Annotated in this window: 52 protein-coding genes (2 of these 52 only partly in view); 39 read left to right on the forward strand and 13 right to left on the reverse strand. The window is 36.7% G+C overall.

The features are described 5' to 3' along the window. A protein-coding gene (locus KHA95_RS08370) for a response regulator transcription factor (protein WP_213137056.1) crosses the window boundary here: on the reverse strand, positions 1–796 show its 5' portion. Its footprint begins 836 nt before the window's first position; only the first 796 of its 1,632 coding nucleotides appear in the window; it begins with the start codon at positions 794–796; its stop codon lies beyond the left edge, outside the window. Between the two features lie 271 nt (positions 797–1,067). Here KHA95_RS08370 and KHA95_RS08375 point away from each other — a divergent pair, with 271 nt between their 5' ends. The 6 genes from KHA95_RS08375 to KHA95_RS08400 all read left to right on the forward strand — a co-directional run bounded on the left by KHA95_RS08375 (position 1,068) and on the right by KHA95_RS08400 (position 7,440). Next, positions 1,068–2,636, forward strand: coding sequence for a sugar ABC transporter ATP-binding protein (locus KHA95_RS08375; RefSeq protein WP_213137057.1), 1,569 nt, complete (start codon positions 1,068–1,070; stop codon positions 2,634–2,636). Then, positions 2,557–3,540 carry an ABC transporter permease gene (locus tag KHA95_RS08380; protein ID WP_213137058.1) on the forward strand — a complete coding sequence of 328 codons (984 nt, stop codon included), beginning with the start codon at positions 2,557–2,559 and terminating at the stop codon, positions 3,538–3,540. The genes KHA95_RS08375 and KHA95_RS08380 overlap by 80 nt, the downstream gene beginning before the upstream one ends. Positions 3,541–3,627: 87 nt before the next feature. After that, on the forward strand, positions 3,628–4,608 hold the full coding sequence (locus KHA95_RS08385; protein ID WP_213137059.1) for a sugar ABC transporter substrate-binding protein: 981 nt from the start codon (positions 3,628–3,630) through the stop codon (positions 4,606–4,608). Positions 4,609–4,636: 28 nt separating this feature from the next. Further along, a complete protein-coding gene (locus KHA95_RS08390; RefSeq protein WP_349305450.1) occupies positions 4,637–5,701 on the forward strand; it encodes an alcohol dehydrogenase catalytic domain-containing protein in 1,065 nt (354 codons plus the stop codon). Between the two features lie 549 nt (positions 5,702–6,250). Continuing rightward, positions 6,251–6,781, forward strand: coding sequence for a tubby C-terminal domain-like protein (locus KHA95_RS08395; RefSeq protein ID WP_213137060.1), 531 nt, complete (start codon positions 6,251–6,253; stop codon positions 6,779–6,781). Between the two features lie 65 nt (positions 6,782–6,846). Further along, positions 6,847–7,440 (forward strand): restriction endonuclease, encoded by a 594-nt coding sequence (locus KHA95_RS08400; RefSeq protein WP_349305451.1) that lies wholly within the window; start codon positions 6,847–6,849, stop codon positions 7,438–7,440. 113 nt (positions 7,441–7,553) lie between these two features. Here KHA95_RS08400 and KHA95_RS08405 read toward each other — a convergent pair whose 3' ends face one another. From KHA95_RS08405 to KHA95_RS08415, 3 genes are all read right to left on the reverse strand, one after another. Next, positions 7,554–7,697, reverse strand: coding sequence for a hypothetical protein (locus KHA95_RS08405; RefSeq protein WP_213137061.1), 144 nt, complete (start codon positions 7,695–7,697; stop codon positions 7,554–7,556). Between the two features lie 556 nt (positions 7,698–8,253). Continuing rightward, entirely contained in the window at positions 8,254–8,421 is a 168-nt protein-coding gene (gene sspO / locus KHA95_RS08410) for a small acid-soluble spore protein O (RefSeq protein ID WP_213137062.1), read from the reverse strand. Between the two features lie 331 nt (positions 8,422–8,752). Then, entirely contained in the window at positions 8,753–9,142 is a 390-nt protein-coding gene (locus KHA95_RS08415; RefSeq protein ID WP_213137063.1) for a cupredoxin domain-containing protein, read from the reverse strand. Positions 9,143–9,712: 570 nt separating this feature from the next. Here KHA95_RS08415 and KHA95_RS08420 point away from each other — a divergent pair. The 14 genes from KHA95_RS08420 (at position 9,713) to KHA95_RS08485 (ending at position 26,349) form a co-directional block, all read left to right on the forward strand. Further along, positions 9,713–10,303, forward strand: coding sequence for a TetR/AcrR family transcriptional regulator (locus KHA95_RS08420; protein WP_213137064.1), 591 nt, complete (start codon positions 9,713–9,715; stop codon positions 10,301–10,303). 140 nt (positions 10,304–10,443) lie between these two features. Further along, complete coding sequence (locus tag KHA95_RS08425; protein WP_213137065.1) at positions 10,444–11,763, forward strand: purine-cytosine permease family protein; 1,320 nt, start codon at positions 10,444–10,446, stop codon at positions 11,761–11,763. A 30-nt stretch (positions 11,764–11,793) separates the two neighbouring features. After that, the gene (locus KHA95_RS08430; RefSeq protein ID WP_213137066.1) at positions 11,794–12,888 is read left to right on the forward strand and encodes a DUF917 domain-containing protein; all 1,095 of its coding nucleotides are present in this window, start codon (positions 11,794–11,796) and stop codon (positions 12,886–12,888) included. Further along, complete coding sequence (locus KHA95_RS08435) at positions 12,888–14,444, forward strand: hydantoinase/oxoprolinase N-terminal domain-containing protein (protein WP_213137067.1); 1,557 nt, start codon at positions 12,888–12,890, stop codon at positions 14,442–14,444. Before KHA95_RS08430 ends, KHA95_RS08435 begins: the two co-directional genes overlap by 1 nt. A gap of 393 nt (positions 14,445–14,837) precedes the next feature. Next, a complete protein-coding gene (locus KHA95_RS08440; RefSeq protein WP_213137068.1) occupies positions 14,838–16,097 on the forward strand; it encodes an AGE family epimerase/isomerase in 1,260 nt (419 codons plus the stop codon). Next, entirely contained in the window at positions 16,084–17,310 is a 1,227-nt protein-coding gene (locus tag KHA95_RS08445; protein ID WP_213137069.1) for a hypothetical protein, read from the forward strand. Before KHA95_RS08440 ends, KHA95_RS08445 begins: the two co-directional genes overlap by 14 nt. Before the next feature lie 275 nt (positions 17,311–17,585). After that, on the forward strand, positions 17,586–18,665 hold the full coding sequence (locus tag KHA95_RS08450; protein ID WP_213137070.1) for an ABC transporter substrate-binding protein: 1,080 nt from the start codon (positions 17,586–17,588) through the stop codon (positions 18,663–18,665). A 95-nt stretch (positions 18,666–18,760) separates the two neighbouring features. Further along, on the forward strand, positions 18,761–19,882 hold the full coding sequence (locus KHA95_RS08455; RefSeq protein ID WP_213137071.1) for an ABC transporter ATP-binding protein: 1,122 nt from the start codon (positions 18,761–18,763) through the stop codon (positions 19,880–19,882). Next, positions 19,842–21,527, forward strand: coding sequence for an ABC transporter permease (locus tag KHA95_RS08460; protein ID WP_349305452.1), 1,686 nt, complete (start codon positions 19,842–19,844; stop codon positions 21,525–21,527). The genes KHA95_RS08455 and KHA95_RS08460 overlap by 41 nt, the downstream gene beginning before the upstream one ends. Positions 21,528–21,560: 33 nt before the next feature. Next, the gene (locus KHA95_RS08465) at positions 21,561–22,412 is read left to right on the forward strand and encodes a protein phosphatase 2C domain-containing protein (RefSeq protein WP_213137072.1); all 852 of its coding nucleotides are present in this window, start codon (positions 21,561–21,563) and stop codon (positions 22,410–22,412) included. A gap of 94 nt (positions 22,413–22,506) precedes the next feature. Further along, the gene (locus tag KHA95_RS08470; protein WP_213137073.1) at positions 22,507–23,274 is read left to right on the forward strand and encodes a glucosamine-6-phosphate deaminase; all 768 of its coding nucleotides are present in this window, start codon (positions 22,507–22,509) and stop codon (positions 23,272–23,274) included. A 2-nt stretch (positions 23,275–23,276) separates the two neighbouring features. Beyond that, positions 23,277–24,437, forward strand: coding sequence for an N-acetylglucosamine-6-phosphate deacetylase (locus KHA95_RS08475; RefSeq protein ID WP_213137074.1), 1,161 nt, complete (start codon positions 23,277–23,279; stop codon positions 24,435–24,437). After that, positions 24,412–25,191, forward strand: coding sequence for a sugar isomerase domain-containing protein (locus KHA95_RS08480; RefSeq protein WP_249316727.1), 780 nt, complete (start codon positions 24,412–24,414; stop codon positions 25,189–25,191). The genes KHA95_RS08475 and KHA95_RS08480 overlap by 26 nt, the downstream gene beginning before the upstream one ends. A gap of 24 nt (positions 25,192–25,215) precedes the next feature. Further along, entirely contained in the window at positions 25,216–26,349 is a 1,134-nt protein-coding gene (locus tag KHA95_RS08485; protein ID WP_213137075.1) for an ROK family protein, read from the forward strand. Between the two features lie 254 nt (positions 26,350–26,603). On the opposite strand, the gene KHA95_RS08490 is transcribed toward KHA95_RS08485, so the two are convergent. Next, the gene (locus tag KHA95_RS08490; protein WP_213137076.1) at positions 26,604–26,765 is read right to left on the reverse strand and encodes an MgtC/SapB family protein; all 162 of its coding nucleotides are present in this window, start codon (positions 26,763–26,765) and stop codon (positions 26,604–26,606) included. 75 nt (positions 26,766–26,840) lie between these two features. Here KHA95_RS08490 and KHA95_RS08495 point away from each other — a divergent pair, with 75 nt between their 5' ends. The 4 genes from KHA95_RS08495 to KHA95_RS08510 all read left to right on the forward strand — a co-directional run bounded on the left by KHA95_RS08495 (position 26,841) and on the right by KHA95_RS08510 (position 30,526). Continuing rightward, entirely contained in the window at positions 26,841–27,500 is a 660-nt protein-coding gene (locus tag KHA95_RS08495) for a hypothetical protein (RefSeq protein ID WP_213137077.1), read from the forward strand. A 213-nt stretch (positions 27,501–27,713) separates the two neighbouring features. Further along, the gene (locus KHA95_RS08500) at positions 27,714–28,844 is read left to right on the forward strand and encodes a CAP domain-containing protein (protein WP_283248143.1); all 1,131 of its coding nucleotides are present in this window, start codon (positions 27,714–27,716) and stop codon (positions 28,842–28,844) included. Between the two features lie 718 nt (positions 28,845–29,562). Beyond that, a complete protein-coding gene (locus KHA95_RS08505; RefSeq protein ID WP_213137079.1) occupies positions 29,563–30,324 on the forward strand; it encodes a sugar phosphate isomerase/epimerase family protein in 762 nt (253 codons plus the stop codon). A gap of 52 nt (positions 30,325–30,376) precedes the next feature. Further along, positions 30,377–30,526: a hypothetical protein gene (locus tag KHA95_RS08510; RefSeq protein WP_213137080.1), complete on the forward strand. Its 150-nt coding sequence runs from the start codon at positions 30,377–30,379 to the stop codon at positions 30,524–30,526. Between the two features lie 198 nt (positions 30,527–30,724). On the opposite strand, the gene KHA95_RS08515 is transcribed toward KHA95_RS08510, so the two are convergent. The 6 genes from KHA95_RS08515 to KHA95_RS08540 all read right to left on the reverse strand — a co-directional run bounded on the left by KHA95_RS08515 (position 30,725) and on the right by KHA95_RS08540 (position 37,605). Continuing rightward, the gene (locus KHA95_RS08515) at positions 30,725–31,687 is read right to left on the reverse strand and encodes a transketolase family protein (RefSeq protein ID WP_213137081.1); all 963 of its coding nucleotides are present in this window, start codon (positions 31,685–31,687) and stop codon (positions 30,725–30,727) included. Then, positions 31,684–32,535, reverse strand: coding sequence for a transketolase (locus tag KHA95_RS08520; protein ID WP_213137082.1), 852 nt, complete (start codon positions 32,533–32,535; stop codon positions 31,684–31,686). Before KHA95_RS08520 ends, KHA95_RS08515 begins: the two co-directional genes overlap by 4 nt. Positions 32,536–32,545: 10 nt before the next feature. Beyond that, entirely contained in the window at positions 32,546–33,919 is a 1,374-nt protein-coding gene (locus tag KHA95_RS08525) for a PTS ascorbate transporter subunit IIC (protein ID WP_213137083.1), read from the reverse strand. An 18-nt stretch (positions 33,920–33,937) separates the two neighbouring features. Continuing rightward, positions 33,938–34,222, reverse strand: coding sequence for a PTS sugar transporter subunit IIB (locus tag KHA95_RS08530; protein WP_213137084.1), 285 nt, complete (start codon positions 34,220–34,222; stop codon positions 33,938–33,940). A 55-nt stretch (positions 34,223–34,277) separates the two neighbouring features. Next, the gene (locus tag KHA95_RS08535; RefSeq protein ID WP_213137085.1) at positions 34,278–36,326 is read right to left on the reverse strand and encodes a BglG family transcription antiterminator; all 2,049 of its coding nucleotides are present in this window, start codon (positions 36,324–36,326) and stop codon (positions 34,278–34,280) included. A 235-nt stretch (positions 36,327–36,561) separates the two neighbouring features. Then, positions 36,562–37,605 carry a LacI family DNA-binding transcriptional regulator gene (locus KHA95_RS08540; protein ID WP_213137086.1) on the reverse strand — a complete coding sequence of 348 codons (1,044 nt, stop codon included), beginning with the start codon at positions 37,603–37,605 and terminating at the stop codon, positions 36,562–36,564. A gap of 459 nt (positions 37,606–38,064) precedes the next feature. On the opposite strand from KHA95_RS08540, the gene KHA95_RS08545 reads away from it, so the two are divergent. From KHA95_RS08545 to KHA95_RS08575, 7 genes are all read left to right on the forward strand, one after another. Continuing rightward, on the forward strand, positions 38,065–39,111 hold the full coding sequence (locus KHA95_RS08545; RefSeq protein ID WP_213137087.1) for a sugar ABC transporter substrate-binding protein: 1,047 nt from the start codon (positions 38,065–38,067) through the stop codon (positions 39,109–39,111). 70 nt (positions 39,112–39,181) lie between these two features. Beyond that, positions 39,182–40,714 carry a sugar ABC transporter ATP-binding protein gene (locus tag KHA95_RS08550; RefSeq protein WP_213137088.1) on the forward strand — a complete coding sequence of 511 codons (1,533 nt, stop codon included), beginning with the start codon at positions 39,182–39,184 and terminating at the stop codon, positions 40,712–40,714. Between the two features lie 2 nt (positions 40,715–40,716). Then, complete coding sequence (locus KHA95_RS08555; protein ID WP_349305453.1) at positions 40,717–41,694, forward strand: ABC transporter permease; 978 nt, start codon at positions 40,717–40,719, stop codon at positions 41,692–41,694. Positions 41,695–41,721: 27 nt separating this feature from the next. Beyond that, complete coding sequence (locus tag KHA95_RS08560; protein ID WP_213137089.1) at positions 41,722–42,552, forward strand: transketolase; 831 nt, start codon at positions 41,722–41,724, stop codon at positions 42,550–42,552. Continuing rightward, positions 42,549–43,517 (forward strand): transketolase family protein, encoded by a 969-nt coding sequence (locus KHA95_RS08565; protein ID WP_213137090.1) that lies wholly within the window; start codon positions 42,549–42,551, stop codon positions 43,515–43,517. The genes KHA95_RS08560 and KHA95_RS08565 overlap by 4 nt, the downstream gene beginning before the upstream one ends. Positions 43,518–43,526: 9 nt before the next feature. Next, positions 43,527–45,038, forward strand: coding sequence for a glycerol kinase GlpK (gene glpK, locus KHA95_RS08570; protein WP_213137091.1), 1,512 nt, complete (start codon positions 43,527–43,529; stop codon positions 45,036–45,038). 31 nt (positions 45,039–45,069) lie between these two features. Then, positions 45,070–46,185: an alcohol dehydrogenase catalytic domain-containing protein gene (locus tag KHA95_RS08575; RefSeq protein WP_481748431.1), complete on the forward strand. Its 1,116-nt coding sequence runs from the start codon at positions 45,070–45,072 to the stop codon at positions 46,183–46,185. Positions 46,186–46,730: 545 nt separating this feature from the next. On the opposite strand, the gene KHA95_RS08580 is transcribed toward KHA95_RS08575, so the two are convergent. Then, positions 46,731–47,339, reverse strand: a complete 609-nt coding sequence (locus tag KHA95_RS08580) for a YitT family protein (protein WP_249316729.1) — start codon at positions 47,337–47,339, stop codon at positions 46,731–46,733. Positions 47,340–47,734: 395 nt separating this feature from the next. Here KHA95_RS08580 and KHA95_RS08585 point away from each other — a divergent pair, with 395 nt between their 5' ends. The 6 genes from KHA95_RS08585 to KHA95_RS08610 all read left to right on the forward strand — a co-directional run bounded on the left by KHA95_RS08585 (position 47,735) and on the right by KHA95_RS08610 (position 53,210). Next, on the forward strand, positions 47,735–48,553 hold the full coding sequence (locus KHA95_RS08585; RefSeq protein WP_213137092.1) for a sugar phosphate isomerase/epimerase family protein: 819 nt from the start codon (positions 47,735–47,737) through the stop codon (positions 48,551–48,553). A 139-nt stretch (positions 48,554–48,692) separates the two neighbouring features. After that, positions 48,693–49,349 carry a GntR family transcriptional regulator gene (locus KHA95_RS08590; protein ID WP_213137093.1) on the forward strand — a complete coding sequence of 219 codons (657 nt, stop codon included), beginning with the start codon at positions 48,693–48,695 and terminating at the stop codon, positions 49,347–49,349. A 90-nt stretch (positions 49,350–49,439) separates the two neighbouring features. Beyond that, complete coding sequence (locus tag KHA95_RS08595; protein WP_213137094.1) at positions 49,440–50,462, forward strand: TRAP transporter substrate-binding protein; 1,023 nt, start codon at positions 49,440–49,442, stop codon at positions 50,460–50,462. Between the two features lie 78 nt (positions 50,463–50,540). Continuing rightward, positions 50,541–51,020, forward strand: coding sequence for a TRAP transporter small permease (locus KHA95_RS08600; RefSeq protein WP_213137095.1), 480 nt, complete (start codon positions 50,541–50,543; stop codon positions 51,018–51,020). Then, positions 51,020–52,294, forward strand: a complete 1,275-nt coding sequence (locus tag KHA95_RS08605; RefSeq protein ID WP_213137096.1) for a TRAP transporter large permease — start codon at positions 51,020–51,022, stop codon at positions 52,292–52,294. The genes KHA95_RS08600 and KHA95_RS08605 overlap by 1 nt, the downstream gene beginning before the upstream one ends. A gap of 58 nt (positions 52,295–52,352) precedes the next feature. Continuing rightward, positions 52,353–53,210 (forward strand): phosphogluconate dehydrogenase C-terminal domain-containing protein, encoded by an 858-nt coding sequence (locus tag KHA95_RS08610; protein WP_213137097.1) that lies wholly within the window; start codon positions 52,353–52,355, stop codon positions 53,208–53,210. A gap of 345 nt (positions 53,211–53,555) precedes the next feature. Here the strand turns inward: KHA95_RS08610 and KHA95_RS08615 are convergent, their stop codons facing one another. Then, complete coding sequence (locus tag KHA95_RS08615) at positions 53,556–55,388, reverse strand: histidine kinase dimerization/phosphoacceptor domain -containing protein (protein WP_249316787.1); 1,833 nt, start codon at positions 55,386–55,388, stop codon at positions 53,556–53,558. A 479-nt stretch (positions 55,389–55,867) separates the two neighbouring features. Between KHA95_RS08615 and KHA95_RS23250 the strand changes: the two genes are divergently transcribed. Together KHA95_RS23250 and KHA95_RS08625 are read left to right on the forward strand one after the other, a co-directional pair. Beyond that, entirely contained in the window at positions 55,868–56,458 is a 591-nt protein-coding gene (locus KHA95_RS23250) for an ANTAR domain-containing response regulator (RefSeq protein WP_213137099.1), read from the forward strand. 438 nt (positions 56,459–56,896) lie between these two features. Further along, positions 56,897–57,671: the 5' portion of an NAD(P)-dependent alcohol dehydrogenase gene (locus KHA95_RS08625; protein ID WP_213137100.1), read on the forward strand. 284 nt of this gene lie beyond the right edge of the window; only the first 775 of its 1,059 coding nucleotides appear in the window; it begins with the start codon at positions 56,897–56,899; the stop codon falls past the right edge of the window.

Raw genomic sequence — 57,671 nt, forward strand, 5'->3', positions numbered from 1 at the left:
CGAACTTAGCAATAATCATAGAAGAATCCTTGAAAGCTTTCTCTATGGATTCCATTAATGCCTTATAATTATTCTTTGAATAATTCGCAAGGAAGACAATGGCATTAGTATGAAAATGACTGATAACATCAAAGCATACTAAACTTGTAGATTGATAAAAGATGGTGGATAGCTTAATCAGCATTTCTTCATTAAAATCCTTGTTAAGTTGCTTTTCTGAACTATCGAGGTTCACAATAAAATAGGTAAAAGAACCTTCTTCTAACTGGGTAAAGTAGTCCTTGTTAATGGCTGTCAGGGATGCATTATCTAAGTCAATTTCTTTTAGAAGAAACTGGTTTATTAAAAAGGAACGAACTTTACTTTTACTAACACCGAGTTGCCTGTCCATTTTTCGGAGACTGATAGCGTTTTCTTTTTCGCCATCTAGCTTTGTTTTTATTTTAAACAAGATGGTTTCTAATTCTTTCTTGTTAATAGGCTTTAACATATAATCCTCAACGTTATATTGCAAAGCACTTTTCGCATACTCAAATTTCTTATGGCCACTAATAACAATGAATTTGACCTTGTTGTTCATTTCACGGACTTTTTGCATTAAGGTAATCCCATCATAACCAGGCATCCTCACGTCAACTATAACAATATCCGGCTGTAATTCCTTTACTTTTTCCAAGGCCGAAATACCATTCTCCGCAGTTCCGACGATTTTCATATCTAACTTATTCCAATCGACTAACTTTTCTATGAGAATTGAAACATATATCTCATCATCTGCAATTAGTACCTTATACAATTTAAGTTCACCGACCCCTGACGATTTTTCATCTTATTATAGGGTGATCAAATTTTATAGTCAAATAGCAATTCTGTGAAGATATTAAAAATTTCCACATAATTATAAATTTGGTCAATTGGATTTATTAATTTTATCAAATAGAATAGTCAATATAGATGTAATCGGTTGCAATCCTAACAAAATAAAGGATTTAGCAGTATGGATTATTATTAATGATTGATGAAACGGAATGATAGTTTATTAATTTTATGGCAGAAAGGAGGATTCTATGAAAGACAATATTATTTTGAAATTAGATCACATTTGTAAACAGTACCCAGGGGTTGTGGCTTTAAGTGATCTAAATATAGATTTTAAGCAGGGGGAAGTACACGCCATCCTTGGGGAAAATGGTGCTGGTAAATCAACGATGATTAAGACTATTTCTGGGGCTATCGAACCAACCAGTGGAACCATTGAAATTAATGGCAAGAGTTTTAGTCATATGACACCGACACTATCCAGAGAAAACGGTATTGCTGTTATCTACCAAGAATTTACGTTGATCCCTGTGCTAAGTGCTTCGGAAAATATATTCTTAGGGGAATATTTAATGAATGGTCTAGTCCTTGATCGCAAGACCATGGAAGAGAAATCTAGGGAGCTGTTTAAGCGATTAAACGTAGATATTGACCCTAGTACAAAGGTGGCGGATTTAACCACAGGCTATCAGCAAATTGTTGAAATTGCTAAGGCTATTTCCAAGGATGCTAAGATTCTTATTATGGACGAACCATCGGCTCCTTTAACATCCTCCGAAGTGGAGGCAATGATTAAAATAGTAGAAACATTAAAGGCTGACGGGGTGACCATTATTTATATCTCTCACCGGATGGAAGAGATTTTTCGATTATCGGACCGAGTCTCCGTCTTAAGAGACGGTCAATATATTGCAACACGGAAGACATCTGAAACAAGTAAAGCAGAGTTAATTAAATTGATGGTAGGAAGAGAACTTAGTGAAACCTATCCAAAAAGGACACAGAAATTGGGAGAAACGATTCTATCGGTTAATAATCTCTCGGGTAATGGTGTTAAGGATGTTTCCTTTGACGTTAAAAAAGGTGAAATACTAGGCCTTGCCGGTCTCATTGGGGCTGGACGTACAGAACTTGCACAACTTATTTTTGGTTGTGAAAAGGTGACTGCTGGTGAAATAATCCTTAATGGCAAGAGTATTCGACCAAAAAACAGTATAGAGGCAATTAACGAGAGGATAGCTCTTGTTCCTGAAGATCGTAAAAGACATGGACTCATTCTTGAGATGTCTATTAAAGAAAACTCATCTTTGCCAAGTTTAAGGAATATTTCAAGGGCAAAGGTGGTTGATAAGAAAAAGGAAAAAGAATTAACTAATACTTTTATGAAAGCTCTAAGAATTAAGGCTCCCACTATTAGTCAAAAGGTCAAAAATTTAAGTGGTGGTAATCAACAAAAGGTAGTTCTTGCTAAATGGCTTGCCATGGATCCAGATGTTTTGATTTTTGACGAACCTACAAGAGGTATTGACGTAGGTGCTAAAGAGGAAATTTATAATATTATGGTGGAACTTGTTGAGAAAGGAAAAACCATCATTATGATTTCATCGGATATGGAAGAGCTATTAGGGATGTCCGATCGCATTGTGATTTTAAGTCAGGGAAGAGTTACTGGTATTTTAGAGAATAACAATATAAGTCAGGAACAAATCCTATTGTATTCTGCGGGGAGTGAAATAAATGATAAAGAAAAATTTGACCATAAAATCGCAAGAGACAGCGCTACTTCTAGTACTACTGGCGTTAATTCTCATATTTAGTATTCTTTCACCACAGTTCTTTATGGTCAATAATATGTTCAATATTACAAAACAGGTTGCTACGCTAGGAATATGTGCCGTTGGGTTCACCTTTGTTCTCATCACAGGAGGTATCGATCTATCAGTAGGGTATCAAGTATCCTTGATTAATATTATTGCAGCCTATTTGATGGCCCAGCTTGATGTGAATTGGATGTTAGCAATGGTCGTAGTCATGGCAATAGGAACATTTATTGGTTTCGTAAACGGCATGATTATTACAAAGACAGGTGTTGCACCTATTATCGTTACCTTATCAATGATGATTATATTAAATGGAATTAGTTACTTAATTTCAAAGGGGTTACCAATCTTCGGTTTCCCTAAAGAATTCACTTTCTTGGGGCAAGGCAGTATTTTTTCAGTCATTCCCGTTCCCCTATTGTTTTTAGTAGTAATTATGTTCATCGGAGCCTTTATATTAAATAAGACTTACTACGGACGCTATTTTTACGCCATAGGCAGCAACGAGGAGGCAGCAAAACTTTCGGGTGTTAATACGGGAAAAGTTAGAATATTAGTCTATAGTTTATGTGGGCTTTTTACCTCTATTGGCGCCATATTATTACTTTCACGTCTGAATTCAGCACAATCTGCTACTGGGGCAGGTTTTGAGTTTAGTGTTCTTACAGCTTGCGTACTTGGCGGCGTTAGTGCAAGTGGCGGTAAAGGAACGATCTTTGGAGCGATGATTGGTGTTTTAATTGTTGGGGTGTTGGATAATGGCTTGCTGCTTCTTAATGTTAGCGCATACGTTCAGTTGGTTATTAAAGGGATTATTTTGTTAACTGCGGTAATCTACGACACTATGTCACGACAAAAGAGTGAAAAAATTAAAAGAACAAAAGCAATCAATGCTGCTTAGGAAAAGATTTTTAAGAGACTTAAATGTGAAGTTAGAGGATAACTTAATCCTAACTTATAGAGCAAAGAAATTTTAAGGGGGATCATAATGAAAAAGAAGGTATTTAGTTTATTGTCAGTGTTAACTATAATGGTTGCACTTATGACAGGTTGTAATTCAAAGGAAAAGAATGTTGCAAATGCAGGTGATGGAAAATTTAATGTAGGTATTACTTTTTCTGATTTAAGTAATCCTGTATGGGCTGAGTTAGTACAAGAGGCTAAGTCCTATGCAAAGGGTAAAAACATGAATGTTACCTATGTTGATGCGCAAAGTGATGCCACAAAACAAGTAACACAGATTGAGAACTTTATTCAAAATGGGATGGATGCCATCATTATTTGTGCCGTTGAATCAAATGCTATTGAAGATGTAACAAAAAAGGCTCAAGAGGCTGGAATCAAAGTTGTATCTTATACACAGGTTATCAAAAATTTTGACGCTCAATATCTCGTTGACCCATATAATACAGGTTATGCAGCTGGAAAAAGAGCAGCTGAATGGATTAACGAAAACTATGGTGATGAAGAAGTGGTTGAATGGGCATTAATGGATTTACCCGAATTCCCTGAGATCATTGAAAGAGCGAATGGTATTATTGCTGGTGTTGAAGAAAATACAAAAAATACGAAATTAGTGGCTACGGCTTCTGCTCTAACTGCTGAAGATGGATTAACCAATGCTGAGAACTTCTTACAAGCACATCCTAACTTAAAAGCTATGGCTAGTATCGGTGGTGGCGGAAGTGTTGGTGGAAACGAAGGTATTAAGGCGTCAGGTATTACAGATTATGATTCTATTGGTCTATTTGGTATTGATGCAACTGAACAAGAAATTTTAAATATAATTAATGGAGAACCACAAAAATCTTCTGTGAGTCTAGGCGGCGGAAAGGCACATGGTCAACAATTAATTGACATAGCCACTGGATTATTGACTGGTGAAGATGTGGAAGAAACTGTCTATATGCCAATTGAAGTGATCGATGCATCCAATGCAGAGGAATACTACAAGCGTATTTACAAATAAGAAAAAACTTACAGCGAGGTGAAGATAAGTGGCTAAAACAATGAAGGGGTTAGTGACATACGCCCCCTATGATTATCGCTACGAAGATGTACCTATTCCTGAAATTGGTGATGGGGAGATATTAATAAAGGTAAAAGGCTGTGGTATTTGCGCTGGCGATGTGAAATCGTATCATGGTGGGATTCGCATTTGGGGTACGAGTGAAGAGAATCGTTACATTGAAGCACCTTGTGTAGGTGGTCATGAATTCTATGGTCAGATCGTCGCTATGGGTGAAGGTGTTACAGGATTTGAGATAGGTGATGACATTACTACGGAACAAATTGTACCATGTAATGAATGTAAGTTTTGTAAAGAAGGTAAGTATTGGATGTGTACCAGATCCGCTGTTTTTGGATTTAAACAATACGCTCAGGGTGGATTTGCCGAATATGTAAAATTGGACAAAAATTGTATCAATCACAAAATTCCAAAGGAGTTTACACCCGAACAAGCCGTTTTAATAGAACCGATTGCTTGTGGTATGCATGCTATCGAGAAAGCTAATATTCAACATAGTGATGTTGTTGTCATAGCAGGGCTGGGAGCCATCGGACTCTCTATGGTGAACATGGCTAAATTAAACCTACCTAAAATGATTATTGGTCTTGATGTAAAGCCTAAACGCTTAGCTATGGGAAAGGATTTTGGAGCAGATGTTGTTCTTAATCCTATGGAATGCGATGTAGTTGAAGAAATCATGAAATTAACCGACGGATTAGGATGCGACGTTTATGTCGAGGCATCGGGGAGTCCTAAAAGTGTAAAACAGGGCTTAGATTCATTGAGGAATTTAGGAAGATATGTACAAATGGGTGTTTTTGCTGACGAGGTTACCGTTGACTGGAATATCATTGGAGATGGAAAAGAGCTTAATATAATTGGTTCCCATCTATCAGCGTTAACCTTCCCATCCGTTATAAGTGGTATTCAATCTGGTGCCATTAAGACCGATGGTTTAATTTCACACACCTATCCTCTAAAGGACTGGAAGGAAGCTTTTGAGGCTACGGAAGAGAATCCAGAAGCCATTAAAATTATGTTAATACCATAATAGTAATTTAATATTGTCCCAGGTGAAACCAAAAATAGGGGTGATATTGGGACATTAATAGACGAGGTAGACCCTTATAGAAAATATAATGGTTTTACCTCTTTTTTAATTTTACTTATGGAATCAAGAATACGAAAAGATTAAAAAGGAACTTGCTTATGGAGCTAGTGCTTAGGAAAAAGCAATTGTAATAAAAAACATCTTTTATCAAAAAAGGCTTGGTCCACATTGTATTGATTTTTATTTGGGACCTTTGTTACTGCAAACGATGATATAGGTAATGATGTGTTTTTTTAGTATATTTTGAAAGCAAATTTTAGAGAAAAAGAACTCTACTCAAGTTGTTTGGCAGTGGAGCTGGAGTATAGCTTAATCGCTTAAGTGAGACTAGATCAATACGGATACACTCCATTAATTAGATAAAGCAGCAGGACTTTCATCTGCTTCATTATTTTTTACTAAAATCATGTTCACTGAAGAAAGCCCCATTCTATCAAATATGAGCTATGATAAAGATATAAAAGCTTGGGGTAGAAAGGAGGACTTTCGATGACTTCATATACATATCAATTGCCCTTTTATCGAGGAAGGCTAAAACCAATCGAGATTTTTGATGATCAGCAACAGAAGCTCGGATCGTTTCAGCGCTATTACCGTAATACTATCCAAAAAATAATCGATCGAGTGATGGGATATGACTTTGCCCTTAATGTTCGTTCACTTGACGCTGATCATCAATTAATTTGTGAGTTGATGGAGGAAATGCATTTCAAATCTTGGTTGCGCACAACATGGAAAGGGTATTCGCGCAACTTGGGGGATTTTACACTCCATGATAAGTCGAAAATTAAGACTCATCCCCGAATGGAAGTGCATACTAGTGTTGGAGATACATATTTGATTCAAAAAGATTTTGCGGATAGAAGGGTTTGGTTCAAAGATAAAGATGGGAGGACATTGGCGGAGGTTACTTATGATAAAATTATGCCACCACAAACCATTAATATTCATTTACATTCCTCGGAATTACAAGTCTATGAGGCCGCAGTTCTCTATTATATTTTAAGCATGAAATATTGAAGTACTTTTATATAAGAATAATCAATCTCCTTTTTGCCTATAACTGTTGCAAAGGAGTTGATCGAGTGGTTTATGTCGAGATTTTGGCTAGTATTGTATTGATCGCGGCATTTATTCATTTTCAAATGACGAAAAGAAAAAACAAATATAATCTAGATTTAATTAGTGAGCAACTTTGCTCAAGTGATGAATTAAAAAAGACGCTTGCAATGGGATTATATTTACGGTTTAAACAGGAAGATGAAGAGGTGGAATACTCCTCTGCTTTCATTAAGGAAGATCCGTTGTTTTTTGAAAATTTTGTAGCGGATGTTTTTGAGCGAGTTAGCGGGGGAAGGGCTTGGGTATTGCCGCCAAATGGAGATTACGGTGTAGATTTTGAATATGATACGGAAGAGGGAAAGTACTTAGCTCAGGTTAAATGCCAAAAAGATGATTTGCCATTTGATCCGATTGCGTTAATCCATTCGAATGTGGTGAAAAGAGATGCGGTTGGTGGTTATGTCATAACAACAGGAGCTTTTACGTCGGCAGCTAAAAGGTATGCCGACGGATTGAATGTTGAATTAATTGATGGTGTGAAGCTTGTGGAATTATGGATAGAAGGACTTCAAGAGAATCAAGAGGAAGTAATAAAGGCAATTCCTGAATGGACGTAAATTTGAGAGTGCTAGAGAAAAATAAAAGCTACTACACCTATCAACGCTTGGATTTAAACCCAAGCGTTGATTTATTGGTATGCTATTTCAAATGTTGAACAATAAACGTACTGTTAAAGATTATCTGTATTAATTCTTGGGGTGTCTTGTTCAAGAGCCGCAGTTGCACTAGCATTATCATTATGTCGATCGTTTTTGGATCTATCTAATTTACTGTTACTTTCTATGTGTTTGGATGTTTTCTTTTTGTCAGCCACTTTATCACCTCCTATGGATAATATGTCCAACTTTTACTTTGAAAATAAAAATGATTAAAGCATATTTCTTAATGCTTTAAACAAAGCGATGTTTGAACGACGGTAGAAGGCTTTAGCGCTTTTTTTTGGAATATTTCAGGATTAAAAACTGACTTTTCAATTTGTAGCTCAAGCGATTGTTTAACTAAATGATAATGTAAATTCAAGCTGGATCTGACATATCGGTTCAGCTTTTTATTAAAAAAATTCCTTCGATCAGGCTTTCATGGATTAGCCAAGATATGAGTTGCTCTTTTGGTAATGTAGTCTAACTTTTGGGGGCATTAGAAGCAATGCTATTTTTCTTATTCAAGTAAATGACAGTTTTATTAAAGGGCAATTAAAAAACGCCAGCGGCTAAAAGGTATATCGGCAGATAAAATGTTGAATTAATTGATGGTGTGAAGCTTGTGGAATGATGGATAGAAGGACTTCAAGAGGATCAGAAGGAAAATAATAGAGACCATTGAATGGACGTAAATAAGGAGCGAACTAATATCATTCGCTCCTTATAATATTATTGCTTCTTTTTCCGTTTCTTGTTGTTTTGTTTTTGAGCAGCGGTCAACGGTTCGTTCGCATATTCTTCGTTCATGCCCGCACCAAAGTCAGGTCCTTTTTCGGGATTCATACCTTCAATATTACTAGCTGTTCTTTTTGTCTTTGGCAACGCACTCACCTCCATCGATTATTCTGTGGCGCATATGTGAAAAGTATTCCTTTGTTTTTGCGTTACTTGCCATATTTGTATCAACTATTAAAGTAGTAGCGCTTATCTCGATCATGGAGGACTGAAAAATACTTTCGGTTCGCTCCAATGAGAATTATTATTGCTTCCTTTTCTGTTTCTTGTTGTTTTGGCTTGGAATAGTAGTCAACGGATCGGTTGCAAGTTCCTCCCTCAAACGTGCCCTAAAGTCATTTCCCTTTTCAGGTTGCATTTCATTCAAATGATTGTCTGTTCGTTTCCCATTAGGCATTTCTTTCACCTCAACATTTAGCTTGCGCCCTACTTGTTATTTGACGATTACCTTTCCGACCATTCCTTTGTTTACATGATATCGGCATATGAATTCATATGTACCGGACTTTATTGGTTTCAAGGTAATGTTTTTTTCTTCTCCCGGCTGAACTTCAACGTCAATTCCTAGCTTTTCCACTGTGAAGGTGTGCTCATTATTACCTATGTTTTTCAATATCAAAGTTGTCGTTCTTCCATTAGGAATAGTAATGACATTCGGATTAAAGTAATCATCGTTCATCTCTACCTCAATTGCTTTCGCCGTCTGCATAGGCTGTGTTACGGCGCCAGATTTGGCAAATACGGAAAATGAGCCTGAAGTTGTCACAACCATAGTCATCGCAAGTAAAACGATCAAACCTGTTAACCATTTTTTCATAGACATTTGCAATCCCTCCTTTCCTGAAAAGTAAATTGGCTAGGGGCAGTTATATTGACGTGTTAAGCTAGAGTCGCAATGCCGTGCACTTTACCACATTACCCATTCTTTTTTCGTTATTAGATTATATTCTTCGTTCATGTTTGCTCCAAAATCGGTTCCTTTTTCGAGGCTCAGTCCAATTAATATTACTAGCAATTCTTTTTCTTTTTCGGCATTTCCTTCACCATTGATTAGTATGTGTGCGTTAGTAAAATATATTCCAGAACTTAGGAGGGGCATCGTTTGCGATTGCATTTTCATTAGTTCAATGTGCAGAACAATGGAGAGAGGGGGAGCAGTGAGCAACATCCTATTTTTTTCTAGGAAAATACCGAAAATTATTATTGTACTAAAATAAAATTTATAAAAATTTTTGCAAAAAGTGAAAGCGTGACCATATGTGTTAGCTCAGGAATGGATCTTCCTACCTATTGTGTATCGAATATTTGTTTTAACTCAAATTATCTAAAAACTTATTGACTACTAAAAAATTTGCACATATAATTAGCCTAACGTTTGTTAGGTGGTGAATATATGCGTGAAAAATTAATAAATGCGGCAATAAAACAATATGCTTTGCATGGGTATCATGGAGCAACGGTGAAGAAAATTGCTGATGAGGTTGGGATAAAGCCACCTTCCATCTATTTTTTCTTTAAAAATAAGGAAGATTTATTTATGGCTGCGTTTAAACAGTTATTAGATAACCACTTTAAGAAGATGGAGAGCATTTCAAAAGAAAATTGGGACAAGCCTGTTGAAGAAATTTTTATGGCGATGATCCAGGGAATTGTTTCTCACCATAAAGGGGATATGGAAGGGACGAATGCATATATCTCACTTGTTACTTCTCCAATAGAGGAAATTTCCAAGTATCTGTATCATCACATGCTTCGTTATAACGAGTGGCTTGTCGATTTACTAGAAACGCTCCTGAAAAGCAAATATCCCAATATATCATCTCCAGAAATGGATCGTATTGTAAAAAAGTTCGTACTGATTGGTAATGGTGTTTTTTGGGGAATCAAGTTATACGATGAAGAAAATTTAGAGGAACAGCTCGTACTCGCAAATCAAATCATTCATGCATTATTCGAAGAAGTGAATGAGAAATACATTCAGTAACATAGGTCGTAACAAGGTGAACTTTAAAAAGTGGAAGTCGGAAATTTCCGAATATTAGGTAAGGCTTTGCGAACACTAAGAGTTTATTTGCTTTTTAAAAAGAACAATATGAACAATCCAAATTTAGGGGGCAAAAGAAAATGGCAACAAAAGCGAAGGCAACAATTGGAGATGATTATTCGTTAACAAGGGTGCCAATGTCAGCGCGACAATCATTATGGAGTATTACGATTGTACGAGTTGGGGCATTAGCAACAATTAGCCAGTTTATGCTAGGCGCGACGTTAGGGTATGGAATGACATTTTGGCAAGCATTCTGGGCGACAGTGCTAGGCAGTATCATTTTACAAGTCATCAGTTTTCTTCTAGGTTATGCTGGTGCACGTGAAGGACTTTCAACTAGTTTGTTGTCAAGGTATACAGGTTTTGGGCGATATGGATCAAGTATTATCGGAGCGGTCATTGCGATTGCTTGTATTGGTTGGTTTGGCGTTCAGAACTCTGTGTTTGCCGAAGGGATTGTGCAGGCAACTCAAGGGAAATTATCGCTTCCTATCGCTGCGATCATTACTGGATTAGGGGTTACAGTACTCGTAATTTTTGGTTTTAAGCTATTAAGTATCACTGCAACGATTACTGTGCCTGCTTTCCTATTAGCAGTTGGATTTGGGATTTATCACGTATTGAGTGATTATTCGTTTACTGATTTATTAGCTGCTTCTCCAGCTGGTGATGCATTGTCAATGGGCGCTGCTGCTACGATGGTTGCAGGAGGATTTATTATTGGTGCTGTTATTACACCAGACTTTAGTCGATTTGCTAAAAGTAGTAAAGATGTTTTTTGGATGGCAACGATCGGTGTTCTTGTTGGTGAACTAGGGATAAATATGATTGCCGTATTACTTGCACTTGCTGCTAGAACAAACGACATTGTCAATATTATGGTAACAACAGCCGGCTGGTTCGGTGCATTCGTTGTTGTATTATCTACAGTAAAAATTAATAATTTGAATTTGTATTCTTCCTCACTAGGATTCACAAATATATTCGACTCTTTATTTAACATTAAACTGAATCGAGGAAAAGTAACACTGATTATCGGAGTAATTGGTACATTACTATCGATTATTGGAATTTTAGACTATTTTGTTGGTTTTCTTGTCTTCCTTGGTGTGCTTGTTCCGCCTATTGCCGGAATTATCGTAGTTGAGTATTTTATTTTAAAAACACACCGAAAAGAATTAGATGAAACACGGAAGGAAGGAACATTACCGGAAGTTGGGAAAATGCACCCAATTACAATTATTGCCTGGATTGCTGGATTTGCTGCTGGTTATACAATCACAATTGGTATTCCATCGATCAATTCACTTTTAATTAGTGGGCTCGTTTATTATATTGGCGCACTGATTATAAGAAATTCTACAAAGAACGGAAAAATTGAAGGCAAAGCAATATAAGGTAATTACAATTAATGGAGGTTTAAAGACATGAGGAAAATTGGAAAACAGGAGATTGAAGATATTGCAGTTGGTGCAGCTCTGCTTGGAACGGGTGGGGGCGGCGACCCTTATATTGGCAAGCTTATGGCACTGCAAGCAATTGAGGAGTTTGGACCAGTAACGGTCTTAGAGCCGCACGAAGTTCCTGATGATGCTTTAGTCGTACCATCTTCAATGATGGGAGCACCAACGGTCATGCTCGAGAAAATTCCTAGTGGTGAAGAAGCGACAGAGGCCTTTCTAAAACTTGAAGAACATTTAGGTGAAAAGGTGTATGCAACGTTTCCAATTGAAGCGGGCGGGCTAAACTCGATGCTACCTTTCGCAACTGCTGCAAAATTAGGATTACCTGTTGTAGACGCAGATGGAATGGGAAGAGCTTTTCCAGAATTGCAGATGGTTACATTTTATTTAGATGGTATATCGGCGACACCAGCTGTCATTGCTGATGAAAAAGGAAATACAGCATTGCTATCAACGATCGATAATGTTTGGACAGAAAGAATTGCTCGTGCAGCTACAATTCAAATGGGTGGATCTGTCATGAATGCCATGTATTCCATGAGAGGGAAAAACTTAAAAGAAAGTGGTATACCTAACATCTTAAGACTGGAAGAAGAGATTGGAAAAGCCATTCGCCTTGCGAAAGAGAATAATGTAAATGCGATTCAAGAAGTATTAAAAGTCGTCGGCGGATTTGAATTATTTCAAGGAAAAGTAACAGATATTGATCGTAAAACAGAAACAGGATTTGCCAGGGGTGTAGCAACATTTGAAGGCATGAATGAATATAAGGATGAAACGCTGCAACTTCGTTTTCAAAATGAACATTTACTTGCACAAACAGACAGCCGACTGCTGTGCGTAACACCGGATTTAATTGCGGTACTCGATGCAGAGACGGGGAATCCAATCACAACAGAAGGAATTCGTTATGGTTCAAGATGTGTCGTGATCGGAATTCCATGCCATCCGAAATGGCGGACGGAAAAAGGGATTGCAACGGTTGGTCCAAAATATTTTGGCTATGATGTTGATTATATTCCAGTTGAAGAACTTGTAAATAAAGGTGGGGCGAAATAATGGGTACGTACCGGATCGGAATTGATGTTGGCGGAACACATACAGACGCCGTCATATTAGATGAAAAGAATCAAGTGATTTCAGAAACAAAATCATCGACAACGCTTGATGTGACAACAGGTATTTATAATGCGATGCATAAGGTAATTACAAATGCAGATGTTCCAAGAGAAAAGATTCACTATGCGATGCTTGGAACGACACATTGCACGAATGCCATTGTTGAAAGAAAAGGATTGAATAATATTGCTGTCATCCGTATAGGCGCTCCGGCTACTTTAGCGGTAAAACCAATGACTGGCGTAGAAAGCGAGCTCCGTGATGCACTCGGAAAATATGTATATCTTGTACGCGGCGGGCACGAATTTGATGGGCGTGAAATTGTTTCTTTAGACGAAGAACATTTATATCAAATTGCAAAAGAAATAAAAGGAAAAGTAGACTCCGTTGCGATCACATCTGTTTTTTCACCTGTATCTAGAGACCATGAAGAACGGGCGCGAGCAATATTTATGGAGATACTTGGCGAAGAAATTTCGATTTCTTTGTCTTCTGAGATCGGTTCTGTCGGATTATTAGAAAGAGAGAATGCGACCATTTTGAATGCATCTGTTGTCAATGTGGCAAAAACAGCTGCAAATGGATTTATTCAAGCATTAAAGAATGAAGGAATTGATGCGAAGGTATTTTTCGGTCAAAATGACGGTACGTTAATGTCCGTGGAATACGCTATGAAATATCCAATTTTTACGATTGCTTGTGGACCAACGAATTCTTTGCGTGGTGCATCATATTTAAGTGATTCAACAGACGCCATTGTTGTCGATGTTGGAGGTACAACTTCAGATGTCGGAATTTTAGTTAACTCATTTCCACGAGAATCTTCTTTAGCTGTTGAGATTGGCGGAGCACGTACAAACTTCCGTATGCCTGATTTAGTTTCAATCGGTCTAGGTGGCGGAACAATTATCCGGATAAAAGAAGATGGAGAATTTACAATCGGCCCAGATAGTGTAGGCTATCGCTTACCTGAAGAGGCGATGATTTTTGGCGGAGATACATTAACGACAACAGATGTAGCCGTCGCATTAGGGAAAGTAGAACTTGGTGACCCATCTAAAGTAGCGCATTTGGATAAGGAATTGCTTCAACAAGTATATGTAAAAATGGTCGAGCTGGTTGAAGAAGCCATTGATAAGATGAAGGTAAGTGCCGATCCGATGCCGGTTATCTTAGTTGGTGGGGGAAGTGTCCTATTTCCAAAGGAATTAAAAGGAGCTTCCGAGGTATTGCGTCCTGAGAATTCAGGTGTTGCCAATGCGATTGGCTCAGCAATATCCCAAGTAAGTGGTCAGATTGAAAAAATCTACTTAATCGATGAAATTGGCAGGGAAAATGCTTTACAAGCAGCCAAGGAAGAAGCGATGGCAGAAGCGATCAATGCAGGTGCTAATAAAGAAAGTCTTGTCATCGTCGATATCGAAGACGTACCACTTGCATATCTTCCAGGGAACGCTACAAGGGTACGTGTTAAAGCAGCTGGCGAACTAGTTTAATAGGGTCCCTCATACCCTTAATATTATAAATGTGATCTATATAAAGGCGTTGACAATTTAAAAGTCAACGCCTTTTGTGTGTTTGGGAGCGTAGTCCCTGATACACTTTTCCCTCAAGAACATTTTAACTGCATTCAAAATTTCAATATGAATGCAGTTTTAATATGTTTAAATCCTTTTGTTTAAAACTACTTTCAATAATATTCACACACTTCGGAAAAATAAGTCTTTACACTTCCGTTCAATTGTGATACTTTATTAACAATTAATCATAGTCTAGGACTAAATGATCTTTTGTCAAAATGTTAGAGGCAGTACATATTTTTAATTTCTATTTATAGGGCTCAAAGCTCAGAGTGGGTTAAGGGAAATAAAAATAAAAAGGGTGAAAATATGTACAATCAACCTTCAAGGGAAAAATATTTAATGGAGTTACAGGAGAATATGTTGCCATTTTGGGAAAAGGCTATTGATCGGAAATTTGGCGGTGTTTTTACTTGCTATACAAATGAGGGGGATCGTTTAATAAGTGACAGAAAATATGTATGGTCACAAGGTCGCTTTTTATGGTTAGCGTGTAAATTACAGATGCTAAAGGAGCAAGGCATGGTTCAGCTTTCTCAACATTGGAAAGAGACGATCGATGCAACATTTCAGTTTTTAAACAAAAATGCAGTAATGTCCAATAATCATATCGTTTTTGCACTCGAGAGAGATGGCCGGAAGATAGATGACGAAATGGATAAAAGTATTTTTGCAGATTGTTTTTATGTATTAGGCTGCAATGCTTATTCTCATTATATGAAGGATATGGAAGCATTTGAGCATAGCTTAATCGTATATAAGACGGTCAAATTAAGAATTGAAAATAATGACTTTGATTCAGAGCCATATCCAATCCCAGCAGGATATAAAGCCCACTCTATTCCTATGATTCTATTAAATGTTGTAGAGGAACTTTATGAGACGGCTAATGCCTTTCATCATCCTAGTAGATCTTTTTTATTGCAGGACACAAAAGCTTATCTTGATGAGATCATGAAAGAGTTAGCAGAGGATGGCAGAATTGTTGAAATGAAGCCAGCAGCTTGGAATAATACTGATACGCTTTTATCAAGGCATGTGAATCCAGGGCACACACTTGAGTCATCATGGTTTATGATCCATAGCTTAAGAAATTTGCAATTAGCGAATGAAAAAGATTATATATCAGATATATCTAAACTAGCGATGAATGCGTTAACAATCGGATGGGATGAACGTCAAGGTGGGTTGTTTCGTTTTGTCGATAAAGAGGGTGGCATGCCACAGGGAGAATTGATCGGTACTCCTATAGAATCACTTATACGCGAAACATGGGATACAAAATTATGGTGGCCTCATTCGGAAGCACTATACACTACTTTATTATTTTATGAAAAAACGGGAGAAAAAGATTGGTTGAAATGGCATAAAAAATTAGATGAATATGTGTTTCATACTTTTCCTAATAAAAATAAGGAAATAGGAGAATGGATACAGATTAGAGATCGGAATGGTGCACCTTTACAAAAGGTCGTTGCTTTGCCTGTAAAAGATCCATTTCATATTATTCGAAATTATATTTTGATCATTCAATTACTAGAAGGGAAAAATTATTATGATATTGGGTGAAAGTAAACAAGATATTACGCCGCTTATCCCAATTGAATTAGCAGGGTTCGCTCATAGAGACGGTAAAACCCGTGAGGTAATGTATCCATTATTTTTAAAAACGTATTATTTGCAAATGGAAAATAAAATCTTTTTATTTATAGTCGCTGACTTGATCTGGTGGGATACGGATCATGTGAAAAAGATGAAAGCAGAAATTGAGGATAAATTTAAAATTCCAAAAGAACACATTTGTTTTCATGCTACTCATAATCATTCGGGACCGCAAACGAGCGCAAGATTTAGTAGGGAAATAGGTAGACTTGAAAAAGGATATGTAACTTTTTTAAACGACTTGATTTTTATAAGTATTGAAGAATGTTTACTAAATAAAGAAAAAGTTAGGGTTGAAATTAGAAAAGGAAAAGCAAGCATTGGTGTCCATAGAAGAAAAAAAGTAAATGATGTGGTCGTTATGGAGCCAAATGTTGAACAATTAGTCGATGATACTGTAACTGTGATCACCTTTATTACAAATAACAGTAAAAATAAGGCTATTTGGATTCATTATTCATGTCATCCGACTTGTACGGATGCAAATATTCTTTCAAGTGAATTTCCCGGAGTTTGTTGTCGATATGTAGAAGCAGCTTATGATAGTAATGTTGCTTATCTCCAAGGGTTTTGTGGTGATATCCGCCCTGCACTTATTAAAAATGATAAATTTCATCGAGGAACAGTCCATGATATGGAGCTCATTGGAAAAAAGCTAGCGGCCGAGGTTCTTAATGTTTTAAAAAAAGATGGGAATATATGTAATACAGAACCGTTTTTATTCCGTCGACAGGTTGTATCTTTATCTTTTAGTGATGAGGTAGTTGATGATAAAATACCCAAAGCTTTGTTAGGGGAATGGCCGACTCTTGTAAGAAATATTAGGAAAAATTATGAATTATTGATTCAATATATTAAATTATGTGAAGGCCTGACTTTCATTAGTTGTAATGCTGAATTAGTTGAAGCATATGGAAAATTTATTAAGGAGCGTAGGCCTGATATTTTGCCTTTAGGGTATTCAAATGGGATGGTTGGATACATTTGTACACAAGAGCAAATGGAAGAAGGAGGATATGAGGCTGAGGAATCGTTGTTTTATTTTGGATATCCATCAAAACTAAGTCCGTCAACAGAAAGGGATATACAAGAAAAATTAAAACAATTAATGGAGTATTGAAATGTATGCGCATACAAACCGATAGTAATCTAACTTTAATTAGTCATAGACTATTACTAAAAGGTTTTATGAACCGTTACTACCTATTTAATTATTCGTATAACTGTAATTTCTATATATATCGGCATAACTAACTCAATCTTACAAAGGGGTGATTTTCCTATGTTATTAGTTTCGTAATGGAAAGGAGTGATTCATTAAACAACCTTGGAGCATGTTGTAAATGTTGATAAGTTGAAGTCGTTGATAATTAGATTAATAAGGGGGATAAAAAGATGCGTACTAAATTTCTCATTATATTGACTGTACTAGTTATGTCTTGCCTGTTAATAGCCTGTGGAAATAATGCTTCAGAAACTAATTCAAATAATGAATCTAATAGCAACTCTAATACAGACTCTAATACTTCAACTAAGGAAGAAAAGAAAGGGACAATTACCCTTTACTCTCCCAACATCGCGGCGATGGATAACGTTATATTAGGCGAATTTGAAAAGCAAACTGGAATAAAAGTAGAGAGGGTAGCTGGTGGTGCGGGAGAACTATTAAAAAGAGTAGAAGCCGAGGCGGGAAATCCGCTAGGAGATGTGTTTTGGGCTGGGGGCGCTGATTCATTAGAAGCTTATGCAGAATATTTTGAGCCATATGAGCGAAAGGAAAAGGATAAAATCCAGCCGGAATTAATGATGAGCAGTGACAATAGCTGGGCACCATTTCATGCGATCCCAACTGTTGCCATCTACAACAAAAAGATGGTGAACGAAGATGAGGTGCCACAAGGTTGGGAGGATCTTCTTGATGAGAAGTGGAAAGGTAAGATAGCATTTGCTGATCCTACGAAATCGAGTTCTGCATACACTCAACTGTACACGATGCTATTAGCATTTGCTGATGATGGAAACGATGGCTGGGGCTACGTTGAAAACTTCGTTAAAAATCTAGATGGGAAAATATTATCTGATTCGGGATTAGTTCCAAAATCTGTCTCAGATGGTGAGTTTGCGATTGGTCTTACTCTAGAAGGAGAAGCAATTCGATTTATGGAAAGTGGCAGTGATATGGGGATTATTTACCCGAAGGAAGGAACGGCTGTTAGACCGAGTGGAGCTGCGCTAATAAAAGGAGCAAAAAATCCGGAAGAGGCAAAGCAATTTCTAGATTTCCTAGTTAGTACAGAGGTTCAAGAGTTAATTCAAAAGGATTTTTATAGTAGATCAGTACGAACAGACGTAGCGCCTGCTGAGGGGATTAAACCCATTAGTGAAATTAAAATGGTAGATTACGATATCCAGTATTCTGCTGAGCATAGAGATGAATTTATGAAGAAATTTAGTGATATTGTGAAAAGGAATTAATTGTATTCATTAACATTCAAGGATGCACCTTAAAAGAGGTGCTCCTTGAATAGTAGATAAATCTTTCTAAATTAAACCGACTAGGGGAGAGAAGAATGCTAAAAGTTACTTTAGAAAACTTATCCAAGGATTTTGGATCCCATAGGGCAGTGAATAATGTGGATTTTAAAATAAACGAAGGAGAATTTTTTACTTTATTAGGTCCAAGTGGTTGTGGAAAAACAACATTATTAAGAACCATTGCGGGGTTTTATAAACAAGATGAAGGAAACATATATTTTGGGGAAAAGTTAATTAACGATATTCCTACACATCAAAGAAATATTGGTATGGTATTTCAAAACTATGCTATTTTTCCACATATGTCGGTTTTCGATAATGTTGCCTACGGTTTAGTCGCACGTAAAATCGATAAAAAGGAAATCGAAAGACGTGTAATGGAAGCATTAGACATCGTGGAATTAGCTCATTTAAGGAATCGAATTCCATCGGATTTAAGTGGAGGGCAACAACAGAGGATTGCCTTAGCTCGTGCGATTGTCATTCGGCCGGGATTATTATTAATGGATGAGCCACTGTCGAATTTAGATGCAAAGTTAAGGGTGAAAATGCGCAATGATATTAAAAGATTACAAAGGGATTTGAACATCACAACGATTTATGTGACACATGATCAAGAGGAGGCACTTGCTGTTTCGGATAGGATTGCCGTGCTTAAAGATGGGGTCGTTCAACAAATTGATACACCCCAAAATATATATTTAATGCCTCATAATCAGTTTGTAGCAAACTTTATGGGCACCTCTAACTTCATTAAAGGGCATTGTGAACTTGAACAAAATGGAGAAACTATTATTTATTTACTTGATAAATCCATACGTATACCTAGCAACATAAAATATGAAGGAGAAATTATGGTTTCAATTAGACCCGAAGATATTAATCTGTCGTTAGATCAAGCTGATAACAATCTTTTTAGAGGGGAGATCGAATTATCAGTGTTCTTAGGGGAAAAAGTGAGCTATCTTGTCAGACTAACAAATGGTGATTTGATTGAAGTCTATGACCATCCAAAAGGTCAAAAAAAGATGTTGGAGGAAAAACAAATTGTTTATCTAGATCTTGGAATCGAACGAACTGTCATTTTGAATGCAACGGGAGATGAGGTGATTTACCGTGGAAATAAAGACCGCGAATCCATTCTCAATCAAGCATAGATTGTTGCTGCTTCGATGGGATTTTTGGACATTTGTTATCTTCTGCACTTATATTATTATGTTTGCCTTTGTTATTTATCCTTTGGCTACTTTAATGATTAGTAGTTTTATAGGTGAAGAAGGCGGATTAACATTGCAGCATTATATTGATTTTATTCAGCTTGATTATTATCGAAGTGCATTAAGAAATAGTTTAATCGTATCAACGTTAGCTACGATCTTTGCGATTATGATTGGTTTGCCCCTGGCATATATTTCAACTAGATATGATATAAAATTTAAAGGGCTATTACAAATGATTATTGTCTTATCACTTTTATCACCGCCCTTTATAGGTGCTTATTCATGGATTATTTTAATGGGGAATAATGGAATGATCACGAATTTCATACGAAATCTTGGTTTTGAGATTCCTTCGATCTATGGTATGCACGGGATCATCTTTGTCTTTACAATGCAGTTATATCCACATATATTCTTATATATTTCTGGTGCGTTAAAGTCGATCAATACGTCATTGGAAGAAGCATCAGAAAGTTTAGGGATGAAAAAATGGCAAAGATTTAGGACGATTACTATTCCTTTAATTTTTCCCACCCTATCAACAGGTGCACTTATGGTATTTATGGCTTCCTTTGCTGACTTTGGTACACCTATGTTATTAGGGCAAGGCTTTAAGGTATTGCCGATTTTAGCGTATAATGAGTTTATCAATGAGATGGGTGGAAATCCCGCGATGGCCAGTACATTAAGCGTAATTATTATTATTTTTACAACGACTGTATTATTTGCTCAACGTTATATTATTTCTAAGAAAAACTATGCATCTAACGGTATGAGTCCTCCAAAAGTAAAGAAGCTATCGAAAGGAAAGAAAACATTACTGTCAATCTTAGTATTTATCCCTGCTTTTGTCTCAATTTTGCCTCAATTGACAGTAGTTACAACTTCATTTATTAAAACAAATGGTCCTATCTTTCAAAAAGGCTTTAGTTTGGATAGTTATCGAGAAGTCATTTTTAGAGTTCCGCACGTCATTACAAATACATTTTCATTCTCACTCGTATCCATTATTTTAATGATCATAATTGGAATGTTAGTGTCCTATGTATTAGTTAGAAGAAATAACAAATTTACAGCTATGTTGGATGCGGTCATTATGGTTCCATATGTAATGCCGGGGATTGTGTTAGGGATCAGCTTAGTCATAGCTTATAACAAGCCTCCAATTATTTTAACGGGTACATGGGTAATCCTTGTTATTGCCTATTTTGTCAGAAAGATCCCATATACGATTCGTTCAAGTACAGCATATCTCCATCAATTAGATAAAAATGTAGAAGAAGCTTCGATTAGTTTAGGTGTACCTCCAATGAAGACATTTTTTAAAACTACGGGACGATTAATGATTCCTGGGGTTATGTCTGGTGCTTTATTAAGCTGGATCACAACAATCAATGAATTAAGCTCAACTTTAGTATTGTATTATGGGGCAACAGCTACGATTTCGGTTACTATTTATAGTGAAGTATTAACGTCTAACTATGGGACAGGTGCTGCCCTTGCATCGATTTTAACATTATCGACATTTATATCATTATTAATTGCTAATAAATTATCAGGCGGTAGAGGGCTATCTTTGTAAAATGTGAAAAATATTTATGGAAGGATAGTGGGTATGAATATCGAGTCAATTACTCTGCAAGGATCAAACGAATGGAATGAAGATGCACTAATTCTGAATGAAAAACTGGGGATTTATGGAGTAGCTGACGGGGCCACATCTCTAGTCCCGTTTCGCTCTGAAAAGGGGGAGACAGGTGGGCGGTTGGCCTCACAGATTGTGAAGTGCTTTTTTGAAAAACTTGATGAACCAACTAGCCAATCATTAGAGGAACTTTTAGTTGAAGCGAATGATTTAATTGGAAACAAAATGAAGGAAGCAGGAATTGACACAAGCTTAAAGGACAATGTATGGACGACAGGCGCGGCCATTATAAAGGTTGAGGAAAATCAGATTGAATATGTGCAGGCTGGCGATTGTATGATTATCGCCATGTATAAAGATGGCTCCTATCGTCTTTTAACGAGAGACCAAATCTCCTTTTTTGATAATCAAACAAGGCTAAAATGGGTAGAGGCAATTGATGAAGGACTAAATGATCGCCAAGAAATCCGTAAAAAGATTGAGCCCGTTATTAGAAAACATAAAAGTAAAATCAATACAAATAACGGATATTCTGTATTAGATGGAAGCAGAGAGGCCGGGCTTTATTTAGAATGCGGAAAAATTAATCGCTTGCAATTAGCTGGGATCATCATTTGTACAGACGGATTATTTATCCATGACGAAAAGGGGACGGAGAATAAAGTAGACCCGATTAAAAATCTTGTCCAACAAACATCAATTGTTGGTTTGGAGGGCTATGCAAATTATTTAATCGCTCTTGAAAATAAAGATCCAGATTGTTTGCGTTTTCCAAGGTTTAAAAAATCAGATGATAAAACTGCTGTATGTATTGAATTTTAAATAAGGGGGCATCTTAAAAGGTTTCTAAGTGCTCTTTTCACTTATTTAGTCATAGTCTATGATTAATGATATGGTTATTGGAGGGAACTTTATAATGAAAGATATTGTTGAAAAAGGTCGGAAGGATAAGCTCCATTACTATGTTTGTGCAACGAGAGAAGATATGGGAAGGGTAGCGGGGCAAATGGCAGCAGCAAGCATTAAACAATTATTAAAGGAAAAGGAGATCGTGCGAGTCATATTTGCATCTGCCCCATCACAGAATGAAACTCTATCCTATTTAATACACGATAAGGATATTGATTGGACACGTGTTGTAGGCTTTCATATGGATGAGTATATTGGACTTTCGCATGATTCAGATCAATGGTTTAAAACTTATTTGCAAAAAAATATAACGGACAAGATTAAAATGAAGGATTTCCACTTTTTAGATGGTACGGCAAACCCGGAGGAAGAGATGAAACGTTATTCTTCTTTATTGAACGAATCACCAATTGATTTGGTTTGCCTTGGGATTGGGGAAAATGGTCATATTGCATTTAATGACCCACCTGTCGCAAATTTTCAAGACACAGAAACAGTAAAAATGGTGGAACTTGATGAATATAGTAGGCAGCAGCAAGTAAATGATGGGTGTTTTTCAGCTTTAGTGGATGTTCCTACACATGCGCTTACATTAACGATACCTATATTAATTTCAGCATCGACTTTAATATGCACCGTGCCGGGTAAAACGAAAAAAAATGCTGTTTATAAAGTATTAAATGAAAAAGTTAGCACCTCCTGTCCAGCAACAATATTAAAAACGCATGAGAATGCGCATCTGATTATGGATGAAGAGGCCTATGGGGGGCAATAAATATGTTGGCAATCGAAGGCATACATTATGAAACGGGGGAATTTATAAAAGTTGTCGTAAAAGATGACAATATACATTCTATCCATAAATTAACCGGTGATTGTAAAAATGCAAAATATATTATCGCACCGGGCTTAGTAGATATACAGATCAATGGCTTTATGGGAATTGATTTTAATAAGGATCCATTAAATCGTGAAGAATGGCAAAAGGTTATATACCATCTATCTAAGATAGGAGTGACTACTTTTTATCCGACGATCATTACAAATTCGTATAAACATTTAGCGTATATATTCGAAGAGAATATGAAAATACTTGCAAATGATTTTGTCGATTCTAATATGATTGGCGGATTTCATCTAGAAGGACCTTATATTTCAAAGGAAGATGGGCCAAGGGGGGCACATGATAAAGAATTTGTTCGAGCACCTAATTGGAATGAATTTTGTGAATTACAAGAAAAGGCGCAAGGGATGATTAAAATAATTACGCTATCTCCCGAGTGGGATGGAGCGATTGATTTTATAAAAAAGGCGACAAACAGCGGGATTAAGGTTGCCCTAGGTCATACAGCTGCCGAATCAAAACAAATAAGGGAAGCGGTAAAAGCGGGAGCGATATTATCGACTCATTTAGGAAATGGAGCACATTCGTTTTTACCTAGGCATCCAAACTATATATGGGATCAATTAGCGGAGGAACAATTATGGACTTCAGTCATTGCGGACGGCCTCCATTTGCCTGAAAATGTTTTAAAAGTTATTGAAGGATTAAAAAATGAAAAAATGGTTCTTATTAGCGATAGTGTGGCTTTAGCTGGAATGGAATCAGGGGATTATACTACATCAGTAGGTGGAGAGGTTACATTAACAAAAGATGGAAGATTATTATTAAAGGATAATCCTCGTTTACTGGCTGGATCGGTAAAAAGTGTGTTTCAAGGTGTTCAACATCTTGTAAGTAAAAATATATGCGGGTTAGCTGAATCCATTCATAAGGCATCTATTTATCCGGCGAAATTAATGGGGCTTCCGCAAAGAAAAGGGATAAATATAGGAGCTAAAGCAGATTTCATTTTATTTGGAATGGATACTGCTAACTGGCAAATCATCGAAACGTATAAAAATGGAAAACTTGTTTATCAGAAAGGAAGTGTTTAAAATCGAATTAATGATCCAATATTACGAGGAAATCAACCACTACTTAAAAGAGATCATCGATACAGAAAAAGAAAAAATTAAAGAGGCTGCAAAATTAGTTGCAGACCAAATTAAAAAAGATCGAATTTTTTATGTCTACGGACCTGGAGGACATTCTAATCTCGCTTCACAGGAAGTATTTTTTAGGGCAGGCGGGCTAATGCATGCAAGTGCTATTTTAGATGAAGGCACATTGCTAAGCAGTGGAGCCTTACGCTCTATGGCGATAGAACGGACACCAGGGTACGGTAGGATTGTGATTGATAATTATCATTTAGAGCAAGGTAGTTTACTCATGATTGTGAATGCTTATGGAATCAATGCCGCGACAATTGATGCCGCGCTTGAAGCAAAAGAACGGGGAGTTAAGACAATTGGAATAAGCTCAGTAGAACATGCTGAACAGACACCTATTGATCATCCAGCAAGGCATCCGTCGAAAAAGAATTTGCATGATATTGTAGATATGAGTATCGACTCAAAAGTTAAAGTAGGGGATGCCATTTTGGAAATAGATGGTCAGGAACAAAAGGTTGGTGCCATGTCTACATTTGTAAATGCATTCATTTTAAATTCAATTACAATTGAAACGACATCCCTACTTGCTAGGGAAAATATACAACCCCCGATTTGGAAAAGTGGAAATGCAACTGGTGGCGATGAATGGAATAATCAATTTATTCATCGTTTTAAAGGTAAGATTAAGAATTTATAGCAAAGGTGAACAGGAGTGTATATCTTGTCCAAGGGAACAGGGATACTAAGAGAACAAAATAAAAGAAAAGTATTATCTCTAATACGTCAGTTGAAAAAAACATCTAGGCAAGATTTAGTTAAATATATGAATGTAAGCAAGAATACAGTTTCTTTAATTGTGGATGAATTTATAAATGATCAAATTTTAAAGGAAGTGGGATTTAAAGAGCCGGGAACAAAAGGACGACCTAAAGTAATCATAGAAATAAACAAAGAAGGCTATAAATCAATCGGTCTTGAGATCACCAAAAAAGGCATCGAGTATTCAGTCATCAACTATTATAGCGAATTAATAGAAAAAGAAGTTATCCCATTCGATTCGATCGATCCAACGGCGACAAAGAAAAAAGTGTTTGCATTAATAGAAACATTATTGGAAAAATATGACCAAGTGTTAGGTATTGGTATAGGTGTTCCAGGAATTGTCGATACCGAGAAAAATATCGTGTATAAATCCACTCATTTAGGCTGGGAAAATGTATCTTTTCAAGAAGAATGCAGCCAATTAAGTAGAAAGGTCATTATACAAAATAGTGTAAATATGGGTGCGTTATGTGCAAATGAAAAAGAGGGAAACTATGTAAAGGGAAGTTCATTTTATGTAAGAGTTAGAGAGGGTGTCGGTGGCGCCTCAATTATTGATAATCATATTATAAGCGGTGGCAGCTGGACAGCAGGTGAAATCGGTCATATATCGATTGATCAAAATGGAGTACAATGCGATTGTGGACAAAGGGGCTGCCTAGAACAACTTATTAGTGTAAGTTCACTTAGTAAAGAACTAATAAATAAAGGATATTCTCTAGAAGGCGAGATTGATTGGAATGGAGACTATATTCATTTTCAAGAATTCAAAGATATTATGAAAACATTTGGTTCCTATTTAGGCAAAGCGCTTGTGCTAATTATCCATTTAATGAATCCTGATGAAATATTAATTGATACCCCATATAACGGTCACAAGGAGTTTTCTAGCGCTTGCCTAGACTATATAAAGCAACACGCATTGGAATTCCCCTACCAACAAACAAGAATCATTTTTGGAGAAGAACGTTATAGTATGAGCAAGGGAGCAGCTTTGGCTGTTATATTGGATTATGAGAGGGGGGTTTTTTAAGAAGTCCTCTGAGGAATTTAATCTAGATCTAATCCATACAGGAAGGGAAAGATTTTTATCTTAGAAAGCTAGCTTTCTAAGATAAAAAGCAAAGGCAAATTTGATAAAGCTTTAAAGACAATAGTAGATTTTTTATTTACACTCCGGGTTTTCAGTAAGTAAAAAAGACTAAGATATGGAATCTGATATAAAGCAGAGCCCATATCTTAGTCTTTTCTTGTAATTATTATAGAGACTCTCCGCTCCAATCCTTCTCATTTCAATTTTATAACGATCACTTCTCGAATTAGGAAAGGGAGAAAACTAACTGTACTAACAATTAATATGAACCCGCAAGCTACTTTCATATAATCACCTGTCCCAATCGCAATACCAAAACCTGATGCCGCCCATACGATTGCTGCATGTGATTTCATAAAATCACTTTGATTAAATAGTCTATCATTTGTATACTTAATAGAAGAATATGGCATATTTTATCAAAGGATGGAATGAAACTAGTAAGTGAGGTGAAGCGATTGTACTCGAAAAAGGCCCCGATCATAGTAGTTACTCTCATTGTCTGTGTCATTGTGTTTGTTGTTGGCAGTAATTTTTATTGGAAAAAGCGTTTGACTGAAAATGTGTCCAACACAAAAGTAGAAAATGGTAAATATGTAGACTTACATAAGGGAAAGGAATTGGCGGGAGAACTATATAAGAAAGTTCCAATCTTAGAGATTGAAGATGACGTTGATGAGGTAGAAGAGGAAGTGGTCGAGGATCAGGTTACGGAACAGGCAGTGCCTGTAAACACGACACCACAAACGAACAATCAATCGACGACTGGCACTCAGAGCAGGACCAGCTCCCAAAATCAATCAAATAAAAGTTCGGGAACGAAAGGAAGAGGAGATTCTAATCGCCAGCCATCTGATAAAGTGAATCAACCATCGTATACTCCACCGGCACCGCCGGTAACAGAAACAGAGGTAGAGGAACCAAGCAAAAAACCGCCTGCTCCTCCAAAGGAAACAGAAGAACCAAAGGTGCCAGAGTCACCAGATTCTAAAGAGCCACAGCCTAGTGAAGGTCAGGGAAATGGCGCTGGAGACGATGAGAAAAATTCAAATACCCCAGAGAATCCGGAGGAAGCAGTAGGGGGAGAATGATCGTACTTGAACGGAAAAATATGCTTTCTTATAAAAGCCAAAATATCGCTGAATGAGTAATTCGAAGATATTCTTGGCTTATATTTTTTGCTTGTCTTTTTTTATGTACCTAAAATATGGAACAAGTGGTTGACTATGCCTATATAAATTTTTATGTTCCACATGTTATAATGGAGGACTAATTAGCCTTATAACGAAAATAGGTGAATGATATTGAAACGATTTCTATTTGTTGTTTGTCTTATTTTGGTAGCGTATTTGTCGAAGTCGGTTTGGCTTCCATATATTCATAAAGGCGAGCTTAACTCTAAAATTATGGAAATAAAGGATCATCCTAATGTAACTGCGGCTGTGGATTCATTTACGGAAACAGTGGGGACGATTGTCGAACAATTCGAGCGCTTTTTAAACGATGTGCAAAACAAGCAAGAAGAACAAAATCATGTGAAAAGCCCGATTTTAAGCAACCCAACAAATCAAATGTTTGCTATTTATAATATTGAGATTGGGACTTCAAAGAATGAGATTGAACAAAGGATTGGTGTTCCAAAACGTGTGACGGAAAATGAGTATGGAGTAAAATGGCACACATACCATGAAGGTTATCATCATTTTGTTATGGTTTCATATGATGCAGATGATCGAGTGAATGGATTGTACACAAATCAAGATTTAATTTCATCCGCGTCAGGAATTAAATTAGGAAGTACAAAAGATGATGTTCTAGCTAATCTTGGAAGCCCGCTAACGAAAATGCGAAAGGGAATGATCTATTATCAATTACCAGATAATGGGGAAAGTCAAGTTTTTCAAGTAGATAATAGTTATATTACCGTCTTTTATGATAAACATGAACATGATGTAGTTACCGCCCTTCAAGTGATTCGGAAGGATTTAGAGGAACAGAGAAATACTTTGTATTCCCAACCAAACCCACAGTTGAAAGAAGGGTTCGAATATCAGTTATTTGACTTAACAAATGCAACGAGAGTGAACCATCAATTAAATGTGCTTGAATGGGATGACGTTGTAAAGGAAACGGCTAGAAAGCATAGTCTTGATATGGCAGAAAATCATTATTTTGATCATGTGAACTTACAGGGAAAGTCACCTTTCGATAGAATGGAAGAAGATCATATTTCTTTTAGGGTGGCAGGGGAAAACTTAGCATACGGTCAATTTAGTAGCATTTTTGCACATGAAGGGTTAATGAATTCTTTAGGACATAGAGAAAACATTTTAAAGCCTGATTATACTATTCTTGGGATTGGTGTGGCATTTAATGATGAATACCAGCCATATTACACGGAAAACTTTATTAATAAAGGGTTCATTGCCAGATAAACCTCAGGATCTATTTTTAGATCCTGGGGTTTACTATTTCCCGGGAAACAAAAACTGACAAGCTTTTTGTTAGTAAATGAAGCAAGTTATGTCGAATCAAGATGATTGGTATATCTAATTAAAATTTCTTGTTTTTCTATATAGTTATTTAAACTGAGTTGCAATTCTGATAATAGGTATTTATACTTCTATGTAATTGATTGCAAAGGAAGTGGAGGAGGTTTACAGACCGTCAAGATGATAGATAGAATTGTCTCGCGAAGTCCTTAGGAAGTTAGAGAAGCATCAAGGATGAAAGTGTTACGTAGGATTGATTAATTAAATTATCAGTCCAATGTTTTAGCTCTTCCGTTAAAGGAAAATAAACCGAATTCGATTTTAGCTGTTGTAACGAATCTTATGAATGTCATTTTACTACAAGATATTAATCGTATTGGGAAAACGGAGAGTCAAAATAATTACCGTATAGTCCTAGACAATTAAAACAAAGAGATTGGTAAAGAGTATGTTTTTATTTACGCATTGATTACAAGACTCTGAATAAATTAGTGATAAAGTATGCAATTTTGCTTGTGCCTGAATATGATGAAGCATTAAATACGAATGGGGTCACGATTGATAAAGTAGTAAAAGAGTGACAGAGCACTTGCTTCAAAAAAGATCATAGGAATGTTCTCAGTCATTTTTTTAAAAAAGATTGCATTCTAAGGAGGCTAATATGAGTACACCACGCATTGCTGTTCAAATGTACACATTACGAAAAGAAATGAAGCAAGATTTTCAAGGAACATTAAAAGAAATAGCTAAACTAGGTTTTGATGGTGTCGAACTAGCCGGCTATGGAGGATTAACGGCAATTGGATTAAGGGATACATTGCATGATCTAGGGTTAAAAGTAGCTGCTAATCATGTGCCGTTAGCTGATTTAGAAAATAAATTGGATGAAGTCATTGAATATCAAAAAATTCTAGGAAACTCTCATATCGTTTGCCCAATTCTACCAGAGGATCGGCAATTTGAAGAAGATTACGAGGAGTTAATTAAAACATTGAATGATGTCGGTGAAAAATGTGCTCAAGCAGGAATAACGTTATCGTATCATAACCATGATTTTGAGCTAGTTCCGTTAAAGGATGGAAGGAAGCCGCTAAGCCGAATTCTTGATGAAACAAATCCTGAATGGGTGAAGGCGGAGTTTGATGTGTATTGGCTGACGAAAGCCGGAGAAGATCCAGTAGAGTGGTTAAAGGCTTATGAAGGAAGAACTCCACTCATTCACTTGAAGGATATGACAACAGATGGAGAGCAATTTTTTGCAGAGCTAGGAGCAGGTGGAGTCGATTTGCAGCGCATCTTTGCTCAATTGGAAAAATCCCAAGTTGAATGGTGGATCATTGAGCAAGACCAGTGCCGTCAATCACCTTTTAAGAGTGTTGCTAAAAGCTTGCAGTACTTGAAAAATAAAAAAGTAAACATATAAAGGATGGGATGCGTTATAAGCAGTGTTTGGATTTTGAAGTGGGGGAGGGTTTGTGAGATGGAGAGCGGATACGGAAGGCCGGTATCCATTGTTAAATGCTGCTTTTGATATTGCGGGGAAGAATATCGCAGACGAAAGCAGCTTAGTAGAAGCGATAAATGCTGGGATTGGGTTGATAGACAAGAGGAAAAGGACTCAATAAAAAGCGGGTTAATTTTGATGAAGATAATGGTAACCTTTGTTTAACATTACAGATAATGATTCTTTCAACATAAGGTTGTAAAATAAAGCAGTGCTTATCCAATCGGATTTAATACATTTTCGCAACTATATTTAGTTACTCGATGACAAGAAGGTTGAACCGTACCTTCTTGTCATCTTGCCTGATGCATAAATGTCTTTATTTTTTTCTCAACAATTCCCGCGCAGTCTCAACGATTTCATTCGCAGTTAAGCCATAGTAATTCTTCAAATATTCGGTAAGGCCCACTTGCCCAAACTTTTCACGAACGCCCAATCGTTTTATTGGAACTGGATATATTTCTGATAATGTTTCTGCAACGGCACTGCCAAGTCCGCCGATAACGTTATGGTTTTCAATGGTGATGATGTTACCCGTTTGTTTTGCTGCTTTGACAAGAAGGTCAGCATCTATCGGCTTAATCGAGTACATGTCGATCACCATCGCATCGATTCCTCGTTTTTTTAATTCGTTGGCAGCTTTTATTGCCTCGCTCACCATCAAACCGGATGCAACAAGGGCAATATCGTTCCCATTTCGCAGCATTTTTCCTTTGCCTTTTGGAAAAGATTCTCCTTCCTCATAGAGTTTTACTGCATTTTTTCGAATCGTTCGAATGTAATGGATGCCGTATTCCTCGTATGATTGTTGTAAGAGTGCTTTCAACATCGTGCTATCGCTCGCTTCATATACGGTTGCTTGGGGAATAAGCCGAACTAAGCCTAAATCTTCAAAAGACATATGGGTTCCACCATTATGTTCCGCTGTTATCCCTGCATCTGACCCGAGAATTTTTACATTAAGCTGAGCGTAGGCACAGGAAACAAATAATTGATCAAACGCTCGTCTTGTAGCAAATTGTGCGAATGTATGAACAAAAGGAATTCGCCCCGTTAAGGAAAGTCCGGCGGCAATTCCCATCATATTTGCTTCCATAATCCCACAGTTAATGATCTGATCGGGAATTTTTGCTTGAATTTTATTGGTCGATATGGCACTCATTAAGTCGGCTTCTAAGGCGATGACATTAGGGTCAGCTTGTGCCAATGCTAATATCGTTTCTGCATATGCCTGCCGCATCTCAAGTGGATCCTTTTCAAGCAATATTTCTGTCTGGCTCATAACGATCCCTCCTTAGACGCCACAATTTTTTCCAACTGAGCAATGGCTGCTTCAATCGCTTCCTTATCTTCCTGATTAGGGCGAAGATGGTGGTTATCCGCTTTTTCCTCAAGAAAGGGCACACCTTGACCTTTCATCGTATCTAATATGATCGCGACGGGTTTTTCATTTTGTTGCATCCCATTCAATATCGCTTTACGTATCGCTAGCAGATCACCGCCATCAACATGGACAGCTTTGAAGCCGAATGAATTGAATTTTTCAGCCAAATCGAATGGATTACATATATCTATTGTACGTCCGTCTAATTGCTTTTTATTATCATCGACTAATACAAAAAGTTTGGATAATTGATGATGCGCGGCAAACTGAATCGCTTCCCAGCATTGGCCCTCGTTTAATTCGCCATCACCAACAATGGTATACGTGTAGGCCTCTTTATTGGCTAGCTTATTTGCTAATGCGACTCCAGTAGCAACGGAAATGCCTTGTCCTAGTGAGCCAGTCGTCATTTCAACGCCAGGTGTTAAATTACGATCAGGATGAGAAGGGAGCTTTGTTCCATTTTGATTCAATGTGTAAAGCCAATCATGATCGATGAAGCCTTTTACTGCTAGTGTTGCATATAAGGCAGGACCACCATGCCCCTTTGATAAAATAAAATAATCACGGCCAGGATCATGAGGGTTCTGAGGATCGACCCTCAGAACCTCTCCATATAGGACGGCAAGTGCTTCAACGATCGAGAGGCTGCCACCATAATGACCGAAGCCTAAATGATATAGTTCTTTTAAAGTACAAAGCCTGATTTGATCTCTGAAGTGGGTAAGCTCTGCTAAGTTAGTCAAGTGTATCCTCCTATGCAGATATATTTGTTCGGTCTATGGATTGTTTTTTACGAATGATGCTCCATATAATCGGAATAAGAACAGCGATAATAACGATGATTGTTACTCCGACAGCGCCAAGATAATGAGCTGCATTTCCTAGGAAAATACCAGATGCTGCAAAGTCAGTGTCCGAGAACGTTGTATTTGCAAATCCTAAATCCCCTAGAACCGGCATAAGGAAAACAGGGAGGAAAGTAATGATTAATCCATTTGCAAATGAACCGAGTGTGGCTCCTCTTATTCCACCAGTGGCATTGCCGAATACTCCGGCTGTTGCACCTGTAAAGAAATGTGGCACAACTCCCGGTAAAATGATAATTGCCCCGAAAGCACCAAGTAGGAACATTCCGACAATTCCACCTAGAAAGCTAGAGAAGAATCCGATCAGAACAGCGTTTGGTGCATAAGGAAAAACAATCGGACAATCAAGAGCTGGCTTGGCATCTGGAACGAGTTTACTAGAAATCCCTTTAAAGGCAGGAACAATTTCCGCCAATACAAGTCTAACTCCGGATAAAATAACGAACACACCAGCTGCAAATGTAACGGCTTGTATAACAGAATAAACGAGATAATGAGTGCCGCCACTTAACTCACTTTCTATAAAGCTAGGACCTGTAAACAAGGCAACAATGACATAGAGGAGCGTCATCGTCAGAGCGATACTGACTGAACTATCCCGTAAAAACGCCAAGCCTTTTGGAAAGTTGATGTCTTCAGTGGATTTGGATTTTTTACCCACAGCTTTCCCAATCAATCCTGATAGTGCATATCCGATTGTACTAAAGTGTCCAAAAGCAACTTGATCGGTTCCGATAATTTTTTTCATAAATGGCTGGGCCATGGCAGGGAAGATCGCCATAATTAGACCAAGTGCAAGGGAACCAATCAGGATAAGCATAAATCCATCCAAACCAGCTACAACGAGAATCACAGCAATCATACAAGCCATATATAGCGTATGATGCCCCGTTAAAAAGATATATTTTAAGTTGGTAAACCGAGCGATCAGAATATTTGCTAGCATACCAAAAAACATGATTAAAGCTGTTGTTGAACCGAACTTGCTTAAGGCCATTGCGACAATTGCTTCGTTGTTTGGCACGACTCCATTTACATTAAAGGCTTGCTCAAACATTTTACCGAAAGGCTCTAATGAACCAACGAGGATACCTGCACCGGCAGCAATCACGATGAATCCTAAAAAAGATTTAGTCGTACCTTTAATAACCTCACTCGCAGGCTTTTTTTGAATCATCAGCCCAATAAAGGAAATAAGTGCAATTAAAACAGCAGGCTGGCTCAAAATATCCATGAATAATACTAATGTTTTATTAAGCATTTGCCATCAACCTCGCTTTCATAATTTTCCAAGCTCGGATAATTTTTTCCTCAATTTATCGATTAATTCCTGTCTGTCAATGATACTGTCGAGAATGACTGTCCGTTCTGTTAAACCTAATGCTCCTTCAGCAATGTCTTTACCCATTACGAAGAAATCGGCCATATCCGGTGTGGCTGAACTTAAATCGGAATGCTCAACCGTTATTCCATCTACTCCTAATTCTTGTAATACTTCTTGAATATTCATCGAAAGCATAAAACTGCTACCTAAACCAGATCCGCACACTGCAAGTATTTTCATTAATTATTCCTCCTATAAATTATTATTTTTTAAAAAAGTTACAACTCAACTAGTTTTATAGAACGGAGTATTCTGCAACAAGATTAAGAATCTCTTTTTTTGTCCTCGCCTCCTTTAATTGTCCCAGTTTTTCGGGATTACTTAATAATTTTGTCAACTGAGCTAATGCCTTTAAATGGGTTTGATTATCAATAGCAGCTAAGCAAATAAATATCTTTACTCGATTAGCCTCATTATTTAATAAATGTACAGGCTCATTTAGTTTTAATATGCTCATCCCTAACTGATTCACGCCATTTTCAGGGCGAGCATGGGGGATGGCAACTTCCTTTCCAACGATCACGTATGGGCCGAGCTTTTCAATGTTTGCTATCATTGCTTCTATATAAACTTCTGTAACAGAGCCATTTAAAAGAAGGGGCTCGGCAGATTTAGCAATTGCATCCTTCCAGTCATTGATCTTTTCTTCGAATTGAATATTTTCTTCTATTATTAAATCTTTTAACACAGGTTGCTTCCTCCTAGTTATCGATTTGCTATTTTCAAATAGAGCATTTTGCAATGCTTTTTTCAGTAATTCAGGTTGCTTAATATCAGCATGCTGGCGGATAATTTTTATTAATTCGTCCGATGTTGGGTAATGAAAAACTTGCTGGAATGTCGTCCCTTTTACAGCTCGGACAAGCTCTATTTTTTCGATTTCATTCATAAGCGGCTTAATGATAAATAATGGCTTTTTTGTTTTTAGGAAGACAGTAGAAAATACGAGATCATATTCGGCTTCATCTAGATGTTGAAAGTCAATTGAAGAAAGAGATGACGTCCAAAGAAATTGCGGAAAAAGTGACTTTAATTGATTTTCTAACATTAAGCTCGAGCTAACTCCGTTTGGACAAACGATCAGTGCTCTGTAAACTTTACTATGAAGCTCGTTATCTTGTTTGATCAGACCTCCAAAATGAAGCGTAAGGAATCCAACTTCATCTTCAGGAATTTTAATATTGAGTATGTCTTCGATTGGCTTTAATACTTCTTGTACGACAGTAAATAAGTCATATTGTTCTTTTTTTATATCTAAAAGTAAGGAGTTTGTAATCGGAATTTTAAAAAGCATACGATAGTAAGCCGGTTTGAAATGCAAATATAATGTTTCAATGGCTTTACTTTTATCAAGAAGCTGAATGCAAGCATAACGTTCAAAGCCATTAACAATTTGTTCCGTAATAGTAAGAAGTGTATCTGTACTTGAAGGGGTAATCTTGCCCTGGCATATACCAAGTAGCTGGATCGTCAGAAAAGCCACTTCTTCGGATCGAGTCGAGAGTCCTAATCGTTCCTGAATCAATTTGGCAACAGTGAATATCTCTTGCTTTTCTAAAAAATGGACGGTATCAGCATAGATGGATACCCATTTTTTCTGTTGCTGGCGAATATGAAGCATTTGAAGCAAATAAATGAATTCAACCATTCTTTCCTCGATATACACAAGTGAATATTGCTGTTCAAATTCCTTTAATACTTGTTGATAATGATCAAAGTGATCTTTAAGTTGTTGTTGATGAAAGATAAACTTAAACGTTTCTTCAGCATGTGGCTTAATCGTCAGTAGAGAAATCGCTTTAAGCATCAGATTTCGCTTGTCTTCTTCTACTCCTTTTAAATGGTATCCTTGCTCCCGCGTGTAGCGAATGTTAACCCTAAAGTCGGTACAAAACTGATTAACACGCTTCACATCTGCGCTTACCGTATTTTTGCTAATTCCCAATGTACTTTGGAAATGAAAATTAGAAATAGGCTCGCGCCGGATAAAAGTGTAAAGCAAAATAATGATCATGCGATCTTCTTGATCGAACGATAAATGCTTAGCGGCAAAATCAGTGCCATTCATTTTGTAAAAGTCCACGACTTCAGTTGGAATATGGATGAGATCATTAGAGATTCGAAGAGGCGGCAGGCTTTTGCTGTTTAATAAATAATTAATTTTCTCCAAATCATATTGCAATTGTCGCTCAGATAAATTGACCTTTTTCATAAACAAATGAAGCTGTTTCGGTTGCACCCTCATGAGCTGAAAAAATGTATTTAAACTTCTACTCTCTAACATGACAAGATCCTCCTCTACATCAATCATAATAGGTAACGCTTACATTTAGTACTTCGTTTTGGCACAATCATTGTGCGCTTTTTCCTCCTTGTTTGGGATGAGGGAAGAAGTATGCAGTTACGTTTTGAGACCAATTTAAAAGCCCCGTTACCATTCTGGATACGGGGCCATTTTGTAATATTTATCTTTAGACGGTCATTTTCGTTTATCAAAGATGGAAAGCTTCTAGGCAATCCTATTTTTTAATCTCTCTGCACGAATTCCTTTCAACTACCTCTGTATCAACGCTTATCTTCACTTTTTTACTTGAAGGATCATTCATTAATTCAATGATTCGATCAACTGCAAGGGAAGCGATACGTTCTTTTGGAACGTGAATGGAAGTGAGCTCAGGACTAATAATTTTTGCCTCCTGTATATCATCAAACCCAATAATTGACACTTCCTCAGGAATTTTTACGCCAAGTTCTGTCAAACTCTTTACGAGACTGATTGCGATATAGTCTGATTCACAAAATAGTGCGGTTGGAAGGTCGTGTCTGCGCTTTACTATTTCATTTTTAAATTGTTCCTGGGATGTAAGGACTGTTGGGAACATATTAAAATAATCATTTTTAGCGACATCTAGATTTTTTTCTTTTAGTGCGGTTAGGAACCCTTCTTTTCTAACTTCGAAGTTTCGGATTCTAACGGTTGATTGAACGTAGCCAATTCTAGTATGGCCAAGCTTAATAAAATGATTAGCAGCTTGGTATGCCCCTAAAAAGCTATTCATATTAACAAAATCCACGCTCAGCATATCAAAAGTTGTATCTAGGACGACAATATTAGGGAGATGTTTCGCAATATATGCAATTTGTTCTTTTGTTAAATCCGTACCCAATAAGATGATTCCATTTCCTTCATTGGCCTTGCTGAATTGTTTAATTTCCTCGTATAAATGGTCTAAGTTAATCGTCGATAGCATGAGCGAGTACCCTTTGGAAGATAAATCTGAACCAATATGTCTAATTAGCTCAGTAAAAAAAGGCAGTGTTTCAAATTGCTCGATTACGATCCCCGGATTTGTACAGGCAACGAAGTTAACGATCTTTTTCTTCGGTTGGGGACCTATGTAATCCTGTGAGGATGATTTATGGATGTACCCTTGATCTTGAACGATTTTTAATATTCTTTCTCGTGTTTTCGGGCTGATGCCTGGTTTATTATTTAGAGCTAATGATACGGAAGAAATAGATACATTAGCTAATTGAGCAATATCTTTAATCGTTAATGTCATTTTTTTCACCTTTCTATATAGAGAGCTAGTTTATGTATTAAATGATTTACGTTTGATTCGTCTATGTGTATCCATTATAACGTTTACAAAAGATAACTAAAACAATAATGGTTATTTTAGTTGTTTTTAAATCAGTTTGAAAAGCAAAGTAAAGAAGAAATGTAATTGAATCTCTAATAATGAATTTAACTAGGTTTTTTTATATCATAGCACATTTTTAATTTAATTTTAGTGATTTAACTAAAATTTTATTAAAAAAGTAGTTGACCTATACTGTTTTTTGTTTTATAGTTTTGTCCAAGGGCATTTGTCTTAATTTTCTTACTCTAGAAAGGAGTTGGTAATAATTACATAAATCCGAATTGAAAGCGTTTTTCTACTATGTTGCTAAATTTACTGTATTTTTATATTGCTTTATTAAAATTTTATTAAATAAACAAATATAAGGGGGAGTAATTTATGAAAAGAATGTTATTTTTAGTAACTGTTTTTTTGTTGGTATTTACATTAGTTGGTTGTAAGGCCGGGGAGAAAGCTGCCAGCTCGAATAAAAATAATGAAGGCAATACGAAGGTAGAAGGTAAAACAATTGAAATTGCGTGGATTGGTAAAACACTTAATAACCCTTGGTGGATTTCGGTTGCGGATATTGCTAAACGTGAAGCTGAACATTTAGGTGTTAATTTGGAAATTTCAATTCCTCAGGAAGAGGTCGACCTAGAGAAACAAGTATCGATTGTGGAACAAGCGATTCAAAAAGGGTCAGATGCGATTGTCATTTCAGCAGCCAGCTCTGATGGAATTTTACCTGCTTTGGAAAAAGCGCGTAATGCCGGTATAAAAATAGTCAATTTTGATACGAGAATTAGCGATCCGAACCTCTATGACGCATATGTCGGTGCTGATGATGTAGAAGGAGCGTATAAAGCAGGGAAATATATTGCGGAACAATTGGGTGGTAAAGGCAAAGTAGGTTTAATAACAGGATTGTTGGCTCAATCAACAGGAGTTGATAGAAAGGAAGGTTTCCTGAAAGCGATTTCTGAATATCCGGACATTGAAGTTGTAGCAGAAGCAAGTGCTGATTGGCGTTCAGACCTTGCGGCGGATGTGACGACAAATATGTTAACAGCAAACCCAGATATTGATGCAATTTTTGCGAGTAATGATCAGATGGCGGTAGGGATGGTCAATTCAGCCCAAGCAGCTAACAAGGCGGACGACCTTATTTTAGTTGGATATGATGGTATTCTCGATTCCGTAAACTTAGTTCTTAAAGGTTCGTTAGATGCATTTGTCGCTCTGCCAAATATAGATGAGGGTGCAATGGGACCAAGAATTGCAACGGCACTTGTGTTAAATCCAGATTACAAGTTTGAGAGAGAATTGATTTACCCTACGACTCTAGTAACACAAGAATATGTTGAGGGCTTAACAGATCAAACAATCTATGAGTACGCAGCGGAGCGCTTTCCTTTAATAGGTGTGACGGATAAAGGTTATTAAGTTAGCTGTGGAGACTAAAGGAGCGAATCTGATCTTTTAGTCTCAACTGTTATTTGTGAGGAGGGTGAATATGAGCGTGAACGATAATGCTCCTTTATTGCAATTCAAACATATATCAAAGCAGTATCCAGGAGTAAAAGCTGTTGATAATGTCTCGTTTTCTGCTAATGGTGGAGAGGTTATTGCTTTGATGGGGATTAATGGAGCGGGAAAATCAACGTTAATGAAAATTTTAAGTGGCGCTGAAACACGGGATTCAGGTGAGATCCTCATTGCTGGAGAGTCGTTGCCAAAGAAGTATACGCCGATTGAAGCAAGGGATTATGGGGTTGGAATCATTTATCAAGAATTGAGTGTTTTATCAGAATTAACGGTTGGAGAAAACATTTATTTAACGAATGAATTTTTAAAGATAAAATTTCCGCCGGTGATTGATTACAAAAAGATTTATAGTGAAGCGCAGAAGCAATTGGCGAAATTAGATGCGAATTTTATCAACGTCAAAGATAAAGTAGCGAACTTAGCGCTCGCTGAAAAGCAAATGGTTGAAATTGCTAAGGCATTAGCGATCGATTGCAAAATTTTAATTATGGACGAGCCTACGACTTCCCTTACAAAGGAAGAAACCGATCAATTATTTGCTGTTATTCATTCGTTGAAGAAACAAGGTGTGTGTATTTTATACATATCACACCGAATGGATGAGATTTTTGAAGTGTGTGATAAGGCGGTTGTCATGAGAGATGGAAAATATATTGAAACGTTAAATATTAATGAGATCGATCATGATCAGTTAGTTGAATCAATGACAGGACAAACCTTTCAAAAGAAAAGAAGAGAATTGGAACATCACGGAAGCCCACCGTCTGACAGGAAAAAACTTTTCCAAGTGAAAAAATTGTCCGACAAAAAGTTTATTAAAGATATTTCTTTTCATGTATATGAAAATGAAGTATTAGGAATTGGCGGCTTAATCGGGTCAAAGCGGACGGAAATGGCAAGGATGATCTTTGGGGCTGACAGTGGGGCAGATGGAGAAGTGATAATGGAAGGGGAAAAACTTAATCTCCGTTCACCCGCTGAAGCGATACAAAGTGGAATCGGTTACTTAAGTGAAAATCGTAAGGAGGATGGATTGAATTTAGGTCGCTCCATTCAAGAGAATATTATTTTAACAGATATGAAATCTGTTAGTAAAAAGCAAGTGATGAGCCAAAAAAGAATTGCGGAAGTATTTAATAAATATGCAACTGGAATGGGAATCAAGGGAAAAGCGAACACGACAGTTGGTAACTTAAGCGGGGGAAACCAACAAAAAGTAGCGATTGCAAAATGGTTACATGCAGGCTGCAGGCTGATTATGTTTGATGAACCAACCCGTGGTGTGGACGTGGCTGCCAAAGCGGAAATTTATAAGATGATTCAAGAATTCGCAAAAAACGGGAATGGGGCAATTGTTATCTCTTCGGAGGTTGAAGAACTAGTAGATGTATGTGATCGGGTATTGATTATGTCTAAAGGTGAAATTACACACGAACTACAATCAAATGAAATTACACATGATAATATTTTAGCGCGTATCACCTCGAAAGGAAGGAACTGAAAGTGAATATAGAAATGGCAGAAAACCAAACGATTGGATTTAAGATTAAAAAACAGCTTTTGGGCGGGCTCGGCATCTTTGTAGGATTATTCCTTCTGTTGACTATCTTTTCCATGCTGTCGTCAGTATTTTTTACATCCGGAAACTTACAAAATATATTAATTCAATCAGCGACGAATGCAATCATTGCTGCTGGCATGACGTTTGTTATTATCGCTGGCGAAATTGATTTATCTGTGGGCTCAATTCTAGCTTTAACATCGATTGTAAGTGCGGAGATTATGCTTTCAACTGGAAGTCTATTGTTGGGAATTATTGTTGCTTTAGTACTTGGAACAATATTAGGTGCTTTAAATGGTTTGTTTGTTGCTTATATGGGATTCCCGGCTTTTATCGTAACATTGGCAACGATGTGGCTCTTTAGAGGAAGTGCATACGTTCTATCTGACGGTCAAGCGATTGTAGGTCTTCCAGAAGGATTAAGAGTTCTTTCCTCCGGCAGCTTTCTTATGATTCCAAATATCGTTTGGGTCATGATTATTACATATGTGCTTTGCTATATCTTACTTGCTAAATTAACGATCGGTAGAAAAATTTATGCAACAGGTGATAACCAAGAATCAGCACGGCTATCAGGGATTAATGTAAAGGCGATTAAAATATTAGTCTTTTCCCTCTCTGGTTTTCTAACATCCGTTGCAGGAGTCGTCTTGATGGCACGTCTTAACTCGGCGCAGCCTGTTGCTGGTACATCATTCGAATTAACGGCGATAGCTGCGGCAGTAATTGGCGGAACAAGCCTGACAAAAGGTGGCGTTGGAGGAATTGTAGGAACATTGGTTGGAGCTGTTTTTATCGCTTCTTTATTAAATGGATTAGTCGTCATTAATGTATCTGCATTTTGGCAACAGGTTATTATGGGAATTGTTATTTTAGTTGCGGTTGGCATTGACAAATATAGAAAAAAATTCTCGATGTAAAAATTTCACCAAAGGGGAGGAATCATAATGACGGAAATTACTCGGTTAAAAAGAAAGGCCATACAAATTCGAATGGATTTAATGAAAATGATTTACGAGGCTGGTGCGGGGCATACTGGCGGATCGCTTTCAAATACAGATATTTTAACTGCTCTTTACTATAAAGTGATGAATATTGATCCTGCGAATCCGAGCTGGGAAGATCGCGATCGCTATATTCAAAGTAAAGGGCATTCGGTTGAATCGTTCTGGGCTGTCCTAGCTGATAAGGGATTCTTCCCGAAAGAAGAATTGGAGACTTTTTCACAATTTAACTCGCGATTGATCGGTCATCCAAATAATGAGGTACCAGGTGTTGAAATGAATACGGGTGCATTAGGTCATGGGTTATCGATTTCAGTAGGTATGGCATTGGCGGCAAAAATGGATGGAAAAACATATAAAGTATATACACTTATGGGCGATGGGGAACAAGCGGAAGGTTCAGTTTGGGAAGCAGCCATGTCTGCCTCCCAATACAAGCTTGATAATTTAGTAGCCATCATTGATCGAAATCGTTTGCAAATTACGGGCTGTACGGAAGATGTAATGGGGATTGAGCCGTTAGCTGATAAATGGAGAAGTTTTGGCTGGGAAGTGGTTGAAGTTGATGGAAACGATATGGAACAGCTTGTTCACATTTTTGAAAATTCACCGCTCGAAACAGGGAAGCCAACGATGATTATTGCAAATACAGTGAAGGGGAAAGGGATTTCAATTTCTGAAAATCAAGCGGGCTGGCATCATCGTGTCCCGACGAAGGAAGAATACGATTTGGCAATGAAGGAACTATCTGAACAAATGGAGGGGTTAATATGAGACATGTTGCAGTTAAAACATCAGTACCTAATAAGATTGCAAACCGTCAAGTGATTAGTGACACATTGATGAAGTTAGGAAAGCGCGACCGAGATATTCTCGTTTTAACGAGTGATTCAAGAGGCTCAGCATCAATGGTCCAATTTGGGGAACAATTGCCAGAACAAATAGTTGAAGTAGGAATTGCCGAACAAAATATTGTTGGAATTGCGGCTGGATTAGCGCATTCTGGAAAAAAGGCATTTGTCGCCTCGCCGGCTTGCTTTTTAAGTATGAGAGCAATTGAGCAAATAAAGGTAGATGTAGCCTATTCAAAAACAAATGTAAAACTTATCGGCATTAGCGGCGGGATTAGCTATGGTGCATTGGGGATGTCGCATCACTCTGTGCAAGATTTAGCGGTTACACGGGCAATCCCGGGTTTGGATGTCATGATGCCAGCAGATCGACATGAAGCGAAAAAAATGATCGAAGCTTTAGTTGATTATGATCGACCTGTCTATATGCGGATTGGACGTAACCCAGTAGAGGATTCTTATGTTTCTGACGAGTATGATTTTCAAATTGGCGAAGCGGTAACGATGAAAGAAGGTGATGATCTGGCGATTATTGCTAGTGGAGAAACCGTACGAATTGCACTAGATTCTGCCGTCGCATTAGAAGAACAAGGAATTAATGCCAGAGTGATTAATATTCATACGATTAAACCATTAGATAAAGAAACGATTATTAAAGCGGCAGTAGAAACGGGCAAAATAATCACGATTGAAGAACATAGTATATACGGTGGCTTAGGTGCGGCAGTATCCGAAGTTGTTTCGCAAACACATCCGGTACCGATTAAGATTTTAGGAATACCAGATGAGCCCGCGGTCGCTGGAAAAACAGATGAGGTTTTTGAATACTACGGAATTAGTGTTGAAAATGTAAAAAAAGTAGCTACTGAACTGTTATCGAACGAATGAGGTGGCGTGATGCGTAAAGAATATATTCTTGCGGTTGATCAAAGTACAACAGGCACAAAAGTACAGCTTGTGAATAAAAAGGGCCAAATGATCGTAAAAGATTCTTTGGAACACCAGCAATATTATCCAAGACCTGGCTGGGTTGAACACGATCCATTGGAAATCTATCGGAATGTGAAAACCTTGTTAATGAAATTAGTTGCGACCGCACCGATTGATGTGAAAGAAATCATTTCTTTATCTATTACGAATCAAAGGGAAACCATCGTAGTCTGGGATAGACAAACGGGGTTACCCGTACATAATGCCATTGTATGGCAATGTCGGCGAACGGCTGATCTATGTACTGAAATGAAACAACTAGGGACGGAAGAACTTATTAAATCAAAAACTGGTTTAACGCTAGATCCTTATTTTTCGGCAACGAAGGTGAAATGGATCCTAGATCATGTAAAAGGGGCTCGTGAGAAAGCGATCAAAGGTGATCTTTTACTTGGCACAATGGATAGTTGGCTTGTTTGGAAGTTAACGAATGGGAAAGCACATAGTACGGATTATACAAATGCAAGCCGAACGATGCTTTTTAATATATATGAGTTAACTTGGGATAACGAACTTCTTAATCTATTTAATATTCCGGCAAGTATGCTGCCTGATGTTCGATTTTCTAATGAACCATTCGGATATTCTGAAGATCTTGATGGCATTTTTCTACCAATTAGCGGGATCATTGGTGATTCACATGGTGCACTAGTAGGGCAAATGTGCTTTGGTGAAGGAATGGTTAAAGCGACATTTGGTACTGGATCTTCACTCATGATGAATACAGGTAAAACACCTATTCGAACGGAAAAAGGCTTAATGACCACGATTGCCTATGCATACGACGGACATGTTTATTATGCGTTGGAAGGGGTCATTCATAGCACAGGCGATACGCTAAAATGGTTGAAAGATAATTTAGGGCTATTTGATTCTTTCGCCGAAGCTGAAAGAATGGCGACATCGATTAAAGATAACGAAGGCGTGTATATTATTCCATCGTTTTCGGGTTTAGGTGCCCCGTATTGGAACCCGTATACAAAAGCAGCCATTATGGGAATGACTCGACGGACAAATAAAAATCATCTTGTTCGAGCTGGAATGGAAAGTATTGTTTACCAAATCAAAGACATTATTGAGCTTATGTACGCAGAAGCGGGCATTACGATGAAAGAATTAAGGGTTGATGGTGGACCAACAACAAATGCGTTTTTGATGCAGTTTTTAGCAGATATTATAGATCTGGATATTGTCAAAACAAACATTCCAGAGCTTTCATCGATGGGAGCTGTTTATTTAGCTGGATTGGCTACGGGATTATGGGAAGATATCATTCATATAAAAGAACTAAATTATTCCAAATATACATTCACCCGAATGATGGATAAACAAAAAGGGCGTAAATATTATCAAGATTGGAAATCTACGATCACTCAAGTGATTAATCACTCTGACACTAGAGATGGATTGTTAATATAAATAGTCTGGGGGAAAGACAATGGAGAAAAATATGATGACGGTAGTTGTAGAAAATGAACAAAAGACGATAGAAAAAGGTATGATGACGGCGCTCGTTGCACATGGTCCAAAAGATTACCGCTTAGAAGAAAGAAAAAAGCCAAAAGCGGGAAAAGAAGAGGTGATTGTAAAGATTAAAGCTTGTGGGATTTGTGCAAGTGACATTAAATGCATGAACGGAGCGGGCATGTATTGGGGAGATGAATTCAATCCACAATGGGTTAAAGCACCAGTCATCCCCGGACATGAATTTTTTGGAGAAGTGGTTGAATTAGGTGAAGGAGCCGCGGAAAAACATGGAGTCCAAATTGGAGACTGGGCAATAGCCGAACAAATTCTGCCATGTGAAAAATGCCGCTATTGCAAGAGTGGACAGTATTGGATGTGTGAAGTCCATGATATGTTTGGCTTCCAAAAGGATATTGCTGATGGCGGCATGGCTGAATACATGAAATACCCGAGCAATGCTCGAGTGCATAAAATCCCTAAAAGCATTTCCTTGGAAGCAGCATCGATGATTGAACCATTGGCATGCGGAATTCATACAGTACAAAGAGCAAAAATAGATCTAGAAGATACAGTTGTCATTGCTGGGGCTGGTCCCATTGGTTTATTTATGGTTCAAGTAGCACGCTTAAAAACACCAAAAAAATTAATCGTTTTAGACATGAAGAATGATCGCTTAGAGCTAGCCAAAAAATACGGAGCGGATGTCGTGATTAATCCGGGAGAAGATGATGCGATTAAGCAAGTAATGGACTTAACGGACGGTTACGGATGTGATGTATATATAGAAGCAACAGGACATCCATCCGCCGTAACTCAAGGATTAAAAATGATTCGAAAACTAGGTAGATTTGTAGAGTTTAGTGTATTTGGTGAACCAACAACCGCAGATTGGAGTGTGATTGGCGATCGCAAAGAACTAGATATTTTAGGTGCTCATATTAGCCCATACACCTACCCGATCGCCATTGATTTACTAGAACGCGGATTGGTAGATGTTGAAAATATCGTCACGCATAGTTATCCCCTGTCTGAATTTGAGGAAGCGTTTAAAGTTTCGGCAAGGGGGGAAGAAACGATCAAGGTGATTTTGAAGCCTTAGATATTGCGTAGAAACGTAACTATAATCAATGTTCAATTCATGTAAAGTTTAGTAGTAGTTTCTATTAGGAGGTCTGATCTAAAAAACGAAATTAATTCAAGCGTTTTCTGTGAGTTAAGAGGACCTTCAGTTGACCAATCTAATAATCGGTATTTTTGTCTTTGAGATATGACTGCCACCATTTTTAGTTATGGAAAGCAACTATACTATTTTTCAGAATGAAAAATATATTACCTCATTTAATATATTGTAGCTAAAGTAAAATGAACATGAACCAGGAAAACTGGTAAAGTTGTTGAATGCAAAACATTTGCTTTCGGCAACTTTTTTTATTTATGGTACAGAATTTAATATATTAAATTGAAACTTTCGCAAAGATATCGTTTTTCACCTATTTGATGTAATCAGGTAATAAGGCAAAGTAAGCAGAGTGGGATATGTTTATTTCTTTTATGCTTACTTATCCACTTAATAATATTACCCTAATGAATACATCCTGATAAATTGTTGTTTTATTACTTGAATTCACCTGTTTATTAAAGTTATTAAAGAGGTTGATTTAACTTATCTCTTCTGTCAATGTACCGCTTAAAAGGATTCGGTAAGTTTTTCGTAATGTCTATCATTCTTCCCATAATAAGGGAGGCGATGAACGTGTAAATAGCTGTCATCATATCCATCAATATAGCTCCTAAGAAAAGTACAAAAAAGTCAAAGACAATGTGAACTGTTCCCATCTTAATTTGAGGAAAACGTAGTTGAATTAGTCGAGCCAGTAGTCCTACGCCACCACTTGTTAGCTCTTGGCGAAATATTAATCCCGTGCCAAAACCTAAAAGTATACCTCCGATTACAATGCCAAACCATAAAGAGGGCTGTACTATGTTACGTAATGGAGACAAAAGATCAAGAAATAAAGAAAAGATGCCAGCCACAATAATTGTTTTGAAAACGAAGGATCTTCCTATATGTTTCCATGCCATAAGAAATAGCGGAACATTCAATAGAAATACAACCAACCCAACACTTACTCCGAAGGTATAGTGGGCAAGTACGCCAAGGCCCGGGAAGGCCACGCTAAATAGTTGTATAGGAATAAAAGCTACATTTACAGCGAAAGCCATAATTAAACAACCGATTATTGAAATAATCATATAGAGTATGCTCACTCTTTCTTCATTAGTATATCTATCATAATGTTGATACAAATCAAATCTTAATATAACACATAATTTGAAAGTAAATAAACTTATTGCAAAAAAACACTTGAATTTGAAATGACATATGTAAAAACATGAAGGTAAACAATTGTGTTTGAAAATTTAATTTTAGTATTAGTGTCAAAAAATAAAGGGAAATATAAATTTTTGTAAGTTGAATTAATAGAATTTAAATATAAATGATAATAAAAGTCAATAAAAATTAAAAAATACACTTGCGAAGGCGACGACTTTGGTTTATATTTATCTTAGATCTTAGATGTATCTATCTTTTTTCTTTGCTTTGAGATCTAAGATAGATCGCTAGAAATAATATAAGGAGATCTAAAATGAAAACTGGTCTAAGTACATATGCGTTTTTTTGGAAGTTTAATTCTCTTGAAAAAGATTCAGAATCATTGCTTTCTTTGGCTGAGATGATTGAGGAGACAAAAAGACTAGGTGGTGAAGTTTTTCAGATCTGTGATTATCCAATTTTAGAAGAGATGAGCGAAGAGGAACTAATCAATGTAAAAACCCTTGCACACAGACTTGGGATTGAAATTGAATTAGGCACACGAGGAGTTCATCCGAAACATTTAAGGAAGTATTTAGACTACTGTAAATTATTCGAGGCAAAAGTTTTGCGAACGATGATCAATGATAAACAATATACTCCTTCAATAGAGCAGGCTGTTGCTTGGATTGAAGAGGTTTTACCACTGTACGTTGAGGCTGAAGTATCGATTGCACTAGAAAACTATGAGCAAGTGCAAACGGATGATTTACTTACCCTAGTTCAAAGATTTGATCATCAGAATATTGGAATTTGCTTGGATCCTGCTAATTCTGTCGCTGCTTTAGAAATGCCAAAAGATGTTATTAAAAAACTGGCTCCCTATGTTATTTCGCTACATGTAAAAGATTTTGTTTTTACACGAAAAGAAGGGTGGATTGGATTCTCTTATATCGGTTGTCCACTCGGAGAAGGGCAGTTAGACCTTGAATTTCTGCTACAAAGCTTACGTCAGGCAGGAAGAAGTCCGAATGCGATTATCGAGTTATGGTTACCTTTCACGAAAACAAGAGAACAAACGAATAGGCTTGAAAACGAATGGATTATAAAGAGTATGGCATATTTACAAACCTTTCTAACAAATAAATATTGAAATTTATCTAGAGAATTATTGAAGATAGTGATGGCGTAAGGAAATTCTAAAGTAGTTATTTTTATGAAAGGGGTGATGTTTGAGACCTAACTTGGTACCATATATAGGGTTAGGAAAAATATAATAAAGGATTGATTTTATGTCACTTGATAGATTGTCAAATCGCTCTAACATTCTTCTAAAAGATAAGGCTTATATGGAGATAAAAGAGTTAATTTTAAATGAAGAATTTAAACCAAGTCAATTTTTATCGGAAAAAGTCCTTATTGATCTATTAGGAATGAGTAAAACTCCTATTAAATCTGCATTAGACCGCTTAGAGACAGAAGGATTTATTACTGTATGGCCGAAACAGGGGATTTTAGTAAATGAATTATCGATTACTAAAATCAAAGACATTTATGAATTACGTATGGCATTAGAATTACTTGTTTGTCAAAAAGTTGCAGGGAAATTGACCGAATTGCAATGTGAAGAAATAGAAGAAAACTTAAGATTACAGGCTAAATTTGCCCATGATAATAACGAAATAGGTTATACGAAGGCAGATGCTGACTTTCACCTTTTGCTTTGTAAATATTCAATGAACGATGAAATACTACAAATTATGAGTAATTATCAGGAACACTTATATCGTTCCGCTTTGCAAGTCATGCGTAGAATATCAGACCGAATGGTTACTTCTTTAGAGGAGCACCGCAATATTTATCAAGAAATTAAAAAGGGTAACACCGAGAATGTTGAGAAATTAATAAAAGAACATCTAACCTTCGGTTTGAAGGCGCATTATACTTGAGTGGAGCTTTTCCTCATCCAAGTTATGGGGGTGCTCCTGTATGTTTTGAAAGCGTTGCCAACTAGGGACTGAAAAATAGGAGGAATAATAATGAAAAAACTTACACCATTTATTTTAGTTTTTGTTCTAGTCTTTTCTGCTTTAGCCGCTTGTGGGAATAGTGATAAGTCTGCTACAACAAATGACGGAGGAAAAGAAGCTGAATCTGGGAAAAAAGTTACATTAAGCTTTGGAACAACACAAACAGAGAAATCAAACATTGCGGCTGCCTTATATGCGTTTAAAGAAACGGCTGAGGAACAATCAAATGGAGATATACAGGTAAATTTACATTTTAATAGCGAACTTGGTGGGGAAAGAGAAATGGTAGAGGCGGTAAATATCGGTACGTTAGAAGGTGTTATGACCTCTACCGGGGTTATTACAAACTTCGTAAATGAAATGGGTGTTTTAGATTTACCATTTATTTTTAAAGATACAGAACATGCAAGAAATGTGATGAACGGTCCGGTTGGAGAAGAATTAGCTACAAAACTTGAGGGAAGTAATTTTAAACTGCTCGCTTGGGCTGAAAATGGATTCCGTCATATAACGAACAGTAAGCATCCAATCAATAAACCAGAGGATTTGAAAGGGATTAAGCTTCGTACGATGGAAGTTAAGGTGCACCAAGAAGCATTTAGCGAATTAGGGGCTAGCCCAACACCAATGGCCTGGGGAGAAGTGTTTACATCTTTACAACAAGGAGTAATTGATGGCCAAGAAAACCCAACTGCAATCATTTATTCATCTAAGTTGAATGAAGTACAAAAGTATACTTCTTTAACGGGTCACGTTTATTCACCAATTGCGATTATGTTAGGTAAAGATACATTTGATAATCTCTCAGCTGAGCATCAACAAATCGTATTAGATGCATCAAAAAAGGCGCAAGAAGCAAACTATCAATATATGGATGAGGAAGAGCCTAAAAACATGGAAGCTTTAATAGAGGCAGGTATGGAATTTAATGAGGTAGATAAACAACCATTTGTAAATGCGGTTCAGTCAGTTGTTGACAAACATAAAGGCGATTATGGCGATCTATACGATCAAATTGTAAACTCAAAATAATATAAAATTAGTAGAAAGAAATCAAGGAGTAGAACGTGAGTAAAAAGACTTACGTTCTACTAAGGGGGTAGGCGAGTAGTGGACTTACTTTTAAGAGGGATAGACAACCTAAATAAGGTTATTAAGATTTTGGTTAGTATTTTTATAGCAATTATGGCAATTGTAATGATACTTCAAGTATTCTCACGATTTATTTTTGATCTTCCTCTTAATTGGTCGGAGGAATTAGCAAGATATTTAAGCATATACGCTGTTTTTTTCGGCGCTGCGATTGCGCTTCGTTATCAACAATTAATAGCTGTTGAGGCACTTGTAGATCGGGTGCCAGAAACGCCGCGAAAGATTCTGAGAATTATTGTTCTAGTCATCTGTATCGTTTTCTTTGCTTTACTCTTCGTAAAAGGTATAGATATGGTAGAGCGAGTGAATACTCAAAAATCCCCCGCCATGCAAATTCCAATGTCGATTCCTTATGCAGCGGTACCGATCGGGGCAGTGCTATTAATTATGAATTCTTTAGCCGTCATCATTGAGAATGTGAAAGGAGAGAACAAGTAATGGCTGGTATGTTAATGAGCTCTCTCTTTTTCTTCTTCATCATCGGCGTTCCGATTGCAGTTTGTTTAGGACTTGCATCGGCAATAGCAGTTTTATATGGTGGAGACATTCCTTTACTTATTTTAGTTCAGCGCCTGTTTACATCTATAGATTCTTTTCCCTTAATGGCAGTTCCATTCTTTATCTTAGCAGGTAAATTAATGGAAACGGGTGGCATCTCAAAGAGACTAGTAAATTTCGCCAATAAAATGACGGGTCATTACACAGGTGGATTAGGACTAGTTGCGATTGTTACATCCATGTTTTTTGCCGCTATCTCCGGTTCAAGTGCAGCAACAGTTGCTGCGGTTGGATCGATATTGATTCCGGCAATGGTGAAGCGCGGTTACCATCGGAATTTTACTGGTGCTGTTACAGCGGTTTCAGGGGAATTAGGAATTATTATACCACCAAGTGTACCCCTAATTATTTACGGTGTATCAACAGAAACTTCCATTGGCGATTTGTTTATGGGAGGAATTACCCCAGGAATATTAATAGGGCTTAGCTTAATGCTTTTAGTATATTTTATTGCTAAAAAGCGAAAGTATGAAAAAGAGCCTAAATCGACTGCTCGAGAAAAATGGTTAGCATTTAAAGAGGCTTTTCTTGCCTTATTAATGCCAGTTATTATTCTAGGAGGGATTTACGGCGGTATTTTTACACCAACAGAAGCAGCTTCTGTCGCTGTACTTTATGCTTTTGTTGTCGGAGTGTTTGTATATAAGGAAATTAAAATTAAGAATTTGTTTAAAATCTTTACTGAATCTGCAGTAACGACAGCAATCGTTATGTTTATCATCGCCAATGCTGGTTTATTCGGATTAGTTTTAAGCCGAGAAGGTATCCCGACACAAGTAGCGAACTTTTTCGTAGGAATTACGGACAGCCCGATTGTTTTCCTATTATTAATTAACATTCTATTAATCGTTGTCGGGATGTTTATGGAAACAAGTGCTTCGGTTATTATTCTTGCTCCGTTATTAGCACCAATAGCTGTCCAAATGGGAATTGATCCAGTGCATTTTGGATTAATCATGATTGTGAACTTAGCAATGGGGATGTGTACACCACCATTGGGAGTAAACCTATTTATTAGTTGTCAAGTGGCGGGCATTAAATTAGAGGACATTACGAAGGCCCTCATACCATTTTACGGCGTTTTAATTTTGAATCTTTTAATTATTAGTTATTTCCCGTTTATTTCAATGTGGCTTCCAAATTTATTTAAATAGAAATAATAGGATATAAAAAACAACATGAGTAAAGCAATATGAATTGGAGGAAAAAAAGATGTTAGATAAAAGCAATATTACAGTTAGTGTCGTAGGTGCGGGCGGAAAAATGGGGAAAAGAATTACAAGCAATCTAGTTAAACATGAATATAATCTACTATTTTGTGAGAAGTCAGAAGCTGGTATTTCACAGATTCAAGACAAGGGCTATACAGTAACTGATACTGAGGAAGCGGCAAATATTAGTGATATTGTTATTCTTGCTGTCCCTGATATTTTAATAGGAAAAATTTCAGCTGGAGTCGTTCCATTGATGAAATCAGGAGCGATTCTCCTTACTTTAGACCCGGCTGCAGCGTATGCAGGTCAGCTCACTGTTAGAGACGATTGTACATCTGTAGTAGCGCATCCATGTCATCCGTCTATCTTTGCCGAACGGTTTACTCGTGAAGAACATGAAGATGCATTTGGAGGAGTTGCGGCAAAGCAAGATGTTGTTATTGCCTTGCATCATGGAGAGGAAGAAAAGTTAGAACTAGCTGAACATGTGGTTACTGATATGTATGCCCCTGTTGAAACATGCCATCGAATTACAGTGGAGCAAATGGCCATTCTAGAACCTACTCTAGCAGAAACAATTACATGCATGATCGGTACTATTATCAAAGAAAGTCTAGAAGAAACTGTAAAACTAGGTGTTCCAGAAGCAGCAGCAAGAGCAATGTTGCTTGGTCATATTCAAATCGCGCTTGCAGTTACCTTGAAAGGGACAAATCCATTTTCAGATGCTTGTATGACCGCAATCGAATTAGGAAAAGAAGCTGTAATTAAACCTGACTGGAAAAAAGTGTTTACTAAAGAATCATTAGATGAAACGATTACCAAAATGCTTCAACTTGATGAAGTAAATGTGTGATTAAAAAATTTAGACTTCCTTAAACTAGCCTACGTTTTAGTAACGTTACTATTAGCTGATTCAATACAATTTAAATCCACCCATTCATCGAAAAGTCAAAAGTATTGACTGTTGGGTGGATTTTTAGTCCGTATAGGAGTGTTGAATATTAGATTTAAACTGGAGATACACCACCTGTAATACCGCTATTTTTGAAACTCAATCATTTTTTAAAAAGCACCTGCCACGATATTTAGTGACAGGTGCTTTTGGTAGTAGTTAGTCAATAAGGTTGATGTACATCCCTATTGGAATACTATTATTCTAATATTAGTTGTGCTTATCTTCCACATATAGTTTCGAATATTAATGAGAAAAAATACCCTCAGTTGGCAAGGTAATTTCAGCGACGGTATTTCCATCTATACTTTCAAAATGCATCTTCCCTTGAAAATCACTGTCGACAATACCTTGGAGAATGGTTAGTCCAAGGCTATCTGTTTGTGTGATGTCAAAGCTTTCAGACAATCCTTGCCCGTTGTCACGGACGGATAAGAAAATGTAATCATCGTACCTTTTACAATGAATATCAATAATGCCTGAATCCATATCTTTAAAGGCATGCTTAAAGCAGTTTGTTACTAATTCATTAATAATAAGTGCAATCGATGTTGCTTTATTATAAGGAATTAGGATGTCATCCAAATCTAAATGTATAATGATTTTTGGATTATCATTAATTAGGTTGATAATAGCTTCGATAATCAGTTTAACGTTAATTATACTTCTGCCCAGTTTATCTTTTGAGAGCAAATTATGAACAGATGCAATACTTTTAATTCGATTAATAATACTGTCTAATAAATCATCGACTGATAGATCAGAGGTATTTTTTAAAAACATCTTTTGCATCGAGACAAGCCCGACAATAGATTGAAGATTATTTTTAATACGATGGTGACTTTCCTGTAGAAGAGCAGACCTGCCCAGTAATCTTGTATCTTCAATAGCAATGGCAGCTTGAAGGGCTAAGGCTGATAAATATTTTGATTCTTCTTTTGAATAAACATAAAGGTCTTCATAGGATAACTGAATTATACCTGTTACACGTGATCTAATAAAAACGGGAACACAAATAATTGTTTTTACACTTTCAACCTTTTCAAATAATGAGTTGAATTCCCTATCATTTTGATTGGTATAATAGATATTTTTTTCTTTGGCAATTCTTAAAGTAGCTTCTTTTGTTAATTGAGCTTTGATCCCAGTATTACTTTTAAATTCAAAATCATCAATAATGCTCCAAGTGAACTCGTCAATTAATTTAATTACACAACCATCGGCATTCATTGCAAGAGTAGCCTCTTTTGTCAAAAGCGATAATACATCATTAAGCTCATATTCCGACGTTAAAAATTCCGCGGCTTTAAAAACAGCATCAAGGATATTTTTTGTATCATTATATAATTCGTTATCCCTATAGGTGTAATCACCTAACTTTCTCAATAAATTTTGAGGATCGCTTTTTGCAATGTCAGCAGGCATTTCATCAGTAATTCTCCCTTTTGATAAAATCGATATTCGATCAGCAAGTTTTAAAGCATCTTCCCACTGTTTCGTTATATAGATAACACTTTTTCCATCTTCTTTAAATTTTTTAATGATATCGTGTAACTTTGCAGCTCTTATATCTGATAATCCCTCCATAGGTTCTTGCATAATAATGACTTCAGGAGTTTTTGAAAAAGCGCTAGCGATATAAACAAGTCTTTTTTCTTCATCTGATAAACTCCCTGTTTTGGTTCTATAATCTAATTGAAGATCGAACTGTTCCAATACTTCCTTTGCATGGTTCTTGATTTTCCTCCAATTAATAATAGGGAGAAATCTTCGTGTGGGAATATTTGCAAAACTGAGATTTTCAGCTACTGAAAAGAAATTAAACAATAACGGAGTTTGATGTAATATTACAATTTTATTATTAAATTTATTATTTTTAACTAATTTCTTCTTGTACCATAATTTCCCCGTATTGTTTGGATTATCTAATGAATTTATTATGGCTTCAATCAGGACTTTTTGCTCAGAACTATTTTTTGCAATTATTGCATGAATTTCTGAATAATCTACATTTAAATTTATGTTTTTTATTGACCCATCTGGGCTATCGTTTGTCAAGTTCTTACATTCAAAAATCATCGTTGCCAAAATACCTCCCTTGTTTATTGGTATTTACATTTCTAGCGTAGCTAGGCAATATCTACAAGATAATAGTATTAATTTTTGAAATTCTATCACCAAACAGATGAAAAAAAGTTAAGTAAGCATATTCATGATGTATGATTATTTAAATTATTATAATGTCAATTAGCTTTTTTTATGGAGTTTACCAACTGATAAGATAAGGAGCTGGAAAAGTTGACCGTAAGGCTAGATGAATAATCAGAGATTACTGAACCGTACCACTTCGTTACAGAAATTGGTATAAAAATAGTGAAATATATTAGCGCGGAGGTAAGGTCTAACAAATCAATTCTATGCTTTCAAAGTTTAAAAAAATTTGGTATTCTTTATGTGAGGTATATATTCTTTCAGAGAACCAAAAGTATAAAATAGTAACACCTTCATTCTAGTAACTTTTTGTAAAATTAGCAAAGATTAAATGGATGTGATATTCTGTGACAAAATCATTACGAATTTTACTTGCTGAAGATGAGTATTTGGTTCTAATGGGAATTAAGGCATATGTTGAAGAACTGGGGCATCAAGTGATTGGGATAGCAACAGACGGGTTAAAAGCAGTGGAATTAGCAATAGAAAAAGAGCCAGATCTCGTTATTATGGATATTAATATGCCAAATCTCGATGGTATTGATGCGATTAAACAGATAAATAAAAAATTATTTATTCCAAGTATTATTGTAAGCGGTTATCATGATGAGAAATTGATCAGCAGGGCAACGGAAGAAGGAGTACTATATTATTTATTAAAGCCAATTGATATTGAGGATTTAAAAATAGCCATTAATATCAGTTTATCTAGGTTTGAAGAATTTATGAAGTTACAAGACGAGTTAAAAAATACACAAAACGCGTTGGAAGCACGAAAGCATATTGAAAAGGCAAAAGGAATACTAATGGATAGAATGAACATTAAAGAAGCGGAAGCTATGAAACGATTGCAAAAAATGAGCAGGGATAAAAATAAAAAATTAGTCATTATAGCAAAAGAGCTTATTGAAGCGGATGCCTTGTTTCATTCTGAATAATAGGTCGAAAAATTAATTTTAATTTGACAATTCTAACGTGTGTAACTATAATGTAAATGAAGTTACATATTAGTAACAAATATTAAATTCGTTTCTATACTTGTGATTGGTATAGAATATTATTTTAAAATTTAATCTATAAATTTTATGCTTACGGCTGGTATAAAATTTGTAATGGCTACGGGTGCCTTATATACGTATTTAAGTATGTTAAAGATTAACATATTTAAATACGTATATAAGGCATTTTTATTTTTTTAGAGGATGAAAGCGCATACTGTATATTGTTACATTTTGAAGGGGGATATTAATTATCGAATAAAGATTACTAAAAATAATAAAAAAAGAGTAAATACATAGATCAATTGTATCCATCTTATGTATACAAATTCAAACTGTAGTTGATAGATTATTTATTATCTTTAGGAGGAATATATAATGAGTAAAACAATGAAAGCAGCTGTCCTAAATAAACCGATGGAAATTGAAATCCAAGATGTAGGCATCCCCGTACCTAAAAATAATGAGGCGTTATTAAGGGTTCATTGTATTGGTATTTGTGGATCTGATGTCCATTTTTATGAGCATGGTAGAATTGGCCGTTATGTAGTGGAAAAACCGTTAATTCTTGGACATGAACTATCTGGAGAAGTTATTGAAATTGGTGAAGATGTAAAAAATCTTAAAGTAGGCGACCGAGTAGCTGTGGAGCCGGGAATTCCATGTGGAGATTGTGATTATTGCCGTTCAGGGAAATATAATCTTTGTCCAGATGTGCAATTTATGGCTACACCACCAGTCGACGGAGCATGGACTGAATATGTAACAGTTAAGAGCGAATTTCTATATAAACTACCTGAAAATGTAACATATGAACAAGGTGCATTAATTGAACCATTATCTGTTGGTTTTCATGCTATGAGACGCGGAAAAGTTGGACCTGGTGATACTCTTCTTATTACAGGTTTAGGACCAATAGGTTTATTAGCTATTGAAGCAGCGAAAATGTTTGGCGTAACCGAAATTTACGGTAGTGATGTTGTCGAGTTTAGACGAGAGCTAGCATTACAGATGGGTGTAAAAGGGGTTGTTGATCCATCTAAAGGTTCTGTTAAAGATCAAATTAGTGAACTAAATGCTGGAAAAGAAATTGATGTTTTAATTGAAACATCAGGTAATGCTCGTGCAGTTAGTGAGTCCATTCACAGTGTTA

The organism is Bacillus sp. FJAT-50079 (assembly GCF_018343515.1).
In the GTDB taxonomy this organism is placed as follows: Bacteria; Bacillota; Bacilli; order Bacillales; family Bacillaceae_C; genus Lederbergia.

Bases quoted from the DNA above. Each gene is read 5' to 3' on its own strand.
- KHA95_RS08375 (WP_213137057.1), top strand. From the start codon at position 1,068: ATGAAAGACAATATTATTTTGAAATTAGATCACATTTGTAAACAGTAC.
- KHA95_RS08380 (WP_213137058.1), top strand. From the start codon at position 2,557: ATGATAAAGAAAAATTTGACCATAAAATCGCAAGAGACAGCGCTACTT.
- KHA95_RS08385 (WP_213137059.1), top strand. From the start codon at position 3,628: ATGAAAAAGAAGGTATTTAGTTTATTGTCAGTGTTAACTATAATGGTT.
- KHA95_RS08395 (WP_213137060.1), top strand. From the start codon at position 6,251: ATGACTTCATATACATATCAATTGCCCTTTTATCGAGGAAGGCTAAAA.
- sspO (WP_213137062.1), bottom strand. From the start codon at position 8,421: ATGGAGGTGAGTGCGTTGCCAAAGACAAAAAGAACAGCTAGTAATATT.
- KHA95_RS08415 (WP_213137063.1), bottom strand. From the start codon at position 9,142: ATGTCTATGAAAAAATGGTTAACAGGTTTGATCGTTTTACTTGCGATG.
- KHA95_RS08420 (WP_213137064.1), top strand. From the start codon at position 9,713: ATGCGTGAAAAATTAATAAATGCGGCAATAAAACAATATGCTTTGCAT.
- KHA95_RS08425 (WP_213137065.1), top strand. From the start codon at position 10,444: ATGGCAACAAAAGCGAAGGCAACAATTGGAGATGATTATTCGTTAACA.
- KHA95_RS08430 (WP_213137066.1), top strand. From the start codon at position 11,794: ATGAGGAAAATTGGAAAACAGGAGATTGAAGATATTGCAGTTGGTGCA.
- KHA95_RS08435 (WP_213137067.1), top strand. From the start codon at position 12,888: ATGGGTACGTACCGGATCGGAATTGATGTTGGCGGAACACATACAGAC.
- KHA95_RS08440 (WP_213137068.1), top strand. From the start codon at position 14,838: ATGTACAATCAACCTTCAAGGGAAAAATATTTAATGGAGTTACAGGAG.
- KHA95_RS08445 (WP_213137069.1), top strand. From the start codon at position 16,084: ATGATATTGGGTGAAAGTAAACAAGATATTACGCCGCTTATCCCAATT.
- KHA95_RS08450 (WP_213137070.1), top strand. From the start codon at position 17,586: ATGCGTACTAAATTTCTCATTATATTGACTGTACTAGTTATGTCTTGC.
- KHA95_RS08455 (WP_213137071.1), top strand. From the start codon at position 18,761: ATGCTAAAAGTTACTTTAGAAAACTTATCCAAGGATTTTGGATCCCAT.
- KHA95_RS08465 (WP_213137072.1), top strand. From the start codon at position 21,561: ATGAATATCGAGTCAATTACTCTGCAAGGATCAAACGAATGGAATGAA.
- KHA95_RS08470 (WP_213137073.1), top strand. From the start codon at position 22,507: ATGAAAGATATTGTTGAAAAAGGTCGGAAGGATAAGCTCCATTACTAT.
- KHA95_RS08475 (WP_213137074.1), top strand. From the start codon at position 23,277: ATGTTGGCAATCGAAGGCATACATTATGAAACGGGGGAATTTATAAAA.
- KHA95_RS08490 (WP_213137076.1), bottom strand. From the start codon at position 26,765: ATGAAATCACATGCAGCAATCGTATGGGCGGCATCAGGTTTTGGTATT.
- KHA95_RS08495 (WP_213137077.1), top strand. From the start codon at position 26,841: ATGAAACTAGTAAGTGAGGTGAAGCGATTGTACTCGAAAAAGGCCCCG.
- KHA95_RS08505 (WP_213137079.1), top strand. From the start codon at position 29,563: ATGAGTACACCACGCATTGCTGTTCAAATGTACACATTACGAAAAGAA.
- KHA95_RS08515 (WP_213137081.1), bottom strand. From the start codon at position 31,687: ATGAGCCAGACAGAAATATTGCTTGAAAAGGATCCACTTGAGATGCGG.
- KHA95_RS08525 (WP_213137083.1), bottom strand. From the start codon at position 33,919: ATGCTTAATAAAACATTAGTATTATTCATGGATATTTTGAGCCAGCCT.
- KHA95_RS08530 (WP_213137084.1), bottom strand. From the start codon at position 34,222: ATGAAAATACTTGCAGTGTGCGGATCTGGTTTAGGTAGCAGTTTTATG.
- KHA95_RS08535 (WP_213137085.1), bottom strand. From the start codon at position 36,326: ATGTTAGAGAGTAGAAGTTTAAATACATTTTTTCAGCTCATGAGGGTG.
- KHA95_RS08540 (WP_213137086.1), bottom strand. From the start codon at position 37,605: ATGACATTAACGATTAAAGATATTGCTCAATTAGCTAATGTATCTATT.
- KHA95_RS08545 (WP_213137087.1), top strand. From the start codon at position 38,065: ATGAAAAGAATGTTATTTTTAGTAACTGTTTTTTTGTTGGTATTTACA.
- KHA95_RS08550 (WP_213137088.1), top strand. From the start codon at position 39,182: ATGAGCGTGAACGATAATGCTCCTTTATTGCAATTCAAACATATATCA.
- KHA95_RS08560 (WP_213137089.1), top strand. From the start codon at position 41,722: ATGACGGAAATTACTCGGTTAAAAAGAAAGGCCATACAAATTCGAATG.
- KHA95_RS08565 (WP_213137090.1), top strand. From the start codon at position 42,549: ATGAGACATGTTGCAGTTAAAACATCAGTACCTAATAAGATTGCAAAC.
- glpK (WP_213137091.1), top strand. From the start codon at position 43,527: ATGCGTAAAGAATATATTCTTGCGGTTGATCAAAGTACAACAGGCACA.
- KHA95_RS08575 (WP_481748431.1), top strand. From the start codon at position 45,070: ATGATGACGGTAGTTGTAGAAAATGAACAAAAGACGATAGAAAAAGGT.
- KHA95_RS08580 (WP_249316729.1), bottom strand. From the start codon at position 47,339: ATGATTATTTCAATAATCGGTTGTTTAATTATGGCTTTCGCTGTAAAT.
- KHA95_RS08585 (WP_213137092.1), top strand. From the start codon at position 47,735: ATGAAAACTGGTCTAAGTACATATGCGTTTTTTTGGAAGTTTAATTCT.
- KHA95_RS08590 (WP_213137093.1), top strand. From the start codon at position 48,693: ATGTCACTTGATAGATTGTCAAATCGCTCTAACATTCTTCTAAAAGAT.
- KHA95_RS08595 (WP_213137094.1), top strand. From the start codon at position 49,440: ATGAAAAAACTTACACCATTTATTTTAGTTTTTGTTCTAGTCTTTTCT.
- KHA95_RS08605 (WP_213137096.1), top strand. From the start codon at position 51,020: ATGGCTGGTATGTTAATGAGCTCTCTCTTTTTCTTCTTCATCATCGGC.
- KHA95_RS08610 (WP_213137097.1), top strand. From the start codon at position 52,353: ATGTTAGATAAAAGCAATATTACAGTTAGTGTCGTAGGTGCGGGCGGA.
- KHA95_RS08615 (WP_249316787.1), bottom strand. From the start codon at position 55,388: ATGATTTTTGAATGTAAGAACTTGACAAACGATAGCCCAGATGGGTCA.